Source organism: Sphingobacterium sp. UBA5670, assembly GCF_002420705.1.
Lineage (GTDB): Bacteria > Bacteroidota > Bacteroidia > Sphingobacteriales > Sphingobacteriaceae > Sphingobacterium.
In genome coordinates this window covers 1-57,671 of record NZ_DIIM01000032.1, presented here as the reverse complement: position 1 = coordinate 57,671, position 57,671 = coordinate 1, and the positions used below count along the sequence as shown (strand labels likewise).

The window sequence follows — 57,671 nt, the reverse complement described above, 5'->3', positions numbered from 1 at the left end:
ATAGAAAAATCACTTTTCGACAATTTACAAGATTTTTTTGGTTTTGATACTTTTAAAGGGGATCAAGAGGCAATTATAACTAGTATTCTTCAAAGAAGAGATACCTTTGTAATTATGCCAACCGGAGGAGGAAAATCAATTTGCTATCAGCTTCCTGCTCTCATGAGTGAGGGAACTGCAATTGTTATTTCTCCGCTGATTGCTTTAATGAAAAACCAGGTAGATCAGCTTCGTGCATTCGGCGGCGAAGATAGTATCGCTCATTTTTTAAATTCTTCATTGAATAAGAGCGAAATTACAAAGGTTAAGGATGATGTAGTCGCTGGGAAAACCAAGTTGCTGTATGTAGCTCCAGAATCACTTGCCAAGCAAGATAACCTGGAATTCTTACATCAGATTACCGTGTCTTTTGTAGCGGTTGACGAAGCGCATTGTATCTCCGAATGGGGGCACGATTTCAGACCAGAATATCGTAAAATACGTCAGGTGATTAACGAAATTGGTGCCAATATTCCTATTATCGCTCTCACGGCGACTGCTACTCCCAAAGTTCAGTCGGATATCCGTAAAAATTTACAGATGAATGATGCTGTTTTATTTAAATCATCATTTAATCGGAGCAATTTGTATTACGAGGTACGTCCAAAAAAGGACGTTGTTAAAGAGATTGTTCGTTTTATCAAAACCAAATCAGGTAAGACCGGTATAGTTTATTGCTTAAGTCGTAAGAAAGTAGAAGAAATCAGCGAAGTGCTGAATCTAAACGGCATCAAAGCTTTACCTTATCATGCTGGTCTAGATGCGAAAACGAGAGCTGATACGCAGGACAAATTTTTAATGGAAGACGTCGAAGTTATTGTGGCGACCATCGCGTTCGGAATGGGAATAGACAAACCTGATGTTCGTTATGTCATTCACCATGATATTCCTAAGTCCATGGAAGGATACTATCAGGAAACAGGGCGTGCTGGCCGTGATGGCGGAGACGGTTATTGTTTGGCTTTTTACTCGGAAAAAGATGTTGAAAAGCTGACAAAATTTATGAAAGATAAACCTGTGGCTGAACGCGAGATTGGTACACAGATTTTAAAAGAAGTTATAGATTATTCCGAGTCTGCAGTATGTCGTCGTAAACAGATCCTCCACTATTTTGGAGAAAATTTTGACGAACAGGGCTGTAGTAACATGTGCGATAACTGCCGCTCGGAGAAAGAATATTTTGAGGCAGAAGAGTCCTTAAAAAATGTACTTGGCTTTATTCAGGAGCAGGGCGAGAAATTTGATGATCATCACGTGATTAACGTCATGATGGGACAAAATAACCAACCGGTATCTTCCTATAAACATGATGAACACCGTCTTTTCGGAACAGGTAAGGAGAAAGGCGTTATCTACTGGAAATCGCTATTCAGACAAGCGGTTCTGGATAACTTTATTGAAAAAGATATTGATCATTATGGCCTTCTTAAATTAACAGATATTGGCAGACATTATTTAGCTAATCCTTATCAGCTGAAATTTGTTTTGAATCGGCCGATTGAAGGTGGAGATAACGCGAATTCGGAAGATACGGGGCATGGCACGGGTGCTTTGGATACCGTATTGTTGGGTATGCTCAAAGATCTGCGTAAGAAAATTGCAAGAAGCAAGTCGCTGCCTCCGTTTGTCATCTTTCAGGATCCTTCGTTGGAAGAGATGTGTACCCATTATCCCGTCACCATTGACGAATTGAAACAGATTCAAGGCGTTGGAAATGGTAAAGCAATCAAATTTGGCGCACCATTTATTGCGTTGATTAAGGACTATGTGGAAGAAAATGAAATTGATAGACCAGTAGACCTTGTTATTAAGAGTACAGCCAACAAATCCGCATTAAAGGTATCTATTATTCAAAATATCGATCGTAAAATCGCGTTGGATGATATTGCTTCAGCTAAAGGGATCACCTATGAAGAAATATTGAAAGAAATTGAGACGATCGTTAATGCTGGGACCAAAATCAATATCAATTACTTTATTGATGAGGTCATCGATGAGGATCGTCAGGATGAGGTATACGACTATTTTAAGACAGCGGAGACTGATTCAATCAATGATGCACTTAAAGAATTAGGTGGGGACGATTATAGCTATGAAGATCTCCAATTGATGCGCATCAAGTTTTTATCAGAACTCGGCAATTAATTTTTTAAATTTATATGATTAATAAATACATTCCCGAAATCAAGAATGGGACATCGCAGAATTTCTTTTTAATGGCGGGGCCATGTGCAATTGAAGGAGAAGAAATCGCTTTGCGTATTGCTGAAAAGATTGTTACTATTACAGATAAACTTAATATTCCTTACATTTTTAAGGGATCTTATCGTAAAGCAAATAGATCTCGCCTAGATTCTTTTATGGGGATAGGTGATGAAAAGGCCTTGAAGATTTTGGAAAAAGTAGGGAAGACTTTTGGCGTACCGACTGTTACGGATATCCATGAGAGCCATGAGGCAGAGATGGCAGCGGCTTATGTTGACGTTCTTCAGATTCCTGCATTTTTGTGTCGCCAAACGGATTTATTGGTTGCGGCAGCAAAGACAAACAAGGTAGTAAACGTAAAGAAGGGGCAGTTTTTGAGTGCTGGTTCCATGAAGTTTGCGGTAGATAAAATTATTGAATCTGGTAATGAGAAAGTTTTTTTAACTGATCGTGGCAATACGTTTGGTTATCAGGATCTTATTGTTGATTATAGAGGGATTCCCGAAATGCGTTCCTTTAATGTACCTACTGTCATGGACTGTACCCATTCCTTACAACAACCGAATCAGACTTCTGGCGTAACAGGAGGGAAGCCTGCGCTGATTGAAACAATTGCAAAAGCTGCAATCGCCGTGGGCGCTGATGGTCTGTTTATCGAAACACATCCTGATCCGGCAAATGCAAAGTCCGATGGCGCCAACATGTTACATTTGGATTTGCTTGAAGGCTTGATGGAAAAACTGGTACGCGTTAGACAAGCTATTTTATAGTATAATAAATAAATCGCAATAGAAAGGAGCCAATAGGCTCCTTTTTTATAATCAATTACACCCAAATAAAGCTAAATTATTGTATGTTTTCAAAAGTTGCGTTGACAGCTTTCTTGCTGTTGTCTTTTTCTGTCATCAAAGCGCAGGAAAATTATCGTTGGTTTTCTCCACTTGAAGATAAACATGTGGAAGGTAGACTGGAGAATCAGAAGCTTTCTGGGTTTAACCGGCTTCCCGATGAATTGGAAAGCCAAGTACGCAAACCCGTATGGGAACTGGGGAAAAACAGTGCTGGATTCTATATAGACTTTCAAACCGCTTCTCCCGAAATAACCGTTCAATATCAAGTGGCAGGAGGTTTAAATATGGCCCATATGCCGACAACCGGTGTCAGTGGCGTGGATCTTTATGCTTATGACACTGCAAAGAAAGAATGGAAGTGGGCTTATGGGAATTATGATTTTTCGGACACCATTTCATATAGATGGAAAAATATTGGGCGCAATGAAAAGTTGAACTACCGTCTATATCTTCCTTTATACAATAGCGTTAAATGGTTGAAGATAGGCGTTCCCAACAGTGAAAAATTAACATATACTCATACTACTGCTGCAAAACCAATTGTCGTTTATGGAACGTCGATCGGACAGGGTGCCTGTACGAGTCGTCCTGGTTTGGCTTGGACCAGCCAGGTAGGGCGAGCATTTAATCACGAGGTGATCAATTTATGTTTCTCTGGAAATGGTCGACTCGAACAACCCATTTTAAATATGATGAACCAAGAGGATGCCGCCTGCTATATTCTCGATTGTATTCCCAATCTGGCTATTTCAAAGTCGTTAACAGAAAAGCAATTGGATTCTTTGTTGGTCAATTCGGTGACATTTTTAAGAAAAGAACATCCTGCAACGCCTATTATTTTGACTCAGCATAGTTCGGGCAATATAGCCGAAGTTTTCAATGAGGATAAAAATGCAGAGTATCAGCAAAGTAGCCGTGTGTTGAAGGCAACGTTTGAAAAATTACAATCGAAAGGTGTTCGCCAGCTTTTCCTGTTGTCGAGTCAAGAGCTTAATTTGGACCTGAATTCAACTGTGGACTATGCTCATCCAAATGATCAGGGCATGGAGCGGATTGCAAATGCTTATATAAAATTGTTGAAGAAGGTTTTAAAATAAACTGTCTGGGGATTCGCATGGTGCAACAGACTTATTGGAGCAGTATTCATCTTTCAGCAAAAAATAAAAAAGGGAAGTTGAAAACTTCCCTTTTTTATTTCTTTTTCATTTTCATCGTCATCTTTGCCTTTTCGCCACCCCCATAATTAAAAGTCTTGGCATTGCTTTCTTTTTTTTGGTGAAAGGCGCCACCACGGGAAAGATCTTCTTTATCTTCCTCCTTGCTCGACTTTTTCTTCTTATCGGTGATGGGATTATAAACCGCAAGATCCTCCGGCAATTCCAAAACATCCATTCTTTTACCAACGGCCTGTTCAATTTTTTTGACCATAGGTAATTCCAGATCTGTTGTGAAAGTCAATACGACCGATTCTTCATTTTGGTCATTTTTAACAAGATGATTTAAGAATTCCTCCTTTTCATTCGGTAACTCAAATTGAAAAATGAATGGAACAGCGGAAAGGTCAACATCGTTTGTATTTTCCCGTGCAATAATCAACACGCGAGATTGACTGTTTTCCTTGAAATCTTCCATGGTCTCATAGCCAAAATCATCGTAGAACAATGGATTGAGGATAGCGATTTCTTCTTTATTGCTACTGAACAAACTGCTGGCCAACTTTTGGGCAGTAAGCTTCGAGTTTACAAAGACAACTACTTTTTGAAATACTTCTTTATCCTGCAACAGAAGATTTAATAAATTGATCTTTGTTGTGAAATTAGGAACATGATATAATAATAGATCTAGGGTGTCGACGGTGTCGTTTTCAAGCTCATCTATTTCGACTGAGGCACAATTTTCATTCATGAAATTGTCGATCATGTCATAAAGTTTTTGGTGTTCAACAGTACTGAATACCAAATGTTGTACTTTTCCGCAGCTTTCGGCCAATTCCCTTACTGTATTTTGCATTCCTTGTTTGATAATCTCTTCAGCATCATCGATAATTAATGTCTGAATGCGGTTGAGATTCAAGGCCAATTTAAGATAAATAGCTCTTGCACGATTCGGAGTAGCTACGACGATGTCTTTTCCATCAACCAGTTCTTCGATTTCTTCCTCCATGCTGCCCGAAGCCCGCAATCCAATGATGCGAAGACCTTTGTTTTTGCTTAACTGGTAGAATCTCTCAACAATCTCGTCGATACGTTCTTCATTAGGCGCCAAGATCAAAAACTTTGGAGCTTCATCTGTAGTGAATTTCAGCTTCATCAAGGTCGATAAGACATAAGTAGTGGTTTTACCAGCACCTTCGGGAGCTATGGCAATTACATCCTGTCCACCAAGAATTCTGGAAATGCATCTACTTTGAATTTCCTTTGGAGCCAGATAACCGAGTTCAGTCATCGTAGCAGTCAATCTTTTGCTAAGTTTTAGTTTCTCTAACGACACGTATCCTTTAATTTATGTAAGTTACAAAAATACAAATTTAGATCTTAGATCAGCTAATGTGCGCCCATTTTTGAAAATAGATTGATAATAATCACGCCGGCGACAATGAGTGTCATTCCAATAATGGCCGCTGTATCGGGAATTTGTTTAAATAAGAACATCCCAATTAATGTAATCGCTACAATACCAACACCGGACCAAATTGCGTAGGATATACCAACGGGTAAGTATTTCAGGGTAATACTTAAAAAATAAAAGGCGATGATATAACCGGCGATACAGATCATAGTCGGTTTTATAAGGGTAAAACCTTCGGACTTTTTGAGGAAAGTGGTTGCTAGGATCTCAGCAGCTATGGCAAGAAAAAGATATATGTACTTCATTGTTATAAAGGTACAATTTTTTGCTCGGCAAGGTGCAGTTAATTAAGATAATAACAGCGTCTCTTTAACTTCTATTTGGGATAATTAATTGCGTATACAGGTAAATTTATCTAAGTTTGGCTTATTCACATAGCTTGAGCAATTATTTTTTTTATGGGGCATATTCGAAATTTTTGGAGATCGGTACTGATATTTTTTATCTTTTTATGCGTCTGTTGTACTGTTTTTGCCCAAGAACAACTGCTGGAGTTAAAAAAATCGTACTACAGTCTTCCTTTGGGGAGCAGGGAGCGTTTTTTGTTGACCGGAAAATATGCTCAGGCTTTATATTTTAGTAATGAGAAGGCGCTGGCGAGTCAATTGCTGAATGATAATATTCAGCTGGCCAGAAATTACCCCGACAAACAATATTATGCCTATTTGAATTGCATAGCTGCCATGAATAGCTTTAACGATCATGCATTTGAAAAATCACGCTACTATTTAGAACACGCTAAATCTGTACTCCCAATAGTTAACGATAATGGCATCAAGGGCTATGTTCATTATTGTGATGGATGGGTTATGACACGCCAGAATAAGGAAGATGAGGCTGTTTCCCAGTTCCATAAAGCAATTTCATTTTTGGAAAAGGCGCCACAGACTGAAGCAAATATTGCCCGAAAATTGGCGGTTTATAAGGAGCTTACAGCTATCTATGCGAATCAGCGTAATTATGATTTTCAGGAGAAGTATACATCACTTTTGTTGGAAACAGCTAAAGAGGGGAAAAATATCAATAGTTTATTTGACGCCTATATGCAAGCAGGTTACTTATTTGAAGAGGAGTATAGATCAAATAATACAGACCGCAATTTGTTGAGGAAAGCTGAGCAGCATTATCTTGACGCATATAATTTGGTTAAAGATCGTGAGAAGAATATGGTTAATCCCACTGATCTAGCGTATGTTTCTGTTAACCTAGCGAATCTGTATCATGAGTTTTATCCTGATAATGGCAGTAAAAAAGCGATATCATATGCAAAGCAGGCTTTAGATATCGCCGCGGAAACAGGCCAATATGCGATTACGATACCCGCTTATGGCGTCCTGGCTGATGAATCTTTTAAATTGGGGCATCGCGAAGAGGGTAAAAAATATTTACAGCAAGCACTGTATAATCTTCAACAGGAGCCTCATTATGACTACCAAGTAGGATTAAGTTTGTTTAGCAGGTTGGCCGAAGTAAGTGTGGAAGAAGGAAAATATGAAGAAGCTTTCAACTATCAAAAAAGCTATATAGACGTCTTTGAAAAGGCATTTAATTCGGACAAACTGGATAAGACGAAGCAGCTGGAGCTAAAGTATGAGCGTGAACTGCAGAACCAAAAATTAATGCGGCTTCGACTGGAAGGAGAGAAAAAGGAACAGCAGATCAAGTTGATGAAAGCATTGAATGACAGGCAGCATCAGTTGGTTGAGAATCTGAAGTTAAATGAACTGAATCGAACCCAGCAACTTAAAGTATTACAGCTCGAACGCGATAAAAAGGAACAGGATTTGCAATTAAGCCGACTGGAAAATGAACAGCGCTTACAAGAGCTTGATGTCTCCAAAAAACAAATTGCTTTTAAATCACGGATGAATTCGATCTATATCTGGCTATTTATCAGCTGTTTGATCGTGATCATGTTACTCTTTTATGCCTATTGGCAGCGTTCAAAGGCATTGAAGCAAAAGGAACATTTGCATGAACTTGAAATAGAAAAGAATAATCAGCAACATGCAATCAAAAATCTAACTGCGATGCTCGCAGGAGAGGAGAAAGAGCGTACCCGCCTTGCACGGGATTTACATGACGGCCTGGGTGGTTTATTGTCTAGCACCAAATTAGGCTTATCGTCTATCAGTAAAACTAACTTTGAACAAGAATCCGTAAAGGAAGGAATCGATAAAAGTATTGATTTGTTGGACGGTGCTGTCGATGAACTTCGTCGGCTCGCTCATAATCTTATGCCTGATTTAATCGTAAAATATGGATTGAAAGAGGCTTTAAGGGATTATGCGAGTCGAATGAGTCAGTCTAAATGTCAAGTTGAATGTGAATTTTTGCAATTCGAATCGAGTTTAAACACTGAACAGGAGATTTCTTTATATAGAATTATCCAAGAATTGGTCAACAATGCCTTAAAGCATGCCGATGCTTCAACTATTTTAATACAACTTTCTGCACATAAAGATCGTTTACATATCACTATTGAAGATGATGGCAAGGGTTTTGATATGGAAAGTATCGATTTACAGCATTCTGCTGGAATGCACAATGTGAGATCAAGACTTTCATTTCTACAAGGAGAAATGAAGATTATCTCGGAAAACGGAGCGGGCACAACAATAGAATTGGAACTGCCAATGATTTAAATTTTTGAAAATGATTAAAATAGCAATTACAGACGATCATCCTTTGCTGCTTGAAGGATTGAAAAATATTATAAATACCCACGAAGATTTTGAAGTTGTGGGAATGTATTCCAGTGCAAGTGAGTTATTCAACAATATTGCGGCAGATGCACCCTCGGTATTGTTGTTGGATATTAATCTTCCTGATGCCAACGGAATAGACTTAGTTAAAGGCTTGAAAGAAACGAATACGGATTTGAAAATCATTGCATTTAGCGTTCACAATGAATTTGCGGTGATCAATAGTATTTTGAATGAGGGAGCCAATGCCTATTTGCAGAAAAATGCAAATGGTGATGAAATACTGGCCGCAATATCCACTGTTCTTGTCGGAAAACGATATATCTGTGCGAAAACTCAGGCTATCCTAAATAAGAAAGCGGAAATGGGCCTGAAACAGGTGCCAAAATTAACGCGCCGGGAAAAAGAAGTTCTTTCTTTTGTGGCCCAGGGAATGACGACAAATCAAATTGCAGATTCCCTGTTTATCAGTTCGCATACAGTGGAAAGCCACCGGAAAAATCTAATGGAAAAATTTCAGACCAAGAGTGTGACTGCAGCAGTAAAATCAGCCATAGAATATGGATTGATCCGGGAAGCTTAATTAAATCCCTCAATTCCCTGAATTCAGGGATGAAAAGATGGACTTGCATTTGATACTTTTGATATTATTGATTTAAAAAGAAATTATAAAGGATTTTCACCAGATGGATGTTCAAAATTTGAATATTCAATTGAGGTAACTGAGGATGATAAAAAAAATAATAATTTGGACGATAAGTGTCATTATATTTTCGGCAGTAGTTGCTTGGGGATGGTATATAGTTCGACAGCAGCAGTCTTACAAATCATTGGTCCATAAAAAAAGCAAGTCTTTATTGACCGTATCATTGGACGATATTCTGTTGAACCAATTTTTTGATAAATGGCAGACGGCACAGAAAGAAAGACAGGATTTTGGTAAAAAATTAAGTAAACTCAGAGACAACGGGATTGATATCAAAGCGAATGTATTCCTTTTTGCTTTGGAAGACCATCCAAAAAACTTTTATGCTTTTTTCCAGCTGAAAGATAGGCAACAATTTTTAACGTTTTTAAAGGAGGCAATACAGGTTGATACTATGGAGACAAATATTGCTCCAGGTGTGAGTTATGCCTATCATCAAAAGAATAAAATCGCATTTGCCTGGAAAGGAGACGACTTGTTGATAAGCTTGGGCTTTGATCTTGATAGAAAGAAGGATGAGATGATTCAGCTCATTCAGTCAAAAGACAATTGGGTGACCATAGAACAATTTATCAGTCACCCAAGTACGCTGACACGTAAATCATTGCGTTACAGTAATGTTTCGACTGCTAATTTTATCGAATTTGAATTGAAAGGAGATCGCGTCGATGTTACGGGTGAATTTTTCTCAAAAGACTGGAACTTTCCAAAGGAGTATCTTGTTCGCGAACTTGTATCCACAAATTACATTGGGAAAGGCTGGACCAATATCCCGAATATCCAACTGAAAAATAAGTTAAAACAAGTGCTTCGGGAATTTCCTATCGCTGCTGATTCTCTGGTGTCACATTTGGATGGAAATTATGTAGACATAGAGATTTTGAAAAATAAAGTTGTTCAAACCGATACTATCATTAATTATGCTGTTGATGAGAATTTCGAAACGGTGGAAGAGAAGACTCCCTATGAAACGAAAGTTCCCGATGTTAGAATAGCTATGCGTGGTGATCACTACCTTTCCAACTTCCTTCCAAATAAACTGTTCTATCAATGGTTTCAAAAGCGGGATAATGAATTCAGTATTTTATCAACTTCGAAGGATATGGATAAAATTCAGCCAAAATACAATAAGACTGTGGAGCTGTCCAATGTGGCACTCCGGTTGGCGGATTGGCCCGATGAAGTGAAGATATCAACTATTCTGTTATTGAAGGCTGTCGCTTCAGACATTAATCTCAGTCTGAAAGTGGCAGGACATGACCATTTGGTTCTCCAAGGAACAATTGAGGACTATTCACATTAAAACACCCTAAAAACAAACTTTCTTCCCTTATAAACGGTTTGTTCTTGTGTATAACAAAGCACAGGAATATGGATATAAGAACAAAAAGTAGAAACAAGTTAAAAACATATTGGCGAATTTTGAAGAGCACTGTCTCAGGATTTTTAAATGAGGATTCGATGAAGTACAGCGCATCATTATCCTATTATACTGTTTTCTCGATTGGTCCTATATTGGTTTTAATGATTGCGCTGGCGGGAATTTTTTATGGAGAAGACGCTATTGAGGGAAAGGTGTTTATGGAACTGCGCGGTTTTGTGGGAAATAGTGCTGCAAAGCAGATCCAGGAAGTTATTCAGAATTTACAGCTTTCGGGAAAATCAAATCTGGCCTTGCTTATCAGTTCGATTACGTTGATTTTAGGAGCGACGACAGTCTTTGGAGACATCCAAAATTCTATTAATAAGATTTGGCATGTACGTGCAAAACCGAAGAAAGGTTGGCTAAAATTAATTCAGGACAGACTGTTGTCTTCCTCATTGGTTATTGGTTTAGGGTTTTTGTTGGTCGTTACGCTCATAGTCAATGGTGTAATTTTAGCGGCGACAGATCAGCTACAGCGCTATTTTCCGGACATGACAGTGATGTTGATGAATGGGATTAACTTTACCTTATCCTTTGGGATTATATTTTTGTTATTTAGTGTCATATTTAAAGTGCTTCCGGATGTCAATATACATTGGCGGACGGTACGGGCCGGGGCTTTATTCACCTCAATTTTATTTGTATTGGGGCGGTATTTAATTGGAGTTTATCTGGAGCATTCAGCGACACAAGATACCTATGGTGCCGCAGGTTCATTTGTATTGATCCTGCTCTGGGTCTATTATACAGCTGCAATTTTATATTTTGGCGCAATTTACACCAGGGAATATGCTACAGTCATGGGTATTCCGATTGAACCTTCGCAATATGCTGTTCATGTCGAAACCCAGGAGATTGAAAGAAACGTATCTGAAATTCCTCCAGCTCCGCTGACACAGGAGGAACAGACAATTACAATAGACGAAGATCATGGGCATCAAGCTGATAAATCGTAGAAATTGAATTTACACAATTATTTATCTTTAATTCTGTAAATTTGGTCAGAGGATCAAACTATTATGATGAGCAAATTGCAGTTATTACGGGAGAAGCATCACCTGACTCAGGAAGATGTCGCACAAAGATCGGGCATTTCTGTTAGAACGATTCAACGGATTGAAGCAGGGCAGGCACCCAAAGGTTATACCCTTCGTGCTTTGGCCCAGGCTTTAGACGTTGATGAGTCGGAGCTTTCTTCTCCTGGCACTGGCGTGGAATCGGAAAACCTGCTGTGGGTTAAAATCATCAACCTTTCCTCTTTGCCGTTTTCTATCCTGCCACCATTAAATGTTTTGGTTCCAATTGCGATTATGCTATTAAAAAAACAGAATTCTCACAAGATTCGTCAGCTTATTTCTATTCAGATTTTATCCACATTAATTGCTGTTATATTGTTGCTTGCGGTATTTATCCTCAATGATTGGTTGGGTGTTGAAAGTAATGTGAAATTATTGATTCCACTATTTTGGATTCTTGCGAATGTGATTGTTATACTACGCAATGCCATCGCATTAAATAAAGATGTAAATAAACGTATTTTGCCGGATTTTAGTATTCTGTAGGCTTCTTAAAGCAATTGTCGGGTACCTGTCGGGACATTGTCAGGTGATAGACTAGCCTTCTTCTTTTGCGATTTGTTTTCTTTGATTTTGACAAAAAAGCAAAATTATGAAAGCATTAAACTATCAAAAAATCCAGGGCAATATAGCCCGCCTAACTCTTGTTATTATTTTTATTTTTTCAGCCGCGTGGAACAGCTTCTCCCAAGTTAAAATCCCGCTCATTAAAGCCTCATCTGAGAAAGTAGTTATTAAAGATGGCGCCCATTGTCGCGTTGACTGGAAATTAGATCCCCTAACAAAACCAGATACCTATTTCGTCAATATTCCGTCGAAGAAGAGCACAGTTGTTTTCAAAACAAATCAGGAAGAATTGACCCTCGCCACTGAACCGGGCAAATCTTATGATTTTGTTGTTCTATTGAATAATAGAGATACCTGTTATGTTCGTATAAGTGCTCAGCTGCCGCCAGATCTACCTTCAATGGATAGCACGCTTCAATATCCTATTCGAATACCATTTAGGCTCATTGGTTCCCGAATTTTCTTGAATGGGTCAATTAACAAAAAAGAGGTAAGTATACAGTTTGATTTAGGCGCTGGAACTGGTGTTGTGAACAGGAATAGCTCAGAACGGCTAGATTTATCATTTTCTTCGTTTACTACGGTTTCAAATACAGAGGGGGTGAATAGCGAACGCACAAGTTTGGAAAATCAGTTGAAGATCGGCTCGATTGACTGGAAAGGTGTTTCGTTAACAGAGGTTGGCAATATGAAATCCCATGAAGACGTCATTATAGGCAATAGTTTTTTTCGCAATCATATTATTGAGATAGATTACGATAAAATGGAATTTGTCCTTCACCGCGATCTGCCGTTGAAAACAAGTGTGTATAAAAAGCTTCCTGTATTTTATGAGCAAAATCGGCCGAAGTTTCAAGCTGTTATTAGGCATAATAATCGGCAATATGATTTTTGGTTTCTTTTTGATACCGGACGTGATGGAACCATGCTTCTAGGGGAAGATTTTACAGGAAAAGGTAATATTTGGAGTGAATTAACGCCACTGACAGTGATCAATAATCGAAAGATCATTCGTTTAGACGCTACGATTGCTGATGTAGAGTTTAAAGATATTGTGACGAATGCGGCTGATCCGGCCAAACCTAACGGAAGATCGAGCTTGTTTGGCAATCAGATTCTCAACCATTTCAATGTAATTTTAGACAATAAAGCTGGATTTCTTTATCTAAAACCAAACGGAAGGACCAAGGAACCCTATTCAAACTATGAAAGTTATTTAAATCAAATACCGTCATCCATCAAGAAGAACTAGCAATAGGACCGATGTGGTTTGTATTCGAGCAGACAAACCACATCGGTTATTCACTATCAATTGGTATTTAAGTTAAAAAATCGGTCCATTTTTGTTCTGATTTTCCTGAAGCAATTACCGTTTCTAGAAATTTCATGCCACGAACGCCATCAGTAACAGTTGGAAAGTCCTTATGTTCTTCCGTTGGCTCTATGCCTTGCATGGTGGCCAAAAGAGAGACCGCAAAATTTCTATAGATATTTGCAAAAGCCTCAATATAGCCTTCGGGGTGACCGGCAGGCAAACGAATATTGTGTTTTGCACTTGAAGAAAGATATTGTTGACCTGCCCGAAATATTTGCGTTGGCGCATCGAGCTGTTTAAATAAGAGTGTGTTAGCATCCTGTTGGTTCCATTCCAATCCCCCATGTTCACCATATAATCTAATTTTTAGCGCATTCTCTTCTCCCGCAGCGACCTGAGAGGCCGATAGTACGCCGGTAGCACCATTTTCAAAGCCAAGTAATACATTACCGTCATCTTCAAGTTTTCTTCCCGCTACGAAGGTTTGAAGATCGGCACACATTTTAGTGATTTTCAAGCCTGAAATATATTCTGCCAAATGTGCTGCGTGTGATCCTATGTCACCCATGCAACCACTTTTACCACTCTTTTCGGGATCTGTCCGCCAAAAGGCTAGTGAAAGTCCATTTTCGATCATTTTACTCAGCCAGCCTTGAGGATACTCAACCATAATTTTTCTAATAGTACCTAATTGGCCGTCTCTAACAAGCTGACGGGCCTGCTTTACCATTGGATATGCGGAGTAGGTATAAGTAACGCAGAGCATCAATCCCGTTTCTTCTACCTTTTTCTGTAGCAGCAGCGCCTGTTCCAGCGTAAAAGTCATAGGTTTTTCCAGCACAACATGAAAACCATATTCCAGAGCCATCATTGCAGGTTCAAAATGAGCGAAATTAGGTGTGACAATGCTGACGAAATTCATGCGGTCATCTGGAGAAAGTTCACTTTCCCGCACAATCATTTCCCGGTAACTCGCATAAACCCTTTCTTTTGGAAGTCCCAGAAGTTCACCGGATTCTTTTGCAACAACAGGGTCAGAACTCAATGCGCCGCAGCATAATTCAATGTGGCCATCGATTCCCGCGGCCATGCGATGCACCGCACCTATGAAGGCATTTTTCCCCCCGCCAATCATTCCCATTTTTAGTTTCATATTGCTCATAAAGTTAAATTTATAATGACGGTATCATTGTTTACAGACCCAATAGTTTGCGATTAAGACTGTCATTTGTTTCGACAGCAGCAAAATTATCGAATGCTTTATCGGTAACACGAATAATATAATCTTTTATATGCAAAGCGCCTTCCCGTGCACCGTCCTCGGAATTTTTGAACGCACATTCCCATTCCAGTACTGCCCAGCCTTGAAAGTCATATTGTGTGAGTTTGGTAAATATAGATTTAAAATCAACCTGTCCGTCGCCAATTGATCTGAATCGGCCAGCTCTTGATTGCCAGCTCTGAAAGCCACCATAGACGCCCTGGCGGCCAGAAGGAGTAAACTCAGCATCTTTGACATGAAACATTTTAATTCGCTCGTGATAGATATCGATGAACTGAAGGTAGTCAAGACATTGAAGGACAAAGTGGGAGGGATCATAGAGAATGTTTGCCCGTTTGTGGTAATTTACATTCGCTAAAAATAGATCGAAAGTGACACCGTCATGGAGATCCTCGCCAGGATGTAATTCATAACAGAGGTCGACATCGTACACTTCACATTCATCAAGAATAGGTAACCATAATTTTGCAAGTTCGGCAAATCCGGTTTCAATCAGATTAGCAGGTCTTTGCGGCCAAGGGTATATAAATGGCCATAGAAAGGCTCCACTAAAGGTGGCCAGTGCTTTAAGCCCGAGATTGTGGGAAGCTTGTACGGCATATTTTAATTGCTGGATCGCCCACTGTTGTCGTGCTTGAGGATTACCATGTAAATGCTGTGGCGCAAAAGCATCAAATAGATCATCGAAACTTGGATTTACAGCTACTAATTGCCCTTGTAGATGAGTTGAAAGCTCGGTGATTTCCAATCCAAAAGACTGAACTTTAGCTTTTAGATCAAGTGCATAGCTTTTATCGAGTGCTGCCTTTTCTAGATCGATAAAACGGGCATCCAAGGTTGGAAGTTGTATACCCTTATAGCCAAGTGCAGCAGCCCACTGGCAGATAGAGTCCAAGGAGTTAAATGGAGCTTCATCCCCGATAAATTGTGCAAGAAAGATGGCAGGACCTTTAATTGTTGTCATATTGTTACGTTTTGAAGAGACCATGGAAAACACTAAATAGATCAATTTAAGACTAGTTTAATGCGTTGATTTGGTCTATAGTTTATAATATTATAATCTGGTTATCCAAGCTACCAGCTTGTTTAATACAATATTACAAAAAATTGCAACCGGTTGCAATTAAATCAAAAAAAAACCTTAAACTTGTTTTAGAAGATACTTTCTATCTCTTTGAGAAGAAATTGAATAGTCTTGTCAATAGCGTTTCACTGTCGGGTCCGTGAGTAGCTTTGGGTTGCGGAGCAGTTTCGATTTGGAAATGTATCCGAAGGAGTAATAACCAAATAAACCAATTAAAAATTACATGGCAAATAATGTTTATGATGCTATTGTCATCGGGTCTGGAATCACGGGTGGCTGGGCAGCTAAGGAACTAACAGAGCGTGGTCTTAAGACCATCATGTTAGAAAGGGGACGCAATATTGAGCATATCAAAGACTATCCATCACCAAACAAAGATCCCTGGGATTTTCCGCATCGGGGTAAGGTGCCACTGGATCTTGCGCAGCACTATTTACCTTTTGGGATTAAAAATCAATGGATGAACGAAGGAAATATTGACTTTTGGACCAATGAGACAGAAAGCCCCTATAAGGAAGTCAAGCCCTTTAATTGGTTTAGAGGATATCATGTTGGTGGGCGCTCGCTGATGTGGGGAAGACAGAGCTATCGACTTTCAGATATTGACTTTGAGGCTAATAGCAAGGACGGCCATGGTGTTGATTGGCCTGTACGTTATAAAGACATAGCACCCTGGTACAGTTATGTTGAAAAATTTGCCGGTATTTCGGGTAACAAAGACGGTATTGCAGTACTGCCTGATGGCGATTTTATGCCACCGATGGATATGAATATTGTGGAAAAGGATCTTGCAGAACGCCTGAAAAGACGTTACCAGGGCAAACGGCACTTTATAATCGGTCGGGTAGCCAACATTACGGTGCCCCATCATGGTCGCGTTAACTGTCAATACCAGAATAAATGTTGGCTCGGTTGCAATTTCGGCGCTTATTTCAGCACACAGTCTTCTACATTACCAGCTGCCATCAAGACCGGAAAACTAACCTTGCGACCGTTTTCAATTGTAAAGAGCATTATTTATGATAAAGATACCCAGAAAGCTAAAGGGGTAGAAATCGTTGATGCGGAGACGAATCAAACCTATACGTATTTTGCCAAAATTGTCTTTGTATGTGCATCGACTTTAAATTCCACTTGGATATTGATGAATTCGGCTACTGATGTGTGGGAAGGTGGATTAGGAAGCAGCAGCGGTGAACTAGGACATAATCTGATGGACCACATGCTAAATAGTGGCGCCGGGGGTAGAGTCGAAGGCTATGAGGATAAGTACATTTTTGGACGACGAGCTAATGGATTGTATGTACCTCGTTTTGCTAATATTGCCGGAGATACAAAGAAGAGAGATTATATTCGCGGTTTTGGCTATCAGGGCGGAGCCTCGAGGGGCCAATGGTCAGGGAAGGTCGATAATATGGCTGTGGGCGGAGCCTGGAAAGACGCGATTGCTGAGCCAGGAAGCTGGGGAATAGGTTTCACATCATTTGGTGAAATACTGCCATACCATGAAAATAAAGTTGTATTGGATTCCGCTATAAAGGATAAGTGGGGGCTACCCGTGTTGGCAATTGATGCCGAGATCAGGGAGAATGAGCGGAAAATACGAGTTGATGCGAGCAATGAGATGATGGAAATGTTAGAGTCTATTGGCGTAAAAGATGTAAAAAGCTACGACAATGGGTTTAGCATGGGGCAGGGAATTCACGAAATGGGAACAGCGCGGATGGGTAAAGATCCGAAAACTTCGGTATTAAATCAATTTAACCAAGTCTGGGATGCAAAAAATGTATTTGTAACAGATGGAGCCTTCATGACCTCATCTTCCTGTGTAAATCCGTCGCTTACCTATATGGCTTTTACAGCAAGGGCTGTAGATTTTGCTGTCAGTGAATTGAAAAAAGGAAATCTTTAATTTTATCATCTCATAATTATGAATAGAAGAGAAGCAATAAAACGTGTGACCTTGCTTATGGGCGGAACTGTCATTGGAGCTTCGTTATTTTTGGAAGGATGTCAGCGATCTGCTTCGAAAGACGTCGAAACGCTGTTTGACCCAAAATCAATAGACTTTCTAGCCGACCTTGCGGAGGCTATTCTGCCAAGAACGAAAACGCCGGGAGCCAAAGAAGCAGGTGTGGGAGCAGTTATTCCGATTATGGTACGTGACTGTTATAGCGCTGAGGAACAGGTGGTTTTCTTGGCTGGAATAGCTGGAATTGACGAACGTGCAGAAAAAGAATTTGGAAATCGATTTCAGCAGCTCGGAAAGAAAGATCAAACGGCCTTTGTCGATATGTTGGACAGGGAAGCACAAGATTACGATGAAAAGAAAATAGCGGGTGAACTGCCTCATTTTTTTACCTTGTTTAAGCAGCTTACCCTTCTTACGTTTTTTACCTCAAAATTGGGTGCAACCGAAGTGTTCCGTTATGTGAAAATCCCAGGGAAATATGATGGTGATTTCCCTTATCAAAAGGGTGATCATGCCTGGGCGACATAGCTGACAAATCGTAAAAATCTGATCTTGACCCCCTTGCCCTTAATTGGCAGCGGGATCAATTAGCGACGTTGTCAAGCCCATGAATTTCAAAAGATTCTTATTGTCAAAAAGTAAGGTAGTGAAATGTGTGCCTGTTTTCATCGTAAGTCGGGTACCTTCGGGAAAAGAGCCACCAGCATCAAGTTTTTCTCTTTTTACATCGTGACGACTGAATTTTGATAGCGCCTCATCGAGCGTTGTTTTATTGATTGCTAGATCGAAGGGCAATCCTTCAACAACCAGGAACTTGTCTTCTGGAATATCAAAAAAGATCTCATTAACTGATTTATCAGCTTGGTAATTGCTATAGAGTTCTAAACCGGATTTAGTGATCCATTTTGCATACTTTTCGCCATTGGCATCTTCATAGAAGACCGTTTTTACGTTCAATGCTTGAGCAATTTTATCCACTGTCTGTGGAAAGATAAATTCTCGGTTTTTATTTAACAGCGATTTTAACTCAGCTTTGTTCTGCGCAAAGGTTGTCGCCGCAAATAAAAAAAGGAAAATAGTTAGGGTAAACGCTTTTATCTTCATCATAATATTGAGATATGTTTGTCAGTACTTTGTTCAATGAGGTTAAAACTAATTAAACGAATAAAAATATACAATAGTATGATCTACTTGTTTTCAGGGGGGGGCACCGACCAAGTAAAAAAGGTTTTTAGCCTATTAGCCATTTTTTTTGGATATAACATGCTGTTTTAGGGATAGAAGGGGTAGATTTCATGATGAACTATGTTGTACTTTGTAGATTCGTTTTTGCTAAAATGAAAAGATAAAAAATCATTGTTCCGAAAACAATTTGAAGTATTGGACAGTTACAATTTAAATTGTACTTTCATAACGTTTTTTAATAATGGAGATATTGATATTTTATGATCACAACCAAGTATTTTAACTATCGACAAATATTCAATCTAGCCGGAGCACATTTGATATGGCTTACGTTATGGTGTTCCTTGGTGGCGGTCATTTATTATTTTTTTAATTGGCAGTGGATGATAATTCCATGGGTTCCCTTGGCATTGATTGGAACTGCAGAGGCGTTTTACGTTGGTTTTAAAAATAATCAAGCCTATGACCGACTTTGGGAAGCCCGAAAGATTTGGGGCGGAATCGTCAATTCGAGCCGTTCTTTTACGGCGATGTTGTATGCATTTGATACCGAAGATGGCGATCATACAGATTTAGAGGAGAGAAGAAAAAGGATTGCTTACCGCCACATTGCCTGGCTGTATACTTTTCGCGAGCAATTGCTCGTCCCGACCGAATGGGAGCATATCAGTTTAAAAAAACACTTTGGTTCAATGAATGTTAAAAGGAATAGACTGATAAAAGCCGGCTTTCCTGATTACAGTAGAACATCTATTTTTTTGCATAAATATCTTCCTACAGAAGAACTTAAATTACAGCGCGAATACAAGAATTTTGCGACTTTTTTGATTTCGAAGCAGGCAAAGGAAGTTAATGCGTTGAAGAATGATAGAATTATTTCGGATTTCAACCAAACTCAATTACAGAATTGCCTCAATCAGTTTTACGATTATCAAGGACAGGCGGAAAGAATAAAAAAATTTCCTTCACCAAGGCAGTTTGCCAGTACAGCATTTGTCTTTAATGTTATCCTCATTATCCTGCTTCCATTAGGGCTAGTGAACGAATTTGCAAAATTGGGAGATTGGGGAATATGGACAAGTATTCCTTTTTGTGTGGTCATTGGATGGATCTATATTGTAATGGAATTGGTAGGGGATTATACCGAGAATCCTTTTGGAGGACTTATGTTTGACATACCTATGCTATCCATTTGTAGGACAATAGAAATTGATGTATTGCAAATGATAGGTGATAAGGATCTTCCAGAACCCATTGCATCGAAAAATGGTGTTCTAGTTTAAGTTCTTACAGACTTATTGCTATTGTGTTTTTCACTTCAGCGATCATAAAGGAACTATGGGTGCTTGCGATATGCTGTAGACTTGTTAGTTTTGTTAGCATAAAATTACGGTAATCTGCCATGTCCTGAACACATATCTTCAGAATATAGTCGTAATCACCACTAACGTGGAAGCATTCCGTTACCTCCTGAAGATTCATCACCTCTTTTTCAAATTGTAGGATAAACTCCTTTTTGTGCTGCGCTAATTTAACATGACATAATACCAAAAAATCTTTGGCTATTTTCTGTCTATCGAGTATTGCGACATAGCCTTTGATAATTCCCGTATTTTCGAGCTTACGCACACGTTCATAGACTGCTGTTACGGATAAGTTGAGTTTATAGGAAAGTTCTTTAGTCGTTTGTTTTGCGTCTTCCTGTAGAAAATGCAATAATTTGCGGTCAATTTCGTCGAACTGCATAGATTTTTTTTTGGTTTCCACTAACTTTTTTTAATCCAGTCAGATTTTTTAACTAGATATTGTTGTTGTATTAGATTTATAATCTAATATATGTATAATTCCTTGTAATATAATTTAAAATATCCCAATTTTAAAGATAAAAACATGGAAGATTTTAATGCAGCAAATGAAATCCAAGATTTGCAATATTTCGGCGAATTTGGTGGGGTAAATCCATCAATATCTGATAGTTCTACTTATACGTTTCTTTCCGCTAAAACAATGTTTGATACATTTGAAGGAAATGCGGAAGGCTGTTATCTCTATTCAAGGCATTCATCGCCAATGAATTTATATTTGGCGCAGGCCTTAGCGAAAATGGAGAATACAGCTGCTGCCAATGTAACCTCTTCAGGCATGGGGGCGATTACAACAGTTCTTCTTCAGCTTTGTAAAAGTGGTGATCATATTATTTCAAGCAGGACGATCTACGGTGGAACTTATGCTTTTCTCAAAAATTTTCTTCCACCGTTTCAGATTGAAACAACGTTTTTGGATATTAATGATTTTGAGACACTCGAGAACTCCATAAGGCCTAATACAAAAATTGTGTACTGCGAAAGTGTGAGCAATCCCTTGTTGCATGTGGCAGATCTGAGAAGGTTATCGGCGATATGTAAAAAGTATAAGCTGAAATTGATTGTTGACAATACGTTTTCTCCGCTTTCTATTTCACCGATACGCCTGGGGGCAGATATTGCTATTCATAGTTTAACCAAGTTTATCAACGGCAGTAGCGATACAGTGGGTGGGGTTTATTGTGCGAGTCAGGAGCTTATCGATGACACTAAAAATGTGAACACAGGGGCATCTATGCTGTTGGGGCCAACCATGGATAGTTTGCGTTCGGCGAGTATCTTGAAGAATCTACGTACACTACATATACGGATGAAACAGCATAGCCATAACGCTATGTATCTCGCTGAACGGTTTGAGAGAGATGGACTAAAGGTTTCTTATCCGGGATTGCCATCTCATCGGGATCATGAATTAATGAAAAGTATGATGCACGAGGCCTATGGTTTTGGCGGTTTGATGACTTTGGATGTGGAAACAACTGAAAGAGCCAATGCATTGATGGAGTTGATGCAGTCTGAAAATTTGGGGTATCTTGCCGTAAGCTTAGGGTTTTATAAGACATTGTTTTCCTGCTCAGGTAGTTCAACATCGTCTGAAATCCCCGAGCAGGAGCGTCTAAAGATGGGAATTTCAGATGGATTGATTCGATTTTCTATTGGCTTGGATCAGGATATCGAACGGACATATCAAAAGATGCGAACATGTATGCAGAAGACTGGGGTTCTGAAATAATATGGATCATGTAATCAGTCCTAGAATAAGACATCTTGACATGTATGGCCTGATCGTATCGATGGTTTATTATCCATTGCGGACTAAAGTAGTTCCAATTGTCACAGGGACATCACTATTTAGTGCAGAGCAGGTTACGAATCTAGAAAATAGATCTTTTGGCATATCATTAGCAATTTTAAATCAATACGTTATAAGATATGGCAAAGCGACTTTTATTGATATTATCCCTATTTGCATTAGGTGATATCTATTTTTTTCAGGCTTTCAGTACTGTTATTCAAGGTTCAATCTGGCACAACATGTATTGGTGGTTAGATGTACTGTTGTTGTTTGGGGTTTTTACCCTGATTTTTCTGCGAAGGGCGGGATATGATGTTCAGCATACAGCGACCAGTCTGATTACCGCATTTTTGATTGTTTTTATACCGAAACTGCTCGCGATTCCCTTTTTATTTATAGAAGATCTTACCCGTATTTTTCGTTCCCTTCCACCACGGAGCATTTTTTTAAGTGAGATTGTACTTCTTTTGGGCGGAGCGATGTTATTGCTTATTTTTTTCGGCTTAACGAGAGGCCGTCATTTTTATAGGGTTCGGGAAGAGGTATTAAGTTTTCCAGATCTTCCGGAGGAATTTGATGGGTTTAAAATTACACAGCTTTCGGATATCCATTCGGGAAGTTTATCTGATATCAAAGGAGTTCGTAAAGGTATCGAATTAGCAAACGCACAACACAGTGACCTTGTATTATTTACGGGGGATTTGGTGAATAATAAAGCTTCAGAAATGGAACCCTGGATTTCGGACTTTAACCGGTTGAAAGCTCCCGCAGGTAAATTTTCGGTACTTGGAAACCACGATTATGGAGATTATGTGCAGTGGGAAAGTGCCGAATCGAAAATTTCAAATCTGAATAGGCTGAAAGAAATTCATCATGAAATGGGATTTAAATTGCTGTTAAATGAATCTATAGCGATTGAGAAGCAAGGAGCTCGTATTTCATTAATTGGTGTTGAAAATTGGGGAAAAGGTGGGTTTCATCAATACGGCGACCTTGCAAAGGCAACCCTTGGATTAGCCAAAGATACGTTTAAAATTTTGATGTCTCACGATCCCTCACATTGGGATCATGTGACACTGGGGCATGATCAGCATGTTCATCTAACCTTGGCCGGACATACACACGGTATGCAGTTTGGAATAGAATTGTTTGGCTTTAAATGGAGTCCGATCCAATATTTTTATAAACAGTGGGCCGGACTTTATCAAAAAGAAGGAAAATACCTATATGTCAATCGTGGTTTTGGTTTTCACGGCTTAAAAGGCAGGGTAGGTGTTTGGCCTGAAATTACTGTTATTACATTGAGAAAAAGTATTACCTGACTTTCTGGCGCGTGAAAGGGCATTCACTTTAAGCTCAATCGATGAGGTTCATTATAACGTCCTCCCTTATGTAGTTAATAGGACTATAATTTCAGTATAACCCCGTTGTTGCGCGTGTTGTAACGGACTTGTGCCATTGAAATCCGGAATGTCCAATTTTGCTCCAGCATCTTTGAGAATCCGAACGATTTCCTGATATTTTTTACTTCCGTCACCGAGTACGATTGCTTCCATCAAGGCAGTCCAACCTAAACGATTGACATGATCCAGAGGGAAATTTTTTGTATTGGCCAATAATTTTACCGTTTCGACATGCCCCCGCTCACATGCAGGGATCAAAGCAGTGCCGTTATATCGATTAAATAGATCAAAACGAGCTCCGTGATCTAAGAATAGTTTGACAAGTTCCGTCTGTCCGCTTGCACCCGCATATAAAAATGGACTATCCATATTGTCCGCTTGAAGATTGACGTCGGCGCCATATTTTACCAATAATTTTGCCATTTCAATATTTCCATTTTTTGTTGCAATAAGCAGAAGCGAGCGTTTGTTCGCATCTTTGCTATTCACGTCGATGTTGTCTTCTAACGCATTTCTGACGCCTTGTATGTCATTCTTGCTGACTAATTTAATGATGTCGTCCTGCAGCGCAACTTCAGTAGTTGTGCTTTCTGTGAATGCCGGACGACACGAGATGGTTAAAGTCATCATAATGAGGAATATTAAAGTTGTTTTCATCTTTTTTTGATTAATGTAATTTCATCAATAAACAGTTGAAGAAATTCCGATGCCTTTCACAAAAATAGTAGATAACAGTATTGCTGCAATGTAGTTTTCATCTCATCCGTTGGAGAATTTATTCCAGCAACACATTTAGGACATTCATTATTCACGCCATTTTTAGATAATCGCTCAGGCCTCGTTTTCCAGTCGTTTGGTCCGCTATTGCTGTTTAAAGCGAAGATTGTGATAAATTGTTCAAGTATCGGGATGTATTCTGCAAAGCATCCGATGGGAACATTCCGACCTTTGTTCTGCAAACAGATGCCATTTCTATTGTCTTAGCGTCTATTGATGATCGGAAATGGCTTTTATTAAAATAAATATGAAAGCTAAAACATATCGTTTAAAAAATGTATTACTGGAGACTGGTTTTGAGTATGAAGGTAATGAAGTTGTAAGGACAAACACCGCTTTACATACCGTGGAGATTGAAGATGGTAAGATAAAATTGCTTAAACCCAATGATCCAACTGCAAATGCTATTGATGCAAAAGGACATCTCATGCTGCCGGCCTTTAAAGATATGCATGCACATTTGGACAAAATGTTATTTGGTTTGCATTGGGAAGCAGTATCTCCAACACGACATACCGTAAAGGATATGATCGCTTATGAACAAAAGATGATTCCCACATGGCTAAATACTTCTGTGGAAAGAACGGGTAAAATGCTGGATTTTTTGCTGGCCTATGGAACCGATTTTATTCGATCACATTTCAATGTTGATCCAACATCAGGACTGAAATCCCTATTGAACTTAGAAAAAGCACTAGCTTCAAAAAAAGGTACTTTGGAAGCCGAGCTGGTTGCTTTTCCACAGCATGGTCTCTACTATACGGATACTTTACCTATTTTAAAAGATGTTGCAAAATTGGATGCAGTAAGTTTTATCGGTGGAGTAGATCCATACTCCCTAGATGGAAGTATGGAAAGAACCATGGAACAGATCACCAAGTTGGCGCTCGATAATAACAAAGGGATCGATATACATCTACATGAGATGGGAGAAAGTGGTATAAAGACAATTGAGTTTTTGATCGATCGAACGTTAGAAAATCCAGCGCTGAAAGGAAAAGCTTTTGTAAGCCATGCTTTTGCACTTAGTCGTCTCACAAATGTGGAGGCAGAGAAAATAGCTGCACGCCTTGCTGAGGCAGGAGTTGGGATTGTTTCCTCAGTGCCTTTTGGCAACATGATTATGCCAATACCAACACTGCGAAAACACGGTGTGGAAGTATTGGTTGGTAACGACAATATTCAAGACCATTGGAATACTTTTGGATCTGGAAATATGCTTCAAAAAGCGAATCTGATTGCAGAGCTATATGGTTATGGGACGGAATTTGGTTTATCAAGAGCGCTTGCTTTTGCCACGCGTTATAAATTACCTTTGGATAATCAGGGAAATCAGCAGTGGCCAAAAGTAGGAGATGAAGCAAGCATGGTTTTTGTCGATGCAAGTTGTTCGGCAGAAGCAGTTTCGCGTATTTCGCCGGTGACATCACTATTGCACAAACGAAATATTGTATTTTAATGGGATCCTTGTAACGCTATAAAGCAAGGATCTCCTTATTGCATATGACAGCAGAAATATTGAAAAAGAAAGAACAATTATGTCTGGGAGCCAGTTATTATAAATGACTGGCTCTTTTGTTATCTTGATATAACAAGATTGACAGCTAGGATATCGTTAATATTGGTTTTGAATATTGATGATCACTGAGAATCAGGTATAGTCTTTTTTAAAATATTTAAAATATGGAATTTTCACCATTTAATCATGTTGTAAAGCTTTGCATACAAGGTATGCGTCTGGAAGAAGAAGGTCAAGCTGATGAAGCATTAGATTTTTTTATGCAGGCTTGGACGGACGCGGCTGATGACCATGAAAAGTTAATTTCAGCCTATTTTGTAGCAAGGCAACAAAAAACCGCACCTGATCGCTTGCATTGGCTTCAGATAGCCTTAGATCACGCTTTGGTAATCGAAGATGATCGGGGAAGCAGCGCACTTCCTGGGCTCTATTCGAAAATTTCCGAAACCTATACAGACTTAGGGGAAGAAGCAATGGCGGCTGAATATGCAAGACTGGGATCTTCCTATAAGTATAATCTGGCTGATAGGGGGCCTCTCTACCATGGTACAAAAGCAAACGCGCAAATTGGAGATTTATTGACGCCTGGATTCAATTCCAATTATAAGGCTGAATTTAAAATGAACCATATTTATTTTACAGCCATGATGAATGGAGCCGGACTAGCGGCGGCACTGGCAAAAGGCGATGGCAAGGAGCGGGTATTTATGGTTGAACCTACAGGAGTTTACGAGAACGATCCGAATCTGACGGATCAGAAATTTCCAGGTAACCCGACTCGTTCTTACCGATCAGAATTTCCATTGAGAGTTATAGGAGAGGTGACGGAATGGAAGGGGCCAGGTGATCAGGAACTTGAGAAATTTAAAGAGAAATTGGATCAAGGAGGTGGAGAGATCATCAATTAATCAGTTGCTCGAAGACCTTCCAACCTGATTTTACTCGCTGATAATGATTTTACTGATGACCTCAAAATCTGAAATTCGATAATCTTCGTCAAAAAAAAGTCCGTTTATATACCGTTGTATCGGATAGAACAGATCGGCTGGCGAATCACCAAAAAATGTCTTAAAATCATTCGGAATAGAATAGAGGTAATTGTACTGTCCTTTACCTAGACTGATGCCGCCAATTTTTTTTAAATAGCCTGTTATCTTATGTTTATGCTTATTGGAGAAAGCCTCTTTGGTTTCTATAAAATAATCTTCAACGTAAAAATTACGGATATCCTGGAGTTTGAGGATGCTGTTGGGATCAGGTTTAATACGTCTTGAATAGGATACATCCACTAAAGTACAACTCGCTTTTTTGACTTGGGTAACATCAATAAAATAGCCTTCATCAACCAGCAGATGTTTACTGTCTTTATATATTCCCAGCAACATTTCATTAATCTCCCGGTCGGAATAATCCAATATATTAGCAGATCTTCCCAACTTTTCAAATGCAAGGCCACTATCATTCCAATGTTTTCTAATTCTATTTAGCTCGTGCTGTTGAAAAGTTTTTATTTTCTCCATATATAATTTGTCTAACCTTACTTTAGGGAGTTTAAAGATAATTTTAAAACTTTACTTTCGTTCATATTCGGGGCTGTTAAGTGCAATTTGAATCAAATCTAATTTAACAGAATCTCGCAGGGCCATCCTACTGGTCACAGAAACCCTAAGATATCCCGTAGATTCTTTCTGGAAGGAGCAAGAAGAATAAGTAGGGCCGCCCAATTTTGTTGGGCAGCCCTTTAATTTTCGGACATCTTCTGTTATGTCTTATGAAGATTAGCGAAATATAATCCGCTGTTGCGAAGTCTATTTTGTTGCCTTAATCTGGATGTCCAGCGTAAACACATCATCGATAGCGCGATTGCCCAAGTCGGAGAAAAAGCTTGCTGAGCGATACTGTATATCAAAATCCAGCCTATTTACCTTTACACCTAAAGCTTCAGCAGAGAGTCCATCACTTGTTGTGGTGACTTTTGCTGGAAATGATATCGATTTTGTTTTATTCTTGATGGTAAGATTGCCTGTTATGATTGGATTTCCTTTGCTGTTATCAACTTTACTGATGACAAATTTGGCGATCGGATAGCTGGGTACGTTAAAGAAATCTTCATTTTTTAAATGACCTGTCAGTTTAGGGGCATCAGTGCATGCCATGGAATTCATATCTATAGTAAAGCCTCCAGCAGTAATTTTTCCTTTATCTGTTTGTATCGTACCATCCTGTAGATTTATTGTTCCCTCATGCCCTCCGACGACTTTTTTGGCGTTCCACTTGATTGTTGATGTTTGGGTATTGACTTTGTAGTTTACTTTTTGAGCAAAAGCCATTGAGGTTAAGCAAATAATTGCGAGCGTTAAACTGATTCTTTTCATTGAAATGATTTATATGAACTCAAATATACATCGACTTATACGAATCGTTGCATGTTGAAACTTGTTTTTTGTTTGCGCAATGTCAATATTATGCGCAGCCTCTTTATCCGTCGGCAATAGCCATTAACTTAGCGTGAAGTAAATCGTGGATCGAAGACATTTCGTATCCAAATTTTGATCTATAAAAAAAGATAATATGATTAAATCGAAAGGTTATGCGGCAAAAGACAGTAGTTCACCACTTGAATACTGGGAATTTGAAAGAAGGGAGCTTGGTGCAAACGATGTTTTAATAGATATCTTGTATAGTGGGATCTGTCACTCCGATATCCATCAAGTGCATGATGAATGGGGAGGAACACAATACCCGATTGTGCCTGGTCACGAAATTGTAGGTCGCATTAGCGCAGTTGGTCCTGAAGTGACTAAGTTTAAAAAAGGTGATCTAGCTGGTGTGGGCTGCATGGTTGCCTCTTGTGGAGAGTGCAACAACTGCAAGTCGGATCAACAGCAGTTCTGTTCAGAAAAGAAGACCGTCTGGACTTATAATAGCAAGGATGTGATGCATGATCATAGCTATACATTTGGCGGATACAGCAATAATATTGTTGCAGATGCAGATTTTGTGCTTCATGTCCCCGAATCCTTGGATATTAAAAAGGTTGCACCGCTGCTTTGTGCTGGGATTACGACTTATTCGCCATTAAAAAGATGGAATGTAAGCAAAGGCCATAAGGTTGGGGTACTGGGATTAGGCGGATTAGGGCATATGGCGGTCAAAATTGCAGTAGCCATGGGCGCAGAAGTTACCATGATAAGCCACTCCCCACGAAAAAAGAACGATGCAGCTTTGCTTGGCGCACATAAGTTCTTGAATACACATCAAGCGGATGAAATAAAAGAGTTCTCATCGTATTTTGATTTCATCATCGATACCGTATCCGCACCCCACGACTACAACCTCTATTTAGCATTGCTGAAAACAAAAGGTGTTTACATTTGTGTGGGAATTCCTGCTGCCCCTATGGAGATTAATGGACGCTCCATCATGGGAGGAAATAAGATTCTAACAGCTTCTAGTATTGGAGGAATACAGGAGACACAGGACATGCTTGATTTCTGTGCTGAACATAACATTCTTCCCGAGACAGAAATGATTGACATTGATTACGTCAACGAGGCTTATCAACGCGTATTGGACAGTGATGTAAAATATCGGTTTGTAATCGATATGGCATCCATCGAAAAGTAATAGAAAAACAGGTTGACTCCTTCGAGCAACCTGTTTTTATCTAAATATCATTTGAATATTTCATGAAATAAGAGTCGTTGCTTTCTTCTATAATTTTAAACCCAAGCTTTACGTATAGTCTTTGCGCTTTATTGACTTTTAAAACCTGTAATGTAATTGATTTTTTATCGGAATTTGCTTCATTTATAATCTGTTCAAGGATCTTTTTTCCGATTCCTTTGCCTTGGTATAGTGGATCGATCTGAATTTGGATCAATTCGATACCATCCTGTTTTCTTTCTATTTTTAAAAGCCCAATTGACGTTCTATTATATTCAATGATGGAGGCATGTTCGAATTTGTATTTTATTCTCAGCATATGTGAGTCGACGGCTGTCGAAAGAGAAGATGCTATTAAATGCGGATTCATAGTTTTTGTTCTTAAATCCAAAAGAAAATTCAAATCACTTTCCAGCGCCGGTCTATATGTTAATTGGGACATTACTATGTTGATGTTTTAACGGTTTAATCTATTAAGTTTGACGGGTATATTCTGCTTAACCATATACTCAGAATACAAGTTTCTGTAATCAGGTGATGAATCAGATGATAAATCGCCTAGGGAAATTATCCTGCAATTTAGCATATTCTTATCAAATCTGTATCTTCTCGTTTCTACAGCTTTGCCTAAGGGCTGAATAACTAAGTTGTTTTAGATTTTTTTATGACAATTTTATGTGACGGTTTTTGAGCCTGTCTCGCTGTGAATAGCGTAACTTTAGTGTAGTTTTTACACATATTATGTGATAAATATTTTTTATTCAAAGAGACAATAAATAAATAATTTCAATGAAAAAGGTAGAAATACAACACACAGATTTGCAGATAGCACCTATTAATTTTGGTGGTAATGTTTTTGGATGGACTTTGGACCAACAGCAGTCATTTGAGATTTTAGATAAATTTGTAGGTGCAGGATTTAATTTTATTGATACGGCCGACACCTATTCATGGTGGGTAAATGGCACAGGGGGGCAATCGGAAGAAATTATTGGCAAATGGCTGAAGAGCCGTGGTAATCGTCAGGACATGGTGATTGCAACAAAAGTTGGCTCAGAAACCAAGGAGCACGGCTACGATATATCAAAAAAGCATATTCTGAAATCTGCAGATGAATCTTTAAAAAGGTTGGGCGTAGACCATATTGATTTATACTACACCCATTTTGACGATAAAGTAACACCTGTGGAGGAGACGCTATCTGCTTATGATGAATTGATTAAAGCGGGTAAGGTTAGGTATATTGCAGCATCTAATTTGTCTCCAGCACGATTAATCGAAAGCTTTGATGTTGCAGAGAAAAACGGTCTACCCAAATATGTCGCATTACAGCCACATTACAATCTTGTTGAGCGGGCAGGTTTTGAAACAGATTATGCTTCTTTGGTTGAAAGATATGGCTTGAGTGTATTTCCTTATTGGTCGCTTGCTGCCGGATTTCTGACAGGTAAATATCGCACTGAAGCAGATTTTGATAAAACAGCCAGAGGGGGAGGGATTAAGAAGTATTTTGATGAGAAAGGAAAAGCTGTTTTGAAAGCACTGGATTCCATCTCCGAGAAACATGGGACAAAACAGGCGACGGTAGCGCTAGCTTGGTTGTTGGCCAAACCCCTTATCACGGCACCGATTGTAAGTGCTACAAGTGAAAATCAATTGGAAACATTGTTTGCTGCTCCGGCTCTAAAATTGGATACAGAAGATATTGAATTGTTGAATGAAGTAAGTAAATGATAATTTTATAGTTATCCAGTGATCACTTATTAGATCCCAACGATCATACAAAAATCCTCACTTTTGTGGGGATTTTTTATTTCCGTCTGGATGATAAGAAATAAAAAGATACGTATGCTAATAAGCGTTGTATAAAACAATGGATCAGGACAAGAGGAGGTTATTCCTATACTTTAAGAAGTTTATTGTAAATTAGGTTCATAAATTGAACTTATGAAAAAAATCTTGATACTCTTTTTGGTATTGCTTTCCGCTAGAAGTTATTCCCAGACGCTTACACCATATGAGCAAGGCAATGGTAATCAGACGACAACTTTTGATCAAATGCGTCGATACTATCAGGGATTGGCAGATCAATACGCATCTATCAGTTATGAATCAAAGGGGCAAGATGATAACAATAAGCCAATCGAGGTAGTTATATTTAATCCTTCAGGAAAGACTTTGGAGGAGTCGAGAAAAGAGAAGTGTATTTTATTTGTCAATAATGGCATTCATCCTGGAGAGCCAGATGGGATCGACGCGACTATGATGCTTATGAGAGATTTAGCAACAGGAAAAATAAAACCGCCCAAAAATGTAATTGTCGTTGCGCTCGCGAGTTATAATGTCAGTGGAATGTTGAATAGAGGTAGTTTTTCAAGGGCCAATCAAAATGGTCCTGAGGAGTATGGTTTCCGAGGAAATGCTAGGAATTACGACTTAAATAGAGATTTTATCAAAACGGACACTAAAAACTCACGCAGTTTCCAGCAGATTTTTCACTGGATCAAACCTGATGTTTTTATTGATAACCATGTCAGCAACGGTGCAGATTATCAATACACATTCACGTATATTTCAACAAATAAAGAACGTTTGGGAAACCTTTTGGGAAACTACTTTAACAGCCAAATGCAGAAAACCTTGCTAAAGGATCTTCAGGGAAAAGGATTTATTTCTGTTCCCTATGTTAACATCCATAATGACGTTCCTGATGGTGGATTTCCAGCTTTTATGGACTCACCGAGATACGCAACAGGTTATACCAGTTTATTTAATGTAATTGGAACAGTTGTAGAAACGCACATGTTGAAGCCTTATAAAGAACGGGTCAAAGCGACTTATGATTACATGGTATGTAATCTTAATTTTATGGAGCAGAATTACAACGTCATCAAGCAGAAGAGAACAGACAACCTGGATCAATATAAAATAGGGAACAAATACGCTATTGGTTGGAAGCTTGATTCTTCAAAGTATGAAACGATGGACTTTAAAGGCTTTGAAGCAAAATATAAACCGAGTGATGTTTCTTCCAAAGATAGATTGTGGTATGATAGGGAAGCAAAATTTTCAAAGCAAGTTAAACTGTACAATACGTATACGCCAACAAAAGAAATCACTATTCCAAAGTACTATGTCATACCGCAGTCCGAATGGAAAATTATTGATCTATTAAAGCTCAACCAAATCAAATTGTTACCTATCAATAAGGATACTATTATTACGGTGGAACAATACAGGATTAAGGATTTCAAGACAACGTCAAGCCCCTATGAGGGACATTATTTGCATTTTGATACCGACCTTCTTCGGGAAGTTAACAAGGTCAAATTTAGCGCTGGCGATTTTTTAGTGCCATTGAATCAAGAAGGCGTCAAATTTTTGCTGGAAACCTTAGAACCTGAAGCTATTGATTCCTATTTCAACTGGAATTTCTTTGATGCAATCTTAGGCCAGAAAGAGTATTATTCAGCTTATGTTTTTGAAGACACGGCAGCTAAGCTTCTAAAAGAGGATAAAGAATTAAGAGCTGCATTTGAAAGAGAAAAAATGACCAATCCTAAATTTGCCGAAAATGGAAAAGCACAGTTGGACTGGATATACAGACATTCTCCTTATTATGAGGGATCTCATCTTCTTTATCCTATTTGTCGCATCAATTGATAATTATTTTTTTGATAGAACCGTATAGTGGGGCTGTTATTTTGCAAATATGTCCAATGTGAGGCCGATGCAGAGTATAACTATTGAGTATGTTGTAAAGCCTAATATTAAGACTATGAATGCTTTGAAATAATTGATGCGCCCCCGTAAGGAGGCGCTATTTAGCTATTTTTTTACCAATAAGGGGATGTACTTTTCGTAGCCCTCTGCTTTCATCTTATCTTTTGGAACAAAACGTAGCGAAGCACTGTTGATACAGTAGCGCAAACCTCCTTTGTCGGCTGGTCCATCATTAAAAACGTGACCGAGATGAGCGTCTCCAGTTTTACTCCGTACTTCAGTTCTTCGCATTCCGTAAGAGTTGTCCGATAGTTCCTGAATCAGGCTATCACTAATCGGTTTAGAGAAACTGGGCCAGCCACAGCCAGATTCAAATTTATCTGTGGACACAAATAAGGGTTCTCCTGTCGTAACATCGACATATATCCCTTCCCTGAATTCATCATTGTATTCATTGTCGAATGCGCGCTCAGTTGCACCGTTTTGTGTGACATTATATTGTAATGGTGTTAACTCCTTCTTCAAGGTCTCCTTGTCTGCTTTTTTAAATGATTTTTCAGAATTCGATGTCGTCTTTTCTGGATTCGCCTTTCGGGCAAGTTCAAATAGATCCGGACTTATATGACAATAGCCACCCGGGTTTTTGTCCAGGTATTTTTGATGGTAAGCCTCTGCATCATAGTAGTTCTGTAAAGGTTCTACTTCGACAACTATTTTGCCCGAATATTGACCCGCCAATTTTGCGATCTGTTCTTTGATGATAGCGGCATCTTCCACATTATTGTAATAGATACCTGTACGGTACTGCGTGCCTATATCATTACCTTGTTTATTGACTGAGGTTGGGTCAATAGTTTTGAAGAAAAGGTCAACGAGCAGCCTGAGGTCTACAGCCTGAGGATCGTAACTTACCTTTACTGTTTCTGCAAATCCAGTATTTCCTGTAGAAACTTGTGTGTAAGAGGGATTCTGAAGATTTCCATTGGCGTAGCCAACTTCGGTTGCAGTAACACCCCGAACTTGTTTAAAGAAATGTTCTGTTCCCCAGAAGCAGCCTCCTGCAAAATAGATGACATGATCTTTTTGATGTGTTGTATTCATAGTATTTTGTGTTGACGATTTTAAATCTTTTCCTTTTTGTGAAAAACAAACCTTGCTAATCAGAAATAGACCGATGGCTATAGCAAGGAGGATAACTAAGTGTTTCATAAGATGAATTGCTAAGCGAAAGAAACATAATTGTTTCTTTATATTAGTGAACAAACACCGTACCTTTCTAAGCTGTTTCGCTCGGTGATGTCAGCAGTTAGTAAATCTTAGTACTCTTTTTACAATTGAAAGACGAAGTAGTTAAACTAAACCCGGATACTGACAAAAAGACCACTCATAAAACTGTCTTATTGCCGCGATTATAGCCTCCTTGTCATAACCATAGAATCTATGAAGTTCTTCTTGGGTCCCCTGGACTGCAAAAGTATCAGATAGACCCAGTCTTTTTAAACTAGCCTTATAGCCATGATCCACCATAAATTCCATGATAGCGCTTCCCACGCCACCTGCTGTACATCCATCCTCTACCGTAATGACATAAGGATATGTTTGGAACACTTCATGTAAGAGTTGTTCGTCGAGGGGTTTAAAGAACCTTAAATCATAATGAGCAATAGATATTCCTTCGTTGAGCAAGTCGCTGCAGGCTTCCCTAGCATATTGGCCGACCGGGCCGAGAGAAAGTATTGCAATGTCTTTACCAGCACAGAGTTTTCTTCCTTTTCCGATTTCAAGTTTGGTGAATCTATTGGTATCCTGATCCTGAATGCCAAAACCTTTTGGGTAGCGGATTGCAAATGGTCCGTCAACAGGGGCGGCCTGTGCGGTAAATAGTAAGTTCCTAAAATCCGTCAGTGTCATTGGGGAAGCACCCACGATATTGGGTATGCAACGGAGAAAAGCAATATCAAATGCACCCTGGTGGGTGGGGCCATCAGGACCGACCACGCCAGCTCTGTCAATACAGAGCACAACCTGTAATTTTTGCAATGCGACATCATGGATCAGCTGATCGTATGCACGCTGTAAAAATGTCGAATAGATCACACAGAAAGGCAGCAATCCATCGGTGGCAAGACCAGCAGAAAAAGTAACAGCGTGCTGTTCGCAGATACCAACGTCAAAAACACGATGGGGCATCGCTTGTTTCATTGAGGTCAACTTACTGCCCGAGAGCATGGCTGGACTAATGGCCACGATACGGTTATTGCTCTGGGCCAATTGGGTCAGCGTTTCCCCAAATACCTCCTGAAATGTGTTCCTATAAAGCAGAGAAGACTTGTTTTCTAAACGCATGCCCGTCAGCTTATCGAATTTTCCGGTTGCATGCCACAGTTCTTTGTTTAGCATTGCTGGCGCAAAGCCTTTTCCTTTCTGTGTTACACAGTGTAATATTTTGGGCCCGGGGATCTGTTTTAGCTGTTCGAATACTTTGATTAATTTGGGAAGATTATGGCCATCAATCGGTCCAAAATAGCGGATATTTAAAGCTTCGAAAATATTGCTCGAAGCAAGTAAGCCCGTCTTCATAAGTTTTTCTAATTTTCGGATTGCAGCGATAGACCAGCCTGCCCGCTGTTTATCGGTCGACAAGAGCTTTTTAAGGTGAGCTTTTAATTTATTATAAGCATGCCCGGATATTAGGTCAACCAGATAGTTCTGCAACGCCCCGGTACCGGCATCAATAGACATATTGTTGTCATTTAAAATAATAAGTACGTTGGGCTGTTGGAATCCTATATTATTTAAGGCTTCGAACGCCAGACCAGCCGTCAATGCACCGTCGCCAATCACAGCGATATGCTGACGATTGTGGTCCCCTCTATAGCTGGCAGCACATGCCATACCCAAAATTGCAGAAAGAGAAGTTGATGAATGACCGGTGCCGAAGGCGTCAAATTCATTTTCTTCCATGGAAGGAAATCCGCTGATACCTCCAAAAAGCCTATTCGAGTGAAAGAGGGGAGCTCTTCCTGTTAGTAATTTATGTACATAAGCTTGATGCCCTACGTCCCAGATCAATTTGTCTTTAGGAGTGTTAAATACGTAATGCAACGCGATGGTAAGCTCCACAACACCAAGGCTTGAACTAAAGTGACCACCATACATAGCGATATGGTCAATTAAAAAAGTGCGTAGATCCTGGCTCAATTGCGGTAATACATGGGGTGGAAGCTTCCGTAATTCTTCAGGGTTGTTTATTGGATAATTACCTGTCATTTCTTTTTTGTACAAATTTAGATTGATTAGATTTGTGGTACAGGTACAGTATATGTAAAAGTGATCAATACAGATGAAGAGTTACAAATTTGAAATCTTTACACAAACAATCGAGAAAAATATCAGATCGGGCACCTATAAGCCCGGTCAAAAGCTGCCTTCGGTACGTGAATTGAAGGATTACTATGGATTTAGTATGAGTACAATACAAGCTGGCTATGAATACCTTGTGATTCGTGGTTTGGTAGAAAGTGTTCCAAAATCCGGATACTACGTCAGCACGAAGAGTGAAACAGTGATCGAAACCGGTCGGATTACACATCGGCCAGTAGTGAGAGATGCTGTCTTTGAACAGGGGATTGGTCTGACAACTTCCTCTCGAGGAGTCCGTCATTTTTCGGAATTTAACGTTGCTGCACCGGGAGATCTTCTTATCCCTCAAAAATTGCTGCTTCGAACTATGCAGCAAGTCATTCGGGAAGAGGGGGCCAGATTATTGCGCTATTATCCATCCAATGGTTCGCTGCAATTGAAAGAAAACATTGTCAGACGTGCCGCCTCACATCAGATGTCGTTGCATCCAGATGAATTGCTGATTACAGATGGTGCTTTGCAAGCTTTATATATTGCTTTAGCCTCTGTATGTGAATGTGGCGACGTAGTCGCAGTGGAAAGCCCATGTGTTTTTTCTGTCTTGGAAGTCATTCGGGTGCTAAAACTACGTGTCATTGAAATTCCTGTTTTAAGTAATGATGGATTTGATATAGACTTTTTTAGCCAAGCCTGTCAGGGCAATGTGCTGAAAGCAGTAGTCCTTACACCCAACTTTCATAATCCAACAGGTATTTTACTTTCAGACGAACAGAAAGTAGCTTTACTGGCGATCGCTTATCGATATAACATTGCTGTTATTGAGAATGATATCTATGGTGACCTAAATTTTCAAGGCAATAGGCCGTCTACGATAAAACAATTTGATGAAAGTGGACTGGTGATGACATTTTCGTCTTATTCAAAAACACTGGCACCTGGTATTCGACTAGGCTGGTTGAGTACGGGGAGATTTCTGAAAGATGCCGAGCAGATTAAGTTTGCATTGGGAAGCACAGTTTCACCTTTGAATCAGGAAACGGTAAACCGTCTGATTGGCAACAGTAGTTATGATCGGCATATTCGATCGCTACGGATGCAATTGGCGAAAAATGCTTATCAGGCTATCAATCTTATTACTTCCAGTTTCCCCGAAAAAACCAAGGTTATTGCACCAGCGGGAGGTTATAATCTTTGGGTGAAGATGCCAGGAATTATAAATATGAACGATTTTTACACGCAGTGCGAAAGAATTGGAGCAAGGTTTACTCCAGGATATACATTCTCTTTTTCGTATACCTTCGAACACTATTTCAGAATGGTCATCGCAGACAAATTCTCTGATAAACGTGTAAAAGCTATTGAGCTTGTTGGCCAGTATTTAAGTGGTATTATTTAGCATCTGTATCGATGGTAAATACAGAATGTGTATCGAATAATAGTCATGTAAAGGATTTACATTTGAGCTCTAAATGTAGATGCAAATATGAATATAATCACAAAATTTACAGTCGCAACAGAACAAGGCATTGAAGCACTGTTGACGCTCACCAAAACATTGGCCGTACAAAAATTCGCTCGACTATTGAAACCCGTTGAATTGGAACACTACATTATTGAAAACTTTAATGCGCAAACCCTCGTCAGCGAAATAAACAGTATGTCAAATCAATGGTTGGTGGTCTACGTTGACGACCAACCTATAGGATATGCAAGAATTACGTCAAAAGGCAAGAAACCGATTGCTGTCGAAGGTAAACGCGCCATCCGGGTGGCGGACTTTGGTGTTTGTCAACATCAAGCTCAACAGCAAATAATGACATCATTAATTGATAAATGTCTTACAGTATGCAGTACTTACGAAGCGATTTGGATTAATGAACCCGTAGGAAGTTCCTTCACAGGACTTTTTGAACAGAAAGGTTTTATCAGGCAGCCGGAAATGAGTCGATTCGATGAGTTGCCGTTGGAATCAGCCATATATCTTAAGATCAATTTATAAACAAACAAAAAACGCACGCCATTAGTGCGTTTTTTGTTTAGTTATGGATATGCTAGTATTAAAATTTACAATTTGAGCTATTGAAAAGAAGATATTGACATGATTTCTGCCTTAATAGCTTATGGTAGAAAGCTATTTTATAACCTGCTTTAAACTTACTTCATGAATAAGTTATTAATGATGATCTACTGTCTATTGCTAAGTACAATTGCATTCGGGCAAGAATCCGAAGAGACAAGCTAGACAATATTGTGCAATATTTTAGTGAAACTAAAACTGCAATCAAAAGTGGTTTTGAATTGTGGGGCAGGTATCTATATGATAATATATCGCGCCTGATTAGTATGGAAGCGAGATTAGAATGGGATTTCCGAGCTGAATCTTTGTTGTTTTCAGACAAATCGTATCAGATATAATCCAGTGAGTTTAATGCTCTGAATTTTCGTGGACTAAGGCCTGTATGCTTTTTTACAAACCTTGTCAACGAAGCAGATGAACTAAAACCATATTGAGATGTCAAATCTTTAATTGGAATTTCAGTAGAAGCTAACTTTTTGGCAATCTCACTTGCTACAATATCTTTAGCGATCACGCTTGGAGGTGCCTCATTGATCGAAACAGTTAATCGATGTAAAGCGATTCTGGATACCTCTAGCTTTTTCAAATAAAATTGGAGATCCCAATGATACTGAGGATATTGATAGATGAGATTTTTAAATTCTTCTAGGATTCGTTGTCTTGCTACTAATTCCGAATTTTGATCCAATTGATTTAAGGTTTCTTGTTGTTTTATTATGTCGTTTTTCATGTTTTAAAAAATCGCTCTATTGCCGTTCTACATTGCACGGCCTTTATAATTTGGTTAGGGTGTTTAATCATTCTTATTGAATGAACCAAAATTAGCGTATTAATTTCATAGTGTACTTTTCGAAATTAATCAATCGCTTTTTAAAATTATAACTTTTTATGATTGACGATATAAAATTGATGCGTTAATGATCAGAAGCTGTGCTTTTACTGCCATTTGGTCTGAGGTTTTTTTGTTTTTATTCCATTATTATTCTTTGTAAAATAGGTGTTTATGTTTATTAAGTGTACTAAATATTTAAGTTTCAAATTGCATTGCTATAACTTTAGGTTATACCTTATTCATTGTCAATCTAAGCTTGGTGATCACACGATCAAAAGGAGAATCCATTCCATTACAAGATATACTAACTCGAAAAAATTAGGTCGATGAAATACTGCCCAGCTTAGGGTGGTATTATCTTTAGTATGGAAGTTAATTCCAATAACCACGTATTTATTTAATTAATTGAGAAAATGGGTAAATTTGAAGTAAAAACAAGAAAAAATGGAGAATTCCAGTTTAATTTAAAAGCTGGAAACGGACAGGTAATTTTAAACAGTGAAGGTTATACAACTAAAGCTAACTGTTTGAATGGAATTGAATCTGTTAAAAAGAATGCTCAGGATGACAATAAATTTGATCGTAAAACTTCCACGAATGGCAAGCATTACTTCAATCTCAAAGCCACCAACGGCCAGATTATTGGAACTAGTGAGATGTATGAAAGCGCAAGTGGCATGGAGAATGGCATAGAATCTGTCAAGAAGAACGCACCCGATGCTGCAGTTGAGGAAATAGCTTAAAGAGCATAGCTTATAATTTGATAAGCAAAGAGCCGGATAAAAATCCGGCTCTTTTTAGTCTATTTTTCTGCTATTGGTAGAGGAATGGAGAACCAGAAGCTGCTACCTTTACCTATAGTACTATCGACACCAATCTCACCAGCGTGTTTTTTTATAATCTCAGCGGAGATGTAAAGCCCTAGTCCAAGGCCTGAATAGGATTTACCCTCATGATTGGCCCGGTAATATCTATCGAATATAAAAGGCTGTACAGCTGGATTAATACCTTCGCCTTTGTCTACAACGGTTATTTTTATTCGATCTTGCAATTGTTCAACGACAATATTGATTTCTTTTGATTCTGGGGCGTACTTAACCGCATTGTTGACAAAATTGACAAGAACCTGTTCTAGTCGTTGTTCGTCTGCAAAGATATCAGCATCAAGATCCCCAGAAATGGTGACTTGATGGTTGCCTTGAGATATAATATTGTGACAACTCGACGTAAGTATCTTGGATGCTTTGAAAGTTGTCTTTTCAAGATGGAGCTGACCCTCACTGATTCGATGCATATTCAGTAGATCGTCAACAAGTGTAACAATTTTTTTTATATTGACAGCGGACTGATCGATAAGCCTTGTAATAACTTCACTTCCCGTTTTGTCTTTGAATCGTTCCAGGAGTTGAATAGTGCCTTTTAGGCCTGTAACAGGAGTTTTTAATTCATGACTAGCAATACCAAGGAAGTCATCTTTTTGAGTTTCATAATTTTTCCTTTTTGTAATATCTGCAACTACGCCGATGAGGTGGGTTGCATTACCTTCTGCATCGTATTTGGGAAGGCCAGAGGCATTGATCCAGTGAAGAGATCCATCCGGCCAACGGATAAGATATTCAGCATGATAGGTTGTTCTGTTTTGGATTGCTTCCTGAACTTTACTGTAAACCATTTCGCGATGCTCAGGAATAATGCTTTGCATAAGGTCTTCATAATCAAATCGATCTTTTTTAGTGAGGCCGAAATTTAGTTTGCAGGTCTCAGAGGAATCCATTTTTCCCGTTCTGATATCGCGGTTGTAAGAGCCAAGTTCACCAGCTTTTAGTGCAATTTCTAACTGATGATTAAGCGCCTCGAGATGCTCGTTTCTTTTAATACGTTCAGTAACTTCATTTGCGATAACAATAATAGATTCGGTGTCACCTTCATCATTTTTCAAAGGCTCATAAGTGAAATCAAAGTAATGCTCGCCTATGACACCTTTTGACTCAAGCTTTGCATAAGCGGTGTCTCCAATATAGTTTTGGCCTGTTGTAAAAACGTTGTCCAATATCCCAAAATAGGGTTGTCCTTGCAATTCGGGAAGTGCCTGAGCGAGTGGTTTACCAATGACAGCTTCAGTCTTACGCCAGAGTTTGAGCATCATATCGTTGGCTACTTCGATATATAAATCACGGCCCGTCAAAATAGCAAAAGCGATGGGAGCTTTATCTATAAAGGATCTGAATCGACGTTCGCTCTTTTTGAGGTTTTTGTTGAGTAGAACTGTCAAATCATAGGATTTATTCAGTTGACTATTGGTACGATAGAGTTCGTCATTGGCAAGTTCCATCTCATCGTTAAGCTCGAGGAGCCGTTGTTGCATGGTCGCCATGGTAATATTAAGTCCCTCGAGCTCGTCAATTTTATCTATGGAAGAGCTCCGAAGCTCAATTTGATCCATTGCTGTCTGCGCCAGACCTTCCAATACCTGTCGGTCACTGTGCGTGAAGGTGCGTGGATGCTTGTCGATAACACATAACGATCCGATCATAAATCCATCGTGAGTAATGAGTGGAGCACCTGCGTAAAATCGCACGCCAAAATCACCTATTACGTTTGGATTGTCTAGTAGTATGTCCTCCTTCAGGGTGTCTTCGAAAACAGTTACTTCCTTGTTTAGAATAGCCAGACTACATAAGCTTGTCCCACGATTCGTTTCTTTGGTAGCCCCCATGCCAATATTTGCTTTGAAATAGACAGATTCAGCGTCGACCAACGATAATAACGCAATAGGGGCATTAAATATTTGTGTGGCTAATTTTGCTATCCCATCGAAGCTAGCTTCGGATGGGGTACCGGTAATTTTATAACGTCTGAGTGCTTTCAGTCGGTCATGTTCATTTTTTGGCAAAATATCCATTCCAAACGTATTCTCTATCATAGTAACCGTGTAATTCTTTTCATAAAGATAAAGTTTTAATTACAAAAGCAGTGATGCTTTTTTTCCTATTTCATCTTTGAAAAAAGGTTTAACATGGATTATACAAGCCATGAGAGAGGGCAGTGCTTGTTTCCTTTAAATGCTAGCCGATCAGTTTTGTGCTAGCAGCACGTAGGTTCTTCTACCTTGACCTGGGGCGTATTGCTTGGGCAGGAAGGTAAGCCCACGCTAAAAACTGAGCCCTTGTTGGGCGTGCTCTGGATGTTCACAACACCCTTGTTCCGTTCAATAAGATCCTTGCATAGAACAAGACCTACACCTGACCCAGGTTCGGCTTCTGTACCAAAGGACTTTTGCTGAATCTCGTTAAATAATAAGGCTGATTTAGCGGGGGGGATGCCTATTCCTTCATCCTGAATATGGATATGTGTATAGTGGTCGTCTGTGCTAGCATAGATGTTGATATTTCCATTAGCATAACTGAATTTAATTGCATTACTGATTAAGTTGCGTAAAATAATTATTGTATGGTCTCTATTGGCAATTATTTGGGTCTCAGTAGGTATATTTATATTGATTTTTAGCTGTTTAGATTGCGTGTTCTCCATAAATCCTTTAATGATCTGCTGGATCATTGGGTTGATTAATAGTGCCGACGCCTTGGTGTCCATTCCCTGCATGCTGCTGCTGCCCCATTGCAATAGGTCATCCAATGCTTGATTCTGCTGCCTAATCTGCTGATAGATTTGTTGAATGTATTCCTGTGAGGTGGTACTGTCAAGCATTTGGTTACGAAACATGAATACCAATGCCTCAAGGTTGGCAAAAGGACTTTTAATGTCGTGCGCAATAATTGAAAATATTTTTTCTTTGTCTCGATTTAAGGATTCTAAATGACGACGTTGACGTTCGATCTTTTTCATATTCTTATAAATGATATCGAGAAAGAAGTTGACCGCAACAACTATAAAAGCAAGTGCATTGATAATGTTGAAAACAGACCTGGACCGAGGGACTTGTTGATTTGGAGGAAAAATATCGGGGAGCAGATATAAAAGCGAAATCAGGAAAGCTACAGTGAGACAAAGTAGAATATGAATCTTTCGGTTGTCATACATCAGCATGGAGACAATCAATGTGCACAGTAAAAAGTATTCGCCCCCATTTTTATAGAGCAGAGCCCCTAAGAAGAAAAATACAGAATTGCTTGTCAGCAGTGTGGCCTTAGCAATAGGGTGTTTTCCATAATATTGAAGTAAAAGGACGGTAAAAGCACATATTGAATTGGAAAAATTAATTGCCGATAGAATATAGCGTTTATCAATAAGATTGAGTATTGAGAAGAAAATTGTAGGAAATAAACATAATAGTGCAATCAGGTTTATCATATAGACGCGTTTGAAATCGATGTACGACATCTCGGGATGTGCGCCAATATGGGAAAAAAAATTCCAATACTTACGAAAATGATTCATAGGGACGTGTCTGAATTTGCTTATAATTTCTGAATAGTCAAAATTAGCCATAAATCAGGAGTCCAACAACGATTTTTCTCGAATAGAATATATCGTAGACAGCGTCGGTAATTAAAGCGAGATCAATTGAATTGGGGATGCACACTTAATTCGGGAAAAACAAGCGTATTTCGGTCCCCCGATTTTCCTGGCTAAAGATTGCCATCTGCGCTTTCAGTCTTTCCAGAAGTTCCTGGACGATAAACAGTCCAATGCCTTTTCCCTGAAAGTCCTTAGAGTTGGAACCGCGAAGTCTTTCCATACGGATATCTTCGAGTTCGTGTTGCGGGATGCCAATGCCATTATCTCTGATGATATATAACACGCCATTGGTTACTTTCTCACTGTAAATGTGTACCTGCGCATTTTTATTGGCCGAAGAGTATTTAATAGCATTATTAATCAGATTGGTAAAGATCTGGTAAATCCCATTCTGATCACTGTTTACTGAAAAAAGATCACCGAAGATCAGTTCCGTATGGGGACTATGATATAATAATTTAGCCTCTCGACACCAATTGGGAAGTGTGAGATCTAAACGGATGTTTTGTTTTTTTAAACTATTAACCGGAGCAAGACTCAGTTCCACCGTTTTATCAATAATATCTGCAACGTTTTCAAGCGACTGGTCGATCACATCGTACAGTTCTATCCGTCGATTGGATTGCATGTCTAAATGTTCTTTCAGCACACCGATACCTAATTTAGCGAGAGCTAATGGATTCTTGACATCGTGAGAAAGAGTATAAGAAATCATCCGCAGGTTTGTTGCGGGATTAATCGTGGTATTTTCTTGATCCTTTGGTTTTTCTGCGTGTATTTTGTGGGTAACATCTGTAGCTGTATGCAGGATAGAATATGTCCGGCCACGCTTATCAAACAGTGGTTTATATTCAAAATCAAAATATCGTTTAATTTTAAACTCACGGTCGGTGATTGTCGCTGGCGTATCAAAGGCCTTATAGGCAACACCGCTCTCCCAAACATTACGCAGTATATCTGTAAATCCTTCTTGCGTAAATATGGGAAATACCTCCGCGAAAGAGTGCCCGAAGATCTCATTTTCAGTACGCCACATGCTTAACATCCGCGAATTGGCAAATGCGATGTTGAGGTTTGAATTATCATAAATGGCCGTTGCAATCGGCATCTGATTTAATGCTTCAAAAAAAATCGGAACATCCTTTTGTGGTTTTTGCATATTGGATATCTAATGATGACCTGCTTACTGCAGTGCTGCGCTAAAATTACTCAAAAATCAAGCCAATAGCCAATGATTTTTTGTGCTTTTTAGTTTCATTCCAAATTATCTTTTAGCTAAATTTAAGGGACATAGATATGGAAGATACAATTGGTTTTAAGATTTATGATCCTTTCAAAGGACAGACTTTTCGCATTACCTATAAAGGGCAGGATTATCAAGTCAGGTTACTAAAAAGAGATGTGACGAAAGAACAGGAGGAAGTAGAAATACTGTTGGATGGTGTCATTCAGAACATTGTCAAGAAAAATGGCAAATGGTCCTTTGATCGTATTGATGAAGACCAAGATTTTGCAAATGATATATGGCGGGCCATTTCATTGCGTTATAGACTTTAATTTAATTAAATTTGTAACCGTATTACTTATGGATAAGTATTTGGAAATTAGAGAATATGATGTTCAGGATAGAAATAAGCTGATTGATATTCTCCGCATGAATGTACCGAAGTACTTTGCGCCGAATGAGGTCGCAGACTTTCAGGAATATCTTGATCAGGAGGTAGAAAGATATTTTGTAGCACTTGTTAATGGACAAATTATCGGTGGTGGCGGGATAGGTTTTTCGGATGATGAACGTACAGGATTTCTGAGTTGGAGTTTTCTGAATCCAAAATATCACGGATTTGGTTTTGGCAAAGCCTTATTGCATTACCGGATTGATTTTCTCTACAGTCATAGCAGCGTCGAAACGATAGAAGTTGGAACCTCCCAATTTACATTTGGATTCTACAAGAAAAACGGATTTATATTGAGGGAAATTCACAAAGATTACTGGGCTGAAGGATTTGATTTATACGATATGGTTCATACAAGACAATAGACTATACTTGATTAAGCTTATTTCGACCCGTAGATTACAGGTAAAAGATAATATCATTTATTTAGTACCATTAGATTCTCTTTGATCTGATTAAGGTGATGTATTGGATGGTAGCTCATCAGATAAAATAGCTCGCGTATGCTGAGCTTTCCCAGTAGAGGATGGGGTAGAGCCAGACGATCAAGTTCCTCTTCCTTATATAAGGCAATAAGCTGACTAATTGTTTCTAAAGTTTCTTCTATTCGCGCTATCAGGAGCTCTTTTTGTTCGGTTGCAATCTCTTCAGGCAGAAATTGTTTTGGCGCCTGCATCGTAATCCCAGGGCGCGCGCTCCATCGTGCCGAATTTTTGGGCTATGAAATCTTTTGATTGCAGGACCTTTGGAAAGGGTAAAAGCGTTAAGAGAATATGTTTTAGCTGCTGACCAGCAGTCCATTTTTCCTTGTAGCTAAAGGAAAAATGTGATTCAGGTAATGACCGGATATAAGAAATAGCAGTACAATGATTGTCAGCAAAGGTTTTGATCAGCTCTTGTTTAGTCATAAAATTGTTATCTGTGATTGGTGTTTTTGCTTTGCTTAACGGGAGATCCCCAACAGATGCAAGTACATATCATCAATTAAAAATAACAAATTATTTGTGAATGTCTATCAGTACGCCGTGATCAAAGCTAAAAACGGCCGGTATTTCACTATACCGACCGCATATTTAATTATTCGAGGACTATTTTCTTTTTTGAAAGAGGCCTATCTAGCTTTTAATAAGCCCCAAAATCAGCAAGATGAGAATAAAAGAAATCGCCCCAGGAACTAGTAGATTCTATTTTAAGATACTGCGTATTAATTGATGTGTTAAGATCAACATTGATCCAGGATCCAGAAACTTTACTCAATTGAGCTGTTTTAATCAACGTCCAAATTATGCCATTAGTACTTGAATAAATATTGATATCCTTCATTGCTCCATTTAAATTGTCGCGGTTACGGAAAGCAACTCCTTTCACTGTACGTATTGCTCCCATATTGACGGAGAAGAAATGTGGCTGTGGGGTTTGGGTAGAAGACCAAGGTGTATGCCAAACCGTACTTCTGTTCATATCCAGGACATTGCTTGCCGGTGAACCGGGTTCGTTACTATCACTGGCGATAATTGACCAGCCTGTGGTCGATAATAATTTATAAGTAACAACTTTGGATAGATCGGGTATATTGTTAACAAAATTATAGGCGTAGCCTAAAGTTGTGCGGCTCCCGTTGACATGCAGAAACCCGATCCGCATTTCGTAATTGCCCGTAAGATCATAGAAATCTGCTAATGGACATTCAAATCGAAAACTATCCTGACCGATTATTTTTGTAGCCCACTGTACCGCATCATAATCGTTATTTACACCGAAAGGTTCTCTATCGTGCCAAACAACAATGTCATTCACTGGTTTTGTTGTAGTAAACTTTCCAGAAACAATTATCTTGTTATTTACAAAGCTCGAGGACAATGAAGTGATTTCTGCAGATGCAGATGCATACCAGTCACTTCTTGCCACAGGGCTGAATACCTGGCTATTGTTGAATGTTGCTGCAGTGGTACTTGTTAATGAGGTGGTGGAGATTCCGTAAGTTGAGTTTCCTGAACCCATTAATGCAGTGCCTAAGGTAGGAGCTAATGTTTTGTTCATTCTATTATGACTTGCATTTAAGCCATGGCCCAGTTCATGAATCATTCCGCCGATCCATACGGTCGCCTTCCAGCCAATATCACCGCCTATTCCAAGGTTCTTAGCGTCCAGATTTACATAATCCAAGGCGTAACAACTCGTACCTGTACCATAGAATGGAGGTCCTCCCGGATTTGCTGGATCGGTATTATAAGTTGGAATAATGATTAGATTATGCTCACTTTTTTTCGCGGAAGGATTTTGACCAAAATAGCTGTCTACTTCAGTTTTTACAGCTCCGCTACCTCCTGAATAGGGGTAAGTAGCTTTGCCATATTTTCCAGCGATGTAATGGATGTTAATTAGGCTGTCGTTGAGGAGATCCAGTCCAAAAGATCTTCGCCCAAAGCCTTCACGATCCATATTGTTGGCAAACATATTTTGTGCATCCAGCAGGATCTTGCTAAGCCGTTTTCTGAAATTGGGAATAGAGTCTACATCATTTGGAACGAAATAGATGACGTTCAGTTTATAAGGGTTACTGTTCCATTCGTTCGTTACCGTGCCAGTAGATGCTTTCGCTTTGAGATTTCCGGCAAATTCTTCGGTGTCTACCACTGTCTTGCTACAGGAGGCTGCTCCAATGGCGAGGGCCATAAGCATTAAATTTAAAAGTTTTCTCATAATGGTTTATATTGTGTGGCAATAAATATAAATCATACGCCTTTTATAGGTGTGTAAGAAAATAAACTTTTATCAGAATTAGTTTAGTCAATCGATTGATTAATCAACTCTGAAAAATGTTTTGTAACATTTTGTTTTTTTAGTATCAATCCACTTCATTATGAATCAATAAATAGCTTGATAAAAATTAAGTTCGTTGCTGGTTTTCCTAGCGGTCTTATTACATTTGAGTGTTTGAAGCATTAAATCGGATGGAAAAAATTAAAAACCTGATATTACTACTGGGTGCACCCAATGATGAGCAAGGGAATCTTAGCGTTATGGCATTAAATCGAAATGATTGTGCCTATAATTTCTATTGCCACAATGAAGGCACTGCAATTTTATGTACGGGGGGCATAGGTGAACATTTCAATCGGACAGAAAAACCACATGGAGCTTATGCCAAAGCCTATTTGATGGAAAGAGGTGTCGCTGAGAAAGATTTACTTCCGTGTGTACTATCCACAAATACATATGAAGATTTCATGCTATCAAAGGAGATCATCAAACAGATTTCTCCCGATCTTTTCATTGTGATTACATCTGATTTTCATATGAAGAGAGCGAGATTATTACACGAAAAACTGATTGGCTATCCCAATGTCATATTTCTAGCAGCAAAGTCGACTGTTAGTTCTGAAGAATTTGATGTACTGTTATTACATGAACAAAAGGCTATTCAATGGATCCTGGAAAGTTAAAGGGTTTGATAAGCTTTCTTAACCCATTTTTTTTCTGAGCCATTTGCGGACAGGTTCATCATACCATTTCAAGCTGACATAGGCAAGTGCAATACTTGTTACCAGAATCAGTATGGCGTAAGGTAAGGCCTGTACAATCGTCACATCCTTATTGTTGCTAATCCAGGCAACATAAAAATAGACAAAAGGGTAGTGTACGAGGTACAACGGGTAGGAGATGTCACCCAGAAATTTGCAGAGCTTATTCTCCATTTTGCTGGTTGATATGTTGCCTGTCCCCAGGTAAACAATCAGGGGGAATACAATGATAATGCATACCGACTCATATATTCCATTCATCCAGAGTTTTTCTGCCCCACCTATACGAGGCATATATAACACAATAGCGATTAAAATACTACAGTACAAAAATGCATGCCGGATACGGCTTGGACTTGTTATTCTCGACAGGAGGAGCCCTGCAAAGAAAGGATACATCGTACGGGTGATTCCTATCCGCACTTGCTCAGTATTTAATGTCCAGCCTCCGCTAACATCTCCATTGGGACTTGTGATTGCCAAATGGGCGAGCGCCACAGCCGCTATAAAGACCAAAATGCTTAATGCTGTTTTGGATAGTTTTCGAATACCAATGGCATAGAGAATATTAGCAAGGTATTCAAAAAATAAAGACCAGCCGACACTATTGAGTGGGTGCATTTCCTGCCAGCCACGAATATCCAATGAAAGGGGAACGGGGAGAATCGTATAACCGATGAGCATGACCAGAAGCATTTTCCAGAGCGGAACGGTGTGAATAAGTGGCCAGATTGTGGAATCGGTAAAGTAAAAGCCAATTGCGCCAAGCGTCATGCCCAGTATAACCATAGGCTGAAGTCTTTCAATACGGCGCTTAAAGAAGGTGCCGATCGTCATTTTAGGCCAGCGATCATCATAGGCATAACCGATTACAAATCCAGATAAAAGAAAGAAAAAATCAACTGCCAAATAGCCATGGTTGACCAAGATATCGAGATGCCCTGTCCCCAATGGCTCCGTGAGATGAAAGGTGACAACGATAATTGCTGCGACTCCTCTTAGTCCGTCTAAAATGGGATAATGTGGCTTTGTCGAAAGGTTTTTATTGTTCATGGATTCTGATCGTAATTCGAAGATGTCTATGGACTTGCTAATGGTTTATAAATGTTATAATGAATGGGTGAAATTAATGAAATAACAGGTTTGTATTTGATCAAATCGTATCAAAATCCCGATGGTTAGTCTCATTTTTTCGTATTGCAGCGAAGAGTTTATACGGATTGGCTATTCTTGTTGCAGGTATATGCAAACTATCCAGCTTTCTTTTATTTCAGGAGCAAAGGGATAAAAACTGCCCTTGAACCTAAAATTGAGTTTATAAACTTTATAGGAAGCTTAGGGGATCAGTTTTAGCGAAACCCAGTCTGCTTCCTAAAAAGACATATTTAATCACTATATGCAATTAAACCACTTCGGTTGGTATTTGCAATGTCAAGAATTTGGGTTAAGCTTTTTACGTCAGTATCCATGTGCAGTCCCTTGCTCAATATAATTTGCTGCATTTGTTTAATCAGAGCAGTATCCAGCCTGAAATCTGTATAATAGTCAAATTCTTTGGCGATTATTCCTTTTTGCTGAAGGCTAAAGAAAGTTTTTTCATCAAGTTGTCCAGCGAAATTCAGCCCTGCCTTTTCGGGGAAGTCTGGTTTTGGTTGATTATCATCGATGGTAAAAAAGTCTAACATGTTAAGATTTAAGTTTAGCAAGTACCTGGTTACATCGACTCGATAGTGTACCATGTACTTCAACGACATGTATGCCGAGATCGTCAATCCAAACCTCGGTCTCACATATTACTCAGAATGATAGCTACATAATTGTTGGAGAATATTTCGTCAAGTCGAACTTAATAAAAAATAGCGTACATCATACGATGTAAATGAAATTTTTTAGGTGTAGAACTTAGGCTGCAAAGGATCATCATTTCTAGGGGTGACGAACTGTCTTATGCAAAAAATATTTTCGTCTCGAAAAGGTTTTCGTAGAAAGAACAAACGTTTGTTTGTGAAAAAGAAGTAAAAGTAAAAGAAACTTTTATTTACATTCGATAGACATTCCTAAATAGAGGAAAATAAAAGAACCAATATAAATTATGATAAGTATTCCGTTTTTTTTTGAAGAATAGATTGTCTAATGGTCTCCTTGAAAGTTGTTCTGAATTATTAAATCACTATAATATAAAATATACGCGGAACAAATTGGGTAAATTTTTTTGGAATCTCATGTGGAATATCCCTCACTTCTTGCCATTGAAGGATACCCTAAATTAATTGATGAAAGTTCTTATTATTTTACGGTTTTGAAGCTTAATAAATTTTTTCGTTATATCTATAATATACTTATTATTATTATTATTATTATTCTTTTGATCGGGGGGGCTGTCAGCCGGACTTTTGGCCAACAATCTGTTTCACAAATCTACCTACATACAGACCGAGCAGCGTATTTCCCCGGTGATACAGTCTGGTTTAAAGGGTATATAATGAGGGGTGGAAAGTTAGATAGCTCGATTCGTAATCTCTATATCGATTGGGGAGATCAAACAAAAAATATAATTCAACATGATGTGTACTTAGCTGGAGATGGGTTTTCCGTAGGACAATTCAAAATCCCGGACAACTACAATCAGGAGGAACTTCAATTAAATGCAATCTCTTCTAAAATGGAAGAAAATAGGACCGAAGGATATTATAAATCTATTGGAATCATATCTCCGGAAGGCAGACAGGAGGTTGCCAAATCAGAAGAAGATCTGGTAGAAACAACCTTGCCAATTTATTCGCCGAGCACGCAAGGAGGACGAGAAAGAAATAGTTCTATGTTTACGATTAAAACCGTTGCTGACACAACAGTTATACAGATAAATCCTGTGACAATAAAAAATAGATCCGTTTACCTGATTGGTATATTTCACCATAAAGAAGTTTTGAATCGAGAGATAGCCCTCCGAAAAGATAATATGGTGAAGCCTATTGAGGTAATGACAAAAGGATGGGGATATGGACTTTTGAAGTTACAGATAAAAGATCATACAGGATCAATATTAGATTTTCAGAATATCCCAATTGGAATAGACAACGTCGTTAAACCACAACTGGCCACTAGCGGTGATTCCCTTTTAGTCAAGCTACCCGATGGAATATTTGGTAATATATCGCTATCCGTTACCCATAAGATAGCCCCAATTGATAGTGTACATCATATAGTCGCTGATTTATTGTTGGGTAACAATTGGAATGCTCCATTCCCTACGATAGATATCTTAAAAGCTTCTTCTAAAAGTCTAATCGGAATGTTACAAGAAAAAAGTCCTTCATATAACGATTACCTGGCGTTTACGCCAGATAACGACAAACTTTTATATCTCAGGGGCAAACTGCTTTTCAGCAACAAGCAACTTGCTCGTTTTCAGGAAGAATACCATAAGCTAAAAGTAAAAAATAAAAATGTAAGAGGGATTTCTTTTGGATATAAAGAATCAAAGGACATACAGTTTCGTTATGAAACACTTTCTCTGGATACAGCTTTTCAATTTGAAGTCCCTCAATTGACTTTTTTCGATTCTCTTAAGGTTCGGATTACACAGATTGAGCCAACATTGAGATCAATTCCATTTCAGGTGACTTATACTTTTAATCCCATGAAACTTAACGCACAACTATATACTCCATCATGGAAAAAGTGGAAAACGGAAAAGTTTTTTAAAAATGAGGAGTGGGTACAATGGTACGGAACCTATTTGAAAAACACGAAAGAAATTCGGTTAGAGGAAGTACAAATAAAGCGGCAAATTAGAGATCAACGTATAACGAAATTGGAAAAAGAACATGCTATTAGCGGTATTTTTTCGGGAATTAATGCCATGAGCATAGCTGTCGAAGATGATCCCCGTGCAGAATCTGAAATAAATATTTTTACTTATCTCCAAAACCAACTTCCATCATTAAGGATCAATACTACCGATCCACTGAGGCCACAGGTTAAAAATAATCGCGGAGGAGGAATATCTTTTTTTCTCAATGGAAGTCCATGTACCAATTTGATGGATTTGGCATTGATTCCGACATCAGATATTTCATATGTTAAATATTTTTATCCTCCTTTTGTAGGAGATCCAAAGGGAGGAGCTGCCATTGCCGTGTATAGCAAGAAAGGAAATCCAAGAACTCGTACCCCCGATGGTGAGATTTCAGAAACATATGTGAAAGGTTATGTTAATCCGCTACCTTTTTATAAAAATAATAATTTATTGACTCCAACGCTTCTCTGGATGCCATTGCTCTTCTTATCGGCGAAAAACGACACGATTCGAATTGGACTCGACAAATTGGATATTCAAGATGGATGGATTACTATACAAGGCGTTACAACTACAGGGAAACTTATTTTTATGCAGGAAAAGTTAAATATTTCGAATCGTTAAAAAAGAGACAGTACGTTTTTATTTATAAAATCATATTCTAAAGGAGATAAAAATTAATTGATGAAAGTTTTCATTATCTATTTGGCTATTTTATTTTTATGTGGACCTACTTTTGGACAAGGTATCAATGGAATTTATGTCCATACAGACCGAACAGCCTATTCGCCGGGTGATACCGTTTGGTTTAAGGGATATGTATTGAAGGATGGCCATTTAGACAGATCAGCAGTCAATCTATTTGTGGATTGGGCAGATCGTGACACTATTATTCGGAATGATGTTTTTTTGGTTGGTGGGGGTGTTACCCCAGGACAGTTTGTAATTCCAATAAATTACAGATATCCGATGTTGGAACTTAATGCTTTTACCCGAAATATGGTAAGCCATAGGCACTTTGGATATTACAAGAGTCTTGTTGTGTTTCAGGACAGTCTAGAGACAGAAAATTTTCCACAGGATAAAGTTTTTAAAAATTCGCTAACACCCAGTTCGGCAGATACAAGTCATGTGGAAATGAATGTTAATTTTCAAACGGATACGATTAAAATCTCGCTGAGATCACTGGTTTCATATGACATACAGAATTTAATGCTGGAATGTATTTTTCAGCATGTAGAGGTTTTTTCAAATCAAATAGATCTTAAAAGTAGGGCAGAGATGACTTTTAAGCTTCCGAGTTACGGGATTGACAGTGGCGTTTTGCAATTTCGTCTAATCAATGAAAAGAATAGGATATTATGCCATTACGCCAAGCTCCTAATTGATAGTTCACAAATGATTACGCCGAAGATAGGGTTCAACTGAACTGGAGAACCTACTGTCAGCCTACCGAATGGCGAGCTGGCGAACCTATCCATCGCAATTACCAAGAAGAATACTATAATTGGAAATTCAAAAAGCATGTATGGAGAACTGTTGTTGAATAATACGGCAGACAAAAGCTATCCCGACCTATACCATGTCAATAACAAACAGGTATGGCAATGGAATAACCAGACTGAGATTCCTCAATTACGGGACAGTGTTCTTTATCTGAAAGGGAAACTAAACTTTTCAGAGAAAGTAAGCAGGCAATACGAGAAAGCACTTGCTAACCTTATCACCAAAAAGAAACGTGGCTTGAGGGGACTCTCTGTGGGATTTCGTCCGCTAGCAGATACTTTGATGCAATTTTCGGAATATACGCTAAACGCAGCCAATACCTTCGAGATACCAAATTTAACTTTTTTTGACAGTATCGAAGTGCGAATCAAACAGATAGAGCCTTCTTTACAGTACTATCCGTTTGATGCTATTTGTAGTTTTTATCCTATTGAAAGACATAAAACAATATACCGTCCGTCTTGGGCAACTTTCGAAAATCAAGAAAGCAGATTATTATCAATCGTAAATGGTAATGAGAGATCAGTAATAGAACGACGTTCTTATCAAAAGATGAGAAGGTTTCAAACTGTAGTTGTCAAACGAGATGTAAACACCCAACGAATTGCTTTGTTAGAAAAGGAACATGGTATTTCTGGCCCGTTCAAATCAGTCAATGCTTATGCTTTTGATGCTGCCAATGATCCGCTCATTTCCGTGTCTTCAGATGCGAGGTCTTATCTTTCCTCGAAGCTGCCCCATGTTAATATCGGTTCGGGAAGAATGAACCGTGGAGGCAATATTCGCCTTTTTATTAACGAAACACCAAGTAAATTTTCTGAATTAGAATATCTATTTGCCGATGATCTTTCTTATATAAAATTTTTTCAGCCCCCTTCAATATTAAATCCTTCCGGCGGCGCAGCCTTAGCGGTATACACGAAAAAAGGAAATCAGTATAAGCGTAGCTCTTTGGCTAAAATCTTCACGACGAAGGTGATGGGCTATACCGAACCATTGGCAAAAAGTATCAGTCTCAAAGAGGAGACAATCTATTGGCACCCTTTGGCTCTGTTGTCAGTTTTAAATCCTCATTTCACGATTCCCTTAAATAAGAGCGAGCTTAAAAATACAACTCTTACAATAGAAGGGGTAACGGAATCGGGGAAAATAGTGTATTTACAAACAGAAATGGATAGGTTAAAATAAAATTTGTGTGTAATTCTATTATTAAAAACTCATTATAAAACAATAACAATTATTGCTGCCGCTTTTACAACCGGAGTTAGGATTGATCTCATCTGTGGGACAATTATTATTTATAAAGTTTTTAAAATGATCAAAGCAGGCAAAACTTATGACTGCTTTGAATTTGGCCTTTTCGGTATCCTAAAATACAGTATAAGTATTAATCCAACTATGTTTCTATCGTCGAGAATAAAAGGTGCTGTATTGAGGGAGGGTTACCGATTTAAGTTTTCTCTTGTCGATATAGGGTTGCTGTCGCTTGCTCTAGTGATCGTCCTGTTATGGGTTTAAATAAATGAGAAGCCTTCTCATAGGTTCCTGTATTTATCCTGCAGTTGCTTGCCGTCCATCTGGAAGAATAATCCTACCAATTGGGCACTTACAGGATAGTTATCCAAATATCTTCTTTAAAAAAAGCCCGAATTCAGTAGTCATTCGAGTACCCTCACGTACCAGGTTCCAATCTCTTGTGATAATCTGTCCCGTATCTAATAGTGTCCAGCGACGGCGGCGGATGTGTAGCGTAACTTTCTGACCTCTAATAGGAAAATCGGAAATCTCGGTGGAAGGCATAAAGCCCTTGGACTCTAACTTGCTATTCTCATAGCCCGCTGGAGAAATATTAAGCTCATCTAAATAAATGTGCACCTGATTGTCAACCTGATCGACTTCTAAACTATATGATTCATTCTGTTAAAATGTTATGATCTTTGTCAATCCAGAGGATTAGAAATTATTAGTTTTTCTTTTGGTGAAAAATGAAGTGATCGGATTTGTGATATCAACGAAGATAAATTACTTTGGCAATATTTATTTATCTGATTTACCTCGTTTTGGAAATGAGAGGAGCAACCTAATTGGCTATTAAAACTATTTTGATAATTTTCTGATAGATATTGAATGAAAAATCATTTCCAAGGGGAGATAGGGTAAATGATTTTTAGAAAAAAAATACCAAAATATTTTAAAAAATCCATCGATGGTTAATTTTATTTTTAATTGAGCATATCGTTCTCGAGATAAATTTCTGTAGCGAAAAGGTTTTCGTAGAAAGAACAAACGTTTGTTTTTGAAAAAAAAGTAAAAGTAAAAGAAATTTTTATCTACATTGGATAGACATTCCTAAATAAGGGAAAATAAAAGAACCAATGTAAATTATGTTAAACAACCAATTTCTCATATATTATGAATCTATTCAAATCTATACATCCTTCTTATGAGGGAAATATTTTAAAAGTTTGCAGATCTGTACTGGATATTTTTGACGTAAGGTTTACCAAAACATTTATAAAAAAAATAATTGATAATCATTTAGATCCGGGTTCACTTTTGGCTGTAACAGACATATTGAGCGAATATGGCGTGGAAACAGTAGCCGTAAAAAAAGGAGATTATCAGTATTCTGATTTTGAATTGCCTTTTATTTGTTGTATTCAGGAAGAAGGTTGGAGTCAAGCAGGTTTTGTTTTAGTCAAAGATGTAAATGGTGATAATATAAAATATCTTGATCCCAGTGATAATCATTTTAAATATCTCTCTTCGACGGGCTTTGAGAATATCGACAAAGGTATTATTTTACTGTTGGATGAATCTAATAAAAGAGACGAAATTGATTATAGAAAACACTTAGAAAATGAGAGAACTTCTTATTGGATTTCAAAATTGCCTCTTTTATTAGTTTCTATGACTGTAATGTTTCCAATATGCTCAAAAATATTTTTGAGTGAGAATATTCCTTGGGAAAGTCTGATATTTTTGGCAACTTCTTTGGTAGGGGCTTTTGTTTCCATATTGCTGTTATGGCATGAAGTCGATGCATTTAATCCTTTTATTAGAGAAGTATGGGGACTGTCCCAGCAAGTGTGTAAATAAAAAATATGGAGTTCAGTTATGTTCCTTA

Annotated in this window: 50 protein-coding genes and 2 pseudogenes (1 of these 52 running past the window's edge); 29 read left to right on the top strand and 23 right to left on the bottom strand. The window is 38.7% G+C overall.

Annotated elements, in window-relative coordinates; all coding sequences use genetic code 11:
* From recQ to B3C94_RS22730, 3 genes are all read left to right on the top strand, one after another.
* Nucleotides 1–2,184, top strand: the 3' portion of a protein-coding gene (gene recQ, locus B3C94_RS22740; RefSeq protein WP_293908096.1) for a DNA helicase RecQ. The gene continues 6 nt to the left of window position 1, outside the view; 2,184 of the gene's 2,190 nt are visible here — the last part of the coding sequence; the start codon falls outside the window, past its left edge; the stop codon is at nucleotides 2,182–2,184.
* A gap of 14 nt (nucleotides 2,185–2,198) precedes the next feature.
* Nucleotides 2,199–3,014, top strand: coding sequence for a 3-deoxy-8-phosphooctulonate synthase (gene kdsA / locus B3C94_RS22735; protein ID WP_293908094.1), 816 nt, complete (start codon nucleotides 2,199–2,201; stop codon nucleotides 3,012–3,014).
* An 83-nt stretch (nucleotides 3,015–3,097) separates the two neighbouring features.
* Entirely contained in the window at nucleotides 3,098–4,192 is a 1,095-nt protein-coding gene (locus B3C94_RS22730) for an SGNH/GDSL hydrolase family protein (RefSeq protein WP_293908092.1), read from the top strand.
* Between the two features lie 94 nt (nucleotides 4,193–4,286).
* On the opposite strand, the gene B3C94_RS22725 is transcribed toward B3C94_RS22730, so the two are convergent.
* Together B3C94_RS22725 and B3C94_RS22720 are read right to left on the bottom strand one after the other, a co-directional pair.
* Nucleotides 4,287–5,585, bottom strand: a complete 1,299-nt coding sequence (locus B3C94_RS22725; protein ID WP_293908090.1) for a DEAD/DEAH box helicase — start codon at nucleotides 5,583–5,585, stop codon at nucleotides 4,287–4,289.
* Between the two features lie 53 nt (nucleotides 5,586–5,638).
* Nucleotides 5,639–5,968 (bottom strand): DMT family transporter, encoded by a 330-nt coding sequence (locus tag B3C94_RS22720; protein ID WP_293908088.1) that lies wholly within the window; start codon nucleotides 5,966–5,968, stop codon nucleotides 5,639–5,641.
* Between the two features lie 153 nt (nucleotides 5,969–6,121).
* On the opposite strand from B3C94_RS22720, the gene B3C94_RS22715 reads away from it, so the two are divergent.
* From B3C94_RS22715 to B3C94_RS22690, 6 genes are all read left to right on the top strand, one after another.
* Complete coding sequence (locus B3C94_RS22715; protein WP_293908086.1) at nucleotides 6,122–8,368, top strand: sensor histidine kinase; 2,247 nt, start codon at nucleotides 6,122–6,124, stop codon at nucleotides 8,366–8,368.
* A 10-nt stretch (nucleotides 8,369–8,378) separates the two neighbouring features.
* The gene (locus tag B3C94_RS22710) at nucleotides 8,379–9,011 is read left to right on the top strand and encodes a response regulator (RefSeq protein ID WP_293908084.1); all 633 of its coding nucleotides are present in this window, start codon (nucleotides 8,379–8,381) and stop codon (nucleotides 9,009–9,011) included.
* A 145-nt stretch (nucleotides 9,012–9,156) separates the two neighbouring features.
* Nucleotides 9,157–10,437 (top strand): hypothetical protein, encoded by a 1,281-nt coding sequence (locus B3C94_RS22705; protein WP_293908082.1) that lies wholly within the window; start codon nucleotides 9,157–9,159, stop codon nucleotides 10,435–10,437.
* A gap of 68 nt (nucleotides 10,438–10,505) precedes the next feature.
* Nucleotides 10,506–11,516: a YihY/virulence factor BrkB family protein gene (locus B3C94_RS22700; protein WP_293908080.1), complete on the top strand. Its 1,011-nt coding sequence runs from the start codon at nucleotides 10,506–10,508 to the stop codon at nucleotides 11,514–11,516.
* A 63-nt stretch (nucleotides 11,517–11,579) separates the two neighbouring features.
* Nucleotides 11,580–12,122: a helix-turn-helix domain-containing protein gene (locus B3C94_RS22695; protein WP_293908078.1), complete on the top strand. Its 543-nt coding sequence runs from the start codon at nucleotides 11,580–11,582 to the stop codon at nucleotides 12,120–12,122.
* Between the two features lie 106 nt (nucleotides 12,123–12,228).
* On the top strand, nucleotides 12,229–13,455 hold the full coding sequence (locus B3C94_RS22690; protein WP_293908076.1) for a retroviral-like aspartic protease family protein: 1,227 nt from the start codon (nucleotides 12,229–12,231) through the stop codon (nucleotides 13,453–13,455).
* A gap of 67 nt (nucleotides 13,456–13,522) precedes the next feature.
* Here the strand turns inward: B3C94_RS22690 and B3C94_RS22685 are convergent, their stop codons facing one another.
* On the bottom strand, nucleotides 13,523–14,680 hold the full coding sequence (locus tag B3C94_RS22685; protein ID WP_293908074.1) for a Gfo/Idh/MocA family protein: 1,158 nt from the start codon (nucleotides 14,678–14,680) through the stop codon (nucleotides 13,523–13,525).
* 31 nt (nucleotides 14,681–14,711) lie between these two features.
* Nucleotides 14,712–15,764 carry a sugar phosphate isomerase/epimerase family protein gene (locus B3C94_RS22680; RefSeq protein WP_293908072.1) on the bottom strand — a complete coding sequence of 351 codons (1,053 nt, stop codon included), beginning with the start codon at nucleotides 15,762–15,764 and terminating at the stop codon, nucleotides 14,712–14,714.
* A 343-nt stretch (nucleotides 15,765–16,107) separates the two neighbouring features.
* Between B3C94_RS22680 and B3C94_RS22675 the strand changes: the two genes are divergently transcribed.
* Together B3C94_RS22675 and B3C94_RS22670 are read left to right on the top strand one after the other, a co-directional pair.
* On the top strand, nucleotides 16,108–17,796 hold the full coding sequence (locus B3C94_RS22675) for a GMC oxidoreductase (RefSeq protein ID WP_293908070.1): 1,689 nt from the start codon (nucleotides 16,108–16,110) through the stop codon (nucleotides 17,794–17,796).
* Nucleotides 17,797–17,814: 18 nt separating this feature from the next.
* On the top strand, nucleotides 17,815–18,384 hold the full coding sequence (locus tag B3C94_RS22670) for a gluconate 2-dehydrogenase subunit 3 family protein (protein WP_293908068.1): 570 nt from the start codon (nucleotides 17,815–17,817) through the stop codon (nucleotides 18,382–18,384).
* Between the two features lie 39 nt (nucleotides 18,385–18,423).
* Here the strand turns inward: B3C94_RS22670 and B3C94_RS22665 are convergent, their stop codons facing one another.
* Complete coding sequence (locus B3C94_RS22665) at nucleotides 18,424–18,963, bottom strand: hypothetical protein (protein ID WP_293908066.1); 540 nt, start codon at nucleotides 18,961–18,963, stop codon at nucleotides 18,424–18,426.
* A gap of 338 nt (nucleotides 18,964–19,301) precedes the next feature.
* Between B3C94_RS22665 and B3C94_RS22660 the strand changes: the two genes are divergently transcribed.
* Entirely contained in the window at nucleotides 19,302–20,324 is a 1,023-nt protein-coding gene (locus tag B3C94_RS22660; protein ID WP_293908064.1) for a bestrophin family protein, read from the top strand.
* Between the two features lie 4 nt (nucleotides 20,325–20,328).
* On the opposite strand, the gene B3C94_RS22655 is transcribed toward B3C94_RS22660, so the two are convergent.
* Nucleotides 20,329–20,787 (bottom strand): Lrp/AsnC family transcriptional regulator, encoded by a 459-nt coding sequence (locus B3C94_RS22655; protein WP_293908062.1) that lies wholly within the window; start codon nucleotides 20,785–20,787, stop codon nucleotides 20,329–20,331.
* A gap of 144 nt (nucleotides 20,788–20,931) precedes the next feature.
* Here B3C94_RS22655 and B3C94_RS22650 point away from each other — a divergent pair, with 144 nt between their 5' ends.
* Both B3C94_RS22650 and B3C94_RS22645 read left to right on the top strand, forming a co-directional pair.
* On the top strand, nucleotides 20,932–22,137 hold the full coding sequence (locus tag B3C94_RS22650; RefSeq protein ID WP_293908059.1) for an aminotransferase class I/II-fold pyridoxal phosphate-dependent enzyme: 1,206 nt from the start codon (nucleotides 20,932–20,934) through the stop codon (nucleotides 22,135–22,137).
* 200 nt (nucleotides 22,138–22,337) lie between these two features.
* Nucleotides 22,338–23,522: a metallophosphoesterase gene (locus B3C94_RS22645; protein WP_293908057.1), complete on the top strand. Its 1,185-nt coding sequence runs from the start codon at nucleotides 22,338–22,340 to the stop codon at nucleotides 23,520–23,522.
* A gap of 66 nt (nucleotides 23,523–23,588) precedes the next feature.
* On the opposite strand, the gene B3C94_RS22640 is transcribed toward B3C94_RS22645, so the two are convergent.
* Nucleotides 23,589–24,260 (bottom strand): ankyrin repeat domain-containing protein, encoded by a 672-nt coding sequence (locus B3C94_RS22640; RefSeq protein ID WP_293908055.1) that lies wholly within the window; start codon nucleotides 24,258–24,260, stop codon nucleotides 23,589–23,591.
* 367 nt (nucleotides 24,261–24,627) lie between these two features.
* On the opposite strand from B3C94_RS22640, the gene B3C94_RS22635 reads away from it, so the two are divergent.
* Both B3C94_RS22635 and arr read left to right on the top strand, forming a co-directional pair.
* Nucleotides 24,628–25,839, top strand: coding sequence for an amidohydrolase (locus B3C94_RS22635; protein ID WP_293908054.1), 1,212 nt, complete (start codon nucleotides 24,628–24,630; stop codon nucleotides 25,837–25,839).
* A 578-nt stretch (nucleotides 25,840–26,417) separates the two neighbouring features.
* A complete protein-coding gene (gene arr, locus B3C94_RS23590) occupies nucleotides 26,418–26,807 on the top strand; it encodes an NAD(+)--rifampin ADP-ribosyltransferase (protein ID WP_414712722.1) in 390 nt (129 codons plus the stop codon).
* Nucleotides 26,808–26,837: 30 nt separating this feature from the next.
* On the opposite strand, the gene B3C94_RS22625 is transcribed toward arr, so the two are convergent.
* Both B3C94_RS22625 and B3C94_RS22620 read right to left on the bottom strand, forming a co-directional pair.
* Nucleotides 26,838–27,419 (bottom strand): hypothetical protein, encoded by a 582-nt coding sequence (locus tag B3C94_RS22625; RefSeq protein ID WP_293908050.1) that lies wholly within the window; start codon nucleotides 27,417–27,419, stop codon nucleotides 26,838–26,840.
* Between the two features lie 288 nt (nucleotides 27,420–27,707).
* Nucleotides 27,708–28,274: a YceI family protein gene (locus tag B3C94_RS22620; RefSeq protein ID WP_293908048.1), complete on the bottom strand. Its 567-nt coding sequence runs from the start codon at nucleotides 28,272–28,274 to the stop codon at nucleotides 27,708–27,710.
* Between the two features lie 196 nt (nucleotides 28,275–28,470).
* Between B3C94_RS22620 and B3C94_RS22615 the strand changes: the two genes are divergently transcribed.
* Nucleotides 28,471–29,526: an NAD(P)-dependent alcohol dehydrogenase gene (locus B3C94_RS22615; protein WP_293908046.1), complete on the top strand. Its 1,056-nt coding sequence runs from the start codon at nucleotides 28,471–28,473 to the stop codon at nucleotides 29,524–29,526.
* 40 nt (nucleotides 29,527–29,566) lie between these two features.
* Here the strand turns inward: B3C94_RS22615 and B3C94_RS22610 are convergent, their stop codons facing one another.
* Nucleotides 29,567–29,935, bottom strand: a complete 369-nt coding sequence (locus tag B3C94_RS22610; RefSeq protein ID WP_293908044.1) for a GNAT family N-acetyltransferase — start codon at nucleotides 29,933–29,935, stop codon at nucleotides 29,567–29,569.
* A 419-nt stretch (nucleotides 29,936–30,354) separates the two neighbouring features.
* On the opposite strand from B3C94_RS22610, the gene B3C94_RS22605 reads away from it, so the two are divergent.
* Together B3C94_RS22605 and B3C94_RS22600 are read left to right on the top strand one after the other, a co-directional pair.
* Nucleotides 30,355–31,299: an aldo/keto reductase gene (locus B3C94_RS22605; protein WP_293908042.1), complete on the top strand. Its 945-nt coding sequence runs from the start codon at nucleotides 30,355–30,357 to the stop codon at nucleotides 31,297–31,299.
* A gap of 213 nt (nucleotides 31,300–31,512) precedes the next feature.
* Entirely contained in the window at nucleotides 31,513–33,228 is a 1,716-nt protein-coding gene (locus tag B3C94_RS22600; protein ID WP_293908040.1) for a hypothetical protein, read from the top strand.
* Between the two features lie 165 nt (nucleotides 33,229–33,393).
* On the opposite strand, the gene msrB is transcribed toward B3C94_RS22600, so the two are convergent.
* From msrB to dxs, 3 genes and pseudogenes are all read right to left on the bottom strand, one after another.
* The gene (gene msrB, locus B3C94_RS23485; protein WP_343556205.1) at nucleotides 33,394–33,813 is read right to left on the bottom strand and encodes a peptide-methionine (R)-S-oxide reductase MsrB; all 420 of its coding nucleotides are present in this window, start codon (nucleotides 33,811–33,813) and stop codon (nucleotides 33,394–33,396) included.
* A gap of 108 nt (nucleotides 33,814–33,921) precedes the next feature.
* Nucleotides 33,922–34,389 (bottom strand): annotated as a pseudogene (msrA, locus tag B3C94_RS23480) (peptide-methionine (S)-S-oxide reductase MsrA); the annotation flags it as partial.
* 249 nt (nucleotides 34,390–34,638) lie between these two features.
* Nucleotides 34,639–36,573 carry a 1-deoxy-D-xylulose-5-phosphate synthase gene (gene dxs, locus B3C94_RS22590; RefSeq protein WP_349679152.1) on the bottom strand — a complete coding sequence of 645 codons (1,935 nt, stop codon included), beginning with the start codon at nucleotides 36,571–36,573 and terminating at the stop codon, nucleotides 34,639–34,641.
* A 58-nt stretch (nucleotides 36,574–36,631) separates the two neighbouring features.
* On the opposite strand from dxs, the gene B3C94_RS22585 reads away from it, so the two are divergent.
* Both B3C94_RS22585 and B3C94_RS22580 read left to right on the top strand, forming a co-directional pair.
* Nucleotides 36,632–38,047: a PLP-dependent aminotransferase family protein gene (locus tag B3C94_RS22585; RefSeq protein WP_293908036.1), complete on the top strand. Its 1,416-nt coding sequence runs from the start codon at nucleotides 36,632–36,634 to the stop codon at nucleotides 38,045–38,047.
* Nucleotides 38,048–38,134: 87 nt separating this feature from the next.
* On the top strand, nucleotides 38,135–38,650 hold the full coding sequence (locus B3C94_RS22580; RefSeq protein WP_293908034.1) for an N-acetyltransferase: 516 nt from the start codon (nucleotides 38,135–38,137) through the stop codon (nucleotides 38,648–38,650).
* A gap of 406 nt (nucleotides 38,651–39,056) precedes the next feature.
* Here B3C94_RS22580 and B3C94_RS22575 read toward each other — a convergent pair whose 3' ends face one another.
* A complete protein-coding gene (locus tag B3C94_RS22575) occupies nucleotides 39,057–39,458 on the bottom strand; it encodes a helix-turn-helix domain-containing protein (RefSeq protein WP_293908032.1) in 402 nt (133 codons plus the stop codon).
* Between the two features lie 515 nt (nucleotides 39,459–39,973).
* Between B3C94_RS22575 and B3C94_RS22570 the strand changes: the two genes are divergently transcribed.
* On the top strand, nucleotides 39,974–40,303 hold the full coding sequence (locus B3C94_RS22570) for a YegP family protein (protein ID WP_293908031.1): 330 nt from the start codon (nucleotides 39,974–39,976) through the stop codon (nucleotides 40,301–40,303).
* A gap of 59 nt (nucleotides 40,304–40,362) precedes the next feature.
* Here the strand turns inward: B3C94_RS22570 and B3C94_RS22565 are convergent, their stop codons facing one another.
* From B3C94_RS22565 to B3C94_RS22555, 3 genes are all read right to left on the bottom strand, one after another.
* Nucleotides 40,363–42,483: an ATP-binding protein gene (locus tag B3C94_RS22565; RefSeq protein ID WP_293908030.1), complete on the bottom strand. Its 2,121-nt coding sequence runs from the start codon at nucleotides 42,481–42,483 to the stop codon at nucleotides 40,363–40,365.
* Nucleotides 42,484–42,644: 161 nt separating this feature from the next.
* Nucleotides 42,645–43,958, bottom strand: a complete 1,314-nt coding sequence (locus B3C94_RS22560) for a sensor histidine kinase (protein ID WP_293908029.1) — start codon at nucleotides 43,956–43,958, stop codon at nucleotides 42,645–42,647.
* Between the two features lie 145 nt (nucleotides 43,959–44,103).
* Nucleotides 44,104–45,198 (bottom strand): PAS domain-containing sensor histidine kinase, encoded by a 1,095-nt coding sequence (locus B3C94_RS22555; protein ID WP_293908028.1) that lies wholly within the window; start codon nucleotides 45,196–45,198, stop codon nucleotides 44,104–44,106.
* A gap of 137 nt (nucleotides 45,199–45,335) precedes the next feature.
* Between B3C94_RS22555 and B3C94_RS22550 the strand changes: the two genes are divergently transcribed.
* Together B3C94_RS22550 and B3C94_RS22545 are read left to right on the top strand one after the other, a co-directional pair.
* Complete coding sequence (locus B3C94_RS22550) at nucleotides 45,336–45,596, top strand: hypothetical protein (RefSeq protein ID WP_293908027.1); 261 nt, start codon at nucleotides 45,336–45,338, stop codon at nucleotides 45,594–45,596.
* A gap of 28 nt (nucleotides 45,597–45,624) precedes the next feature.
* Nucleotides 45,625–46,080 carry a GNAT family N-acetyltransferase gene (locus tag B3C94_RS22545; RefSeq protein WP_293908026.1) on the top strand — a complete coding sequence of 152 codons (456 nt, stop codon included), beginning with the start codon at nucleotides 45,625–45,627 and terminating at the stop codon, nucleotides 46,078–46,080.
* Between the two features lie 53 nt (nucleotides 46,081–46,133).
* Here the strand turns inward: B3C94_RS22545 and B3C94_RS22540 are convergent, their stop codons facing one another.
* The 3 genes from B3C94_RS22540 to B3C94_RS22530 form a co-directional block, all read right to left on the bottom strand.
* Complete coding sequence (locus tag B3C94_RS22540) at nucleotides 46,134–46,391, bottom strand: DinB family protein (protein WP_293908025.1); 258 nt, start codon at nucleotides 46,389–46,391, stop codon at nucleotides 46,134–46,136.
* Entirely contained in the window at nucleotides 46,363–46,623 is a 261-nt protein-coding gene (locus tag B3C94_RS22535) for a hypothetical protein (protein WP_293908024.1), read from the bottom strand. The genes B3C94_RS22540 and B3C94_RS22535 overlap by 29 nt, the downstream gene beginning before the upstream one ends.
* 214 nt (nucleotides 46,624–46,837) lie before the next feature.
* A complete protein-coding gene (locus B3C94_RS22530) occupies nucleotides 46,838–48,418 on the bottom strand; it encodes a discoidin domain-containing protein (protein WP_293908023.1) in 1,581 nt (526 codons plus the stop codon).
* 251 nt (nucleotides 48,419–48,669) lie between these two features.
* Here B3C94_RS22530 and B3C94_RS22525 point away from each other — a divergent pair, with 251 nt between their 5' ends.
* Nucleotides 48,670–49,161 (top strand): YdcF family protein, encoded by a 492-nt coding sequence (locus tag B3C94_RS22525; protein WP_293908022.1) that lies wholly within the window; start codon nucleotides 48,670–48,672, stop codon nucleotides 49,159–49,161.
* 18 nt (nucleotides 49,162–49,179) lie between these two features.
* On the opposite strand, the gene B3C94_RS22520 is transcribed toward B3C94_RS22525, so the two are convergent.
* Nucleotides 49,180–50,292 (bottom strand): acyltransferase family protein, encoded by a 1,113-nt coding sequence (locus B3C94_RS22520; RefSeq protein ID WP_293908021.1) that lies wholly within the window; start codon nucleotides 50,290–50,292, stop codon nucleotides 49,180–49,182.
* Nucleotides 50,293–50,624: 332 nt separating this feature from the next.
* Entirely contained in the window at nucleotides 50,625–50,924 is a 300-nt protein-coding gene (locus B3C94_RS22515; protein ID WP_293908020.1) for a hypothetical protein, read from the bottom strand.
* A 527-nt stretch (nucleotides 50,925–51,451) separates the two neighbouring features.
* Here B3C94_RS22515 and B3C94_RS22510 point away from each other — a divergent pair.
* The 3 genes from B3C94_RS22510 (at nucleotide 51,452) to B3C94_RS22500 (ending at nucleotide 55,732) form a co-directional block, all read left to right on the top strand.
* A complete protein-coding gene (locus tag B3C94_RS22510; protein ID WP_293908019.1) occupies nucleotides 51,452–53,662 on the top strand; it encodes a hypothetical protein in 2,211 nt (736 codons plus the stop codon).
* A 60-nt stretch (nucleotides 53,663–53,722) separates the two neighbouring features.
* Entirely contained in the window at nucleotides 53,723–54,466 is a 744-nt protein-coding gene (locus B3C94_RS22505) for a hypothetical protein (RefSeq protein ID WP_293908018.1), read from the top strand.
* 96 nt (nucleotides 54,467–54,562) lie between these two features.
* Nucleotides 54,563–55,732, top strand: a complete 1,170-nt coding sequence (locus B3C94_RS22500) for a hypothetical protein (RefSeq protein WP_293908017.1) — start codon at nucleotides 54,563–54,565, stop codon at nucleotides 55,730–55,732.
* A 429-nt stretch (nucleotides 55,733–56,161) separates the two neighbouring features.
* Here the strand turns inward: B3C94_RS22500 and B3C94_RS23595 are convergent.
* Nucleotides 56,162–56,431, bottom strand: a pseudogene (locus B3C94_RS23595) (ISAon1 family transposase N-terminal region protein); the annotation flags it as partial.
* 525 nt (nucleotides 56,432–56,956) lie between these two features.
* Here B3C94_RS23595 and B3C94_RS22495 point away from each other — a divergent pair.
* Nucleotides 56,957–57,643 (top strand): cysteine peptidase family C39 domain-containing protein, encoded by a 687-nt coding sequence (locus B3C94_RS22495; protein ID WP_293908016.1) that lies wholly within the window; start codon nucleotides 56,957–56,959, stop codon nucleotides 57,641–57,643.
* The last annotated feature ends 28 nt before the right edge of the window (nucleotides 57,644–57,671 follow it).

Excerpts from the sequence above, each read along its gene's own strand:
- kdsA (WP_293908094.1), top strand. The coding sequence starts at position 2,199 with ATGATTAATAAATACATTCCCGAAATCAAGAATGGGACATCGCAGAAT.
- B3C94_RS22730 (WP_293908092.1), top strand. The coding sequence starts at position 3,098 with ATGTTTTCAAAAGTTGCGTTGACAGCTTTCTTGCTGTTGTCTTTTTCT.
- B3C94_RS22720 (WP_293908088.1), bottom strand. The coding sequence starts at position 5,968 with ATGAAGTACATATATCTTTTTCTTGCCATAGCTGCTGAGATCCTAGCA.
- B3C94_RS22715 (WP_293908086.1), top strand. The coding sequence starts at position 6,122 with ATGGGGCATATTCGAAATTTTTGGAGATCGGTACTGATATTTTTTATC.
- B3C94_RS22710 (WP_293908084.1), top strand. The coding sequence starts at position 8,379 with ATGATTAAAATAGCAATTACAGACGATCATCCTTTGCTGCTTGAAGGA.
- B3C94_RS22705 (WP_293908082.1), top strand. The coding sequence starts at position 9,157 with ATGATAAAAAAAATAATAATTTGGACGATAAGTGTCATTATATTTTCG.
- B3C94_RS22700 (WP_293908080.1), top strand. The coding sequence starts at position 10,506 with ATGGATATAAGAACAAAAAGTAGAAACAAGTTAAAAACATATTGGCGA.
- B3C94_RS22695 (WP_293908078.1), top strand. The coding sequence starts at position 11,580 with ATGATGAGCAAATTGCAGTTATTACGGGAGAAGCATCACCTGACTCAG.
- B3C94_RS22690 (WP_293908076.1), top strand. The coding sequence starts at position 12,229 with ATGAAAGCATTAAACTATCAAAAAATCCAGGGCAATATAGCCCGCCTA.
- B3C94_RS22685 (WP_293908074.1), bottom strand. The coding sequence starts at position 14,680 with ATGAGCAATATGAAACTAAAAATGGGAATGATTGGCGGGGGGAAAAAT.
- B3C94_RS22680 (WP_293908072.1), bottom strand. The coding sequence starts at position 15,764 with ATGACAACAATTAAAGGTCCTGCCATCTTTCTTGCACAATTTATCGGG.
- B3C94_RS22675 (WP_293908070.1), top strand. The coding sequence starts at position 16,108 with ATGGCAAATAATGTTTATGATGCTATTGTCATCGGGTCTGGAATCACG.
- B3C94_RS22670 (WP_293908068.1), top strand. The coding sequence starts at position 17,815 with ATGAATAGAAGAGAAGCAATAAAACGTGTGACCTTGCTTATGGGCGGA.
- B3C94_RS22665 (WP_293908066.1), bottom strand. The coding sequence starts at position 18,963 with ATGATGAAGATAAAAGCGTTTACCCTAACTATTTTCCTTTTTTTATTT.
- B3C94_RS22660 (WP_293908064.1), top strand. The coding sequence starts at position 19,302 with ATGATCACAACCAAGTATTTTAACTATCGACAAATATTCAATCTAGCC.
- B3C94_RS22655 (WP_293908062.1), bottom strand. The coding sequence starts at position 20,787 with ATGCAGTTCGACGAAATTGACCGCAAATTATTGCATTTTCTACAGGAA.
- B3C94_RS22650 (WP_293908059.1), top strand. The coding sequence starts at position 20,932 with ATGGAAGATTTTAATGCAGCAAATGAAATCCAAGATTTGCAATATTTC.
- B3C94_RS22645 (WP_293908057.1), top strand. The coding sequence starts at position 22,338 with ATGGCAAAGCGACTTTTATTGATATTATCCCTATTTGCATTAGGTGAT.
- B3C94_RS22640 (WP_293908055.1), bottom strand. The coding sequence starts at position 24,260 with ATGAAAACAACTTTAATATTCCTCATTATGATGACTTTAACCATCTCG.
- B3C94_RS22635 (WP_293908054.1), top strand. The coding sequence starts at position 24,628 with ATGAAAGCTAAAACATATCGTTTAAAAAATGTATTACTGGAGACTGGT.
- B3C94_RS22625 (WP_293908050.1), bottom strand. The coding sequence starts at position 27,419 with ATGGAGAAAATAAAAACTTTTCAACAGCACGAGCTAAATAGAATTAGA.
- B3C94_RS22620 (WP_293908048.1), bottom strand. The coding sequence starts at position 28,274 with ATGAAAAGAATCAGTTTAACGCTCGCAATTATTTGCTTAACCTCAATG.
- B3C94_RS22615 (WP_293908046.1), top strand. The coding sequence starts at position 28,471 with ATGATTAAATCGAAAGGTTATGCGGCAAAAGACAGTAGTTCACCACTT.
- B3C94_RS22610 (WP_293908044.1), bottom strand. The coding sequence starts at position 29,935 with ATGAATCCGCATTTAATAGCATCTTCTCTTTCGACAGCCGTCGACTCA.
- B3C94_RS22605 (WP_293908042.1), top strand. The coding sequence starts at position 30,355 with ATGAAAAAGGTAGAAATACAACACACAGATTTGCAGATAGCACCTATT.
- B3C94_RS22600 (WP_293908040.1), top strand. The coding sequence starts at position 31,513 with ATGAAAAAAATCTTGATACTCTTTTTGGTATTGCTTTCCGCTAGAAGT.
- B3C94_RS22585 (WP_293908036.1), top strand. The coding sequence starts at position 36,632 with ATGAAGAGTTACAAATTTGAAATCTTTACACAAACAATCGAGAAAAAT.
- B3C94_RS22580 (WP_293908034.1), top strand. The coding sequence starts at position 38,135 with ATGAATATAATCACAAAATTTACAGTCGCAACAGAACAAGGCATTGAA.
- B3C94_RS22575 (WP_293908032.1), bottom strand. The coding sequence starts at position 39,458 with ATGAAAAACGACATAATAAAACAACAAGAAACCTTAAATCAATTGGAT.
- B3C94_RS22570 (WP_293908031.1), top strand. The coding sequence starts at position 39,974 with ATGGGTAAATTTGAAGTAAAAACAAGAAAAAATGGAGAATTCCAGTTT.
- B3C94_RS22565 (WP_293908030.1), bottom strand. The coding sequence starts at position 42,483 with ATGATAGAGAATACGTTTGGAATGGATATTTTGCCAAAAAATGAACAT.
- B3C94_RS22560 (WP_293908029.1), bottom strand. The coding sequence starts at position 43,958 with ATGAATCATTTTCGTAAGTATTGGAATTTTTTTTCCCATATTGGCGCA.
- B3C94_RS22555 (WP_293908028.1), bottom strand. The coding sequence starts at position 45,198 with ATGCAAAAACCACAAAAGGATGTTCCGATTTTTTTTGAAGCATTAAAT.
- B3C94_RS22550 (WP_293908027.1), top strand. The coding sequence starts at position 45,336 with ATGGAAGATACAATTGGTTTTAAGATTTATGATCCTTTCAAAGGACAG.
- B3C94_RS22545 (WP_293908026.1), top strand. The coding sequence starts at position 45,625 with ATGGATAAGTATTTGGAAATTAGAGAATATGATGTTCAGGATAGAAAT.
- B3C94_RS22540 (WP_293908025.1), bottom strand. The coding sequence starts at position 46,391 with ATGCAGGCGCCAAAACAATTTCTGCCTGAAGAGATTGCAACCGAACAA.
- B3C94_RS22535 (WP_293908024.1), bottom strand. The coding sequence starts at position 46,623 with ATGACTAAACAAGAGCTGATCAAAACCTTTGCTGACAATCATTGTACT.
- B3C94_RS22530 (WP_293908023.1), bottom strand. The coding sequence starts at position 48,418 with ATGAGAAAACTTTTAAATTTAATGCTTATGGCCCTCGCCATTGGAGCA.
- B3C94_RS22525 (WP_293908022.1), top strand. The coding sequence starts at position 48,670 with ATGGAAAAAATTAAAAACCTGATATTACTACTGGGTGCACCCAATGAT.
- B3C94_RS22520 (WP_293908021.1), bottom strand. The coding sequence starts at position 50,292 with ATGAACAATAAAAACCTTTCGACAAAGCCACATTATCCCATTTTAGAC.
- B3C94_RS22515 (WP_293908020.1), bottom strand. The coding sequence starts at position 50,924 with ATGTTAGACTTTTTTACCATCGATGATAATCAACCAAAACCAGACTTC.
- B3C94_RS22505 (WP_293908018.1), top strand. The coding sequence starts at position 53,723 with ATGAAAGTTTTCATTATCTATTTGGCTATTTTATTTTTATGTGGACCT.
- B3C94_RS22500 (WP_293908017.1), top strand. The coding sequence starts at position 54,563 with ATGTATGGAGAACTGTTGTTGAATAATACGGCAGACAAAAGCTATCCC.
- B3C94_RS22495 (WP_293908016.1), top strand. The coding sequence starts at position 56,957 with ATGAATCTATTCAAATCTATACATCCTTCTTATGAGGGAAATATTTTA.